Origin of the sequence: Corynebacterium sp. HMSC22B11, from assembly GCF_001815965.1 — a bacterium.
Classification (GTDB): domain Bacteria; phylum Actinomycetota; class Actinomycetes; order Mycobacteriales; family Mycobacteriaceae; genus Corynebacterium.
On record NZ_KV823504.1, the window covers coordinates 56,483 to 114,153 of the forward strand.

The 57,671-nt window shown below is 64.8% G+C and carries 53 protein-coding genes (2 of these 53 running past the window's edge); 2 read left to right on the top strand and 51 right to left on the bottom strand.

All coding sequences use genetic code 11. The features are described from left to right. The 27 genes from HMPREF3088_RS06330 to aspS form a co-directional block, all read right to left on the bottom strand. A protein-coding gene (locus HMPREF3088_RS06330) for a primosomal protein N' (RefSeq protein WP_070758935.1) crosses the window boundary here: on the bottom strand, positions 1-893 show its start. The gene continues 1,246 nt to the left of window position 1, outside the view; 893 of the gene's 2,139 nt are visible here — the first part of the coding sequence; the start codon lies at positions 891-893; its stop codon lies beyond the left edge, outside the window. Positions 894-963: 70 nt separating this feature from the next. Beyond that, positions 964-2,169 carry a methionine adenosyltransferase gene (metK, locus tag HMPREF3088_RS06335; RefSeq protein WP_070758936.1) on the bottom strand — a complete coding sequence of 402 codons (1,206 nt, stop codon included), beginning with the start codon at positions 2,167-2,169 and terminating at the stop codon, positions 964-966. A 120-nt stretch (positions 2,170-2,289) separates the two neighbouring features. Continuing rightward, positions 2,290-3,579: a bifunctional phosphopantothenoylcysteine decarboxylase/phosphopantothenate--cysteine ligase CoaBC gene (gene coaBC / locus HMPREF3088_RS06340; RefSeq protein ID WP_070758937.1), complete on the bottom strand. Its 1,290-nt coding sequence runs from the start codon at positions 3,577-3,579 to the stop codon at positions 2,290-2,292. Positions 3,580-3,597: 18 nt separating this feature from the next. After that, positions 3,598-3,879: a DNA-directed RNA polymerase subunit omega gene (gene rpoZ, locus HMPREF3088_RS06345; RefSeq protein WP_012360221.1), complete on the bottom strand. Its 282-nt coding sequence runs from the start codon at positions 3,877-3,879 to the stop codon at positions 3,598-3,600. A 171-nt stretch (positions 3,880-4,050) separates the two neighbouring features. Beyond that, on the bottom strand, positions 4,051-4,626 hold the full coding sequence (gmk, locus tag HMPREF3088_RS06350) for a guanylate kinase (protein ID WP_070758938.1): 576 nt from the start codon (positions 4,624-4,626) through the stop codon (positions 4,051-4,053). A 3-nt stretch (positions 4,627-4,629) separates the two neighbouring features. Continuing rightward, positions 4,630-4,956, bottom strand: coding sequence for an integration host factor, actinobacterial type (mihF, locus tag HMPREF3088_RS06355; protein ID WP_012360219.1), 327 nt, complete (start codon positions 4,954-4,956; stop codon positions 4,630-4,632). A 201-nt stretch (positions 4,957-5,157) separates the two neighbouring features. Continuing rightward, on the bottom strand, positions 5,158-6,006 hold the full coding sequence (gene pyrF, locus HMPREF3088_RS06360) for an orotidine-5'-phosphate decarboxylase (RefSeq protein WP_070758939.1): 849 nt from the start codon (positions 6,004-6,006) through the stop codon (positions 5,158-5,160). After that, positions 6,006-9,338 (bottom strand): carbamoyl-phosphate synthase large subunit, encoded by a 3,333-nt coding sequence (gene carB, locus HMPREF3088_RS06365; protein WP_070758940.1) that lies wholly within the window; start codon positions 9,336-9,338, stop codon positions 6,006-6,008. Before carB ends, pyrF begins: the two co-directional genes overlap by 1 nt. 67 nt (positions 9,339-9,405) lie before the next feature. Then, a complete protein-coding gene (gene carA, locus HMPREF3088_RS06370; protein ID WP_070758941.1) occupies positions 9,406-10,560 on the bottom strand; it encodes a glutamine-hydrolyzing carbamoyl-phosphate synthase small subunit in 1,155 nt (384 codons plus the stop codon). A 59-nt stretch (positions 10,561-10,619) separates the two neighbouring features. Beyond that, on the bottom strand, positions 10,620-11,987 hold the full coding sequence (locus HMPREF3088_RS06375; RefSeq protein ID WP_070758942.1) for a dihydroorotase: 1,368 nt from the start codon (positions 11,985-11,987) through the stop codon (positions 10,620-10,622). Positions 11,988-12,011: 24 nt separating this feature from the next. Further along, positions 12,012-12,956 (bottom strand): aspartate carbamoyltransferase catalytic subunit, encoded by a 945-nt coding sequence (locus HMPREF3088_RS06380; protein ID WP_070758943.1) that lies wholly within the window; start codon positions 12,954-12,956, stop codon positions 12,012-12,014. After that, a complete protein-coding gene (pyrR, locus tag HMPREF3088_RS06385) occupies positions 12,956-13,591 on the bottom strand; it encodes a bifunctional pyr operon transcriptional regulator/uracil phosphoribosyltransferase PyrR (protein WP_070758944.1) in 636 nt (211 codons plus the stop codon). Before pyrR ends, HMPREF3088_RS06380 begins: the two co-directional genes overlap by 1 nt. Before the next feature lie 175 nt (positions 13,592-13,766). Then, entirely contained in the window at positions 13,767-14,513 is a 747-nt protein-coding gene (nusB, locus tag HMPREF3088_RS06390) for a transcription antitermination factor NusB (protein WP_070758945.1), read from the bottom strand. A 25-nt stretch (positions 14,514-14,538) separates the two neighbouring features. After that, a complete protein-coding gene (gene efp, locus HMPREF3088_RS06395; protein ID WP_070758946.1) occupies positions 14,539-15,102 on the bottom strand; it encodes an elongation factor P in 564 nt (187 codons plus the stop codon). Positions 15,103-15,194: 92 nt separating this feature from the next. Then, complete coding sequence (locus tag HMPREF3088_RS06400; protein ID WP_070758947.1) at positions 15,195-16,280, bottom strand: M24 family metallopeptidase; 1,086 nt, start codon at positions 16,278-16,280, stop codon at positions 15,195-15,197. A gap of 140 nt (positions 16,281-16,420) precedes the next feature. Then, positions 16,421-16,852 (bottom strand): type II 3-dehydroquinate dehydratase, encoded by a 432-nt coding sequence (aroQ, locus tag HMPREF3088_RS06405; protein ID WP_210401506.1) that lies wholly within the window; start codon positions 16,850-16,852, stop codon positions 16,421-16,423. A gap of 17 nt (positions 16,853-16,869) precedes the next feature. Beyond that, positions 16,870-17,979, bottom strand: coding sequence for a 3-dehydroquinate synthase (aroB, locus tag HMPREF3088_RS06410; protein ID WP_070758949.1), 1,110 nt, complete (start codon positions 17,977-17,979; stop codon positions 16,870-16,872). A gap of 86 nt (positions 17,980-18,065) precedes the next feature. After that, positions 18,066-18,635, bottom strand: coding sequence for a shikimate kinase (locus HMPREF3088_RS10495; protein ID WP_070758950.1), 570 nt, complete (start codon positions 18,633-18,635; stop codon positions 18,066-18,068). A gap of 31 nt (positions 18,636-18,666) precedes the next feature. Continuing rightward, a complete protein-coding gene (gene aroC, locus HMPREF3088_RS06420) occupies positions 18,667-19,869 on the bottom strand; it encodes a chorismate synthase (RefSeq protein WP_210401498.1) in 1,203 nt (400 codons plus the stop codon). A gap of 33 nt (positions 19,870-19,902) precedes the next feature. Beyond that, positions 19,903-20,361 carry a prepilin peptidase gene (locus tag HMPREF3088_RS06425; RefSeq protein ID WP_246818080.1) on the bottom strand — a complete coding sequence of 153 codons (459 nt, stop codon included), beginning with the start codon at positions 20,359-20,361 and terminating at the stop codon, positions 19,903-19,905. A gap of 121 nt (positions 20,362-20,482) precedes the next feature. Then, complete coding sequence (locus HMPREF3088_RS06430; RefSeq protein WP_070758953.1) at positions 20,483-21,445, bottom strand: shikimate dehydrogenase; 963 nt, start codon at positions 21,443-21,445, stop codon at positions 20,483-20,485. Between the two features lie 28 nt (positions 21,446-21,473). Next, positions 21,474-22,628 (bottom strand): endolytic transglycosylase MltG, encoded by a 1,155-nt coding sequence (gene mltG, locus HMPREF3088_RS06435; RefSeq protein ID WP_070758954.1) that lies wholly within the window; start codon positions 22,626-22,628, stop codon positions 21,474-21,476. A gap of 147 nt (positions 22,629-22,775) precedes the next feature. Beyond that, positions 22,776-23,270 carry a Holliday junction resolvase RuvX gene (gene ruvX, locus HMPREF3088_RS06440; protein WP_070758955.1) on the bottom strand — a complete coding sequence of 165 codons (495 nt, stop codon included), beginning with the start codon at positions 23,268-23,270 and terminating at the stop codon, positions 22,776-22,778. A 20-nt stretch (positions 23,271-23,290) separates the two neighbouring features. Continuing rightward, entirely contained in the window at positions 23,291-25,957 is a 2,667-nt protein-coding gene (alaS, locus tag HMPREF3088_RS06445; RefSeq protein ID WP_070758956.1) for an alanine--tRNA ligase, read from the bottom strand. 107 nt (positions 25,958-26,064) lie between these two features. Next, entirely contained in the window at positions 26,065-27,450 is a 1,386-nt protein-coding gene (locus HMPREF3088_RS06450) for a replication-associated recombination protein A (protein WP_070758957.1), read from the bottom strand. A 7-nt stretch (positions 27,451-27,457) separates the two neighbouring features. After that, the gene (locus tag HMPREF3088_RS06455; protein WP_246818081.1) at positions 27,458-28,717 is read right to left on the bottom strand and encodes a phosphotransferase; all 1,260 of its coding nucleotides are present in this window, start codon (positions 28,715-28,717) and stop codon (positions 27,458-27,460) included. A gap of 71 nt (positions 28,718-28,788) precedes the next feature. Beyond that, positions 28,789-30,609, bottom strand: a complete 1,821-nt coding sequence (aspS, locus tag HMPREF3088_RS06460; RefSeq protein ID WP_070758959.1) for an aspartate--tRNA ligase — start codon at positions 30,607-30,609, stop codon at positions 28,789-28,791. Between the two features lie 94 nt (positions 30,610-30,703). Between aspS and HMPREF3088_RS06465 the strand changes: the two genes are divergently transcribed. Then, positions 30,704-31,642: a KPN_02809 family neutral zinc metallopeptidase gene (locus HMPREF3088_RS06465; RefSeq protein WP_070758960.1), complete on the top strand. Its 939-nt coding sequence runs from the start codon at positions 30,704-30,706 to the stop codon at positions 31,640-31,642. A gap of 153 nt (positions 31,643-31,795) precedes the next feature. Here the strand turns inward: HMPREF3088_RS06465 and hisS are convergent, their stop codons facing one another. Then, positions 31,796-33,079 (bottom strand): histidine--tRNA ligase, encoded by a 1,284-nt coding sequence (gene hisS / locus HMPREF3088_RS06470; protein ID WP_070758961.1) that lies wholly within the window; start codon positions 33,077-33,079, stop codon positions 31,796-31,798. A 40-nt stretch (positions 33,080-33,119) separates the two neighbouring features. After that, positions 33,120-33,824, bottom strand: a complete 705-nt coding sequence (locus tag HMPREF3088_RS06475) for an MBL fold metallo-hydrolase (protein ID WP_070758962.1) — start codon at positions 33,822-33,824, stop codon at positions 33,120-33,122. A gap of 144 nt (positions 33,825-33,968) precedes the next feature. On the opposite strand from HMPREF3088_RS06475, the gene HMPREF3088_RS06480 reads away from it, so the two are divergent. Then, entirely contained in the window at positions 33,969-34,829 is an 861-nt protein-coding gene (locus HMPREF3088_RS06480; RefSeq protein ID WP_070758963.1) for a peptidylprolyl isomerase, read from the top strand. 90 nt (positions 34,830-34,919) lie between these two features. Here the strand turns inward: HMPREF3088_RS06480 and HMPREF3088_RS06485 are convergent, their stop codons facing one another. The 22 genes from HMPREF3088_RS06485 to HMPREF3088_RS06590 all read right to left on the bottom strand — a co-directional run. After that, positions 34,920-37,196 carry a RelA/SpoT family protein gene (locus HMPREF3088_RS06485; protein ID WP_070758964.1) on the bottom strand — a complete coding sequence of 759 codons (2,277 nt, stop codon included), beginning with the start codon at positions 37,194-37,196 and terminating at the stop codon, positions 34,920-34,922. After that, complete coding sequence (locus HMPREF3088_RS06490) at positions 37,189-37,776, bottom strand: adenine phosphoribosyltransferase (RefSeq protein ID WP_070758965.1); 588 nt, start codon at positions 37,774-37,776, stop codon at positions 37,189-37,191. The genes HMPREF3088_RS06485 and HMPREF3088_RS06490 overlap by 8 nt, the downstream gene beginning before the upstream one ends. Positions 37,777-37,793: 17 nt before the next feature. Then, entirely contained in the window at positions 37,794-39,392 is a 1,599-nt protein-coding gene (locus tag HMPREF3088_RS06495) for an ABC transporter substrate-binding protein (RefSeq protein WP_210401499.1), read from the bottom strand. Positions 39,393-39,477: 85 nt separating this feature from the next. Next, a complete protein-coding gene (secF, locus tag HMPREF3088_RS06500; protein ID WP_070758966.1) occupies positions 39,478-40,689 on the bottom strand; it encodes a protein translocase subunit SecF in 1,212 nt (403 codons plus the stop codon). Next, positions 40,686-42,527, bottom strand: a complete 1,842-nt coding sequence (gene secD / locus HMPREF3088_RS06505) for a protein translocase subunit SecD (protein WP_070758967.1) — start codon at positions 42,525-42,527, stop codon at positions 40,686-40,688. Before secD ends, secF begins: the two co-directional genes overlap by 4 nt. A 170-nt stretch (positions 42,528-42,697) precedes the next feature. Then, positions 42,698-43,090: a preprotein translocase subunit YajC gene (gene yajC / locus HMPREF3088_RS06510; RefSeq protein ID WP_070758968.1), complete on the bottom strand. Its 393-nt coding sequence runs from the start codon at positions 43,088-43,090 to the stop codon at positions 42,698-42,700. 137 nt (positions 43,091-43,227) lie between these two features. Next, positions 43,228-44,331, bottom strand: coding sequence for a Holliday junction branch migration DNA helicase RuvB (gene ruvB, locus HMPREF3088_RS06515; protein WP_070758969.1), 1,104 nt, complete (start codon positions 44,329-44,331; stop codon positions 43,228-43,230). Between the two features lie 65 nt (positions 44,332-44,396). Next, on the bottom strand, positions 44,397-45,017 hold the full coding sequence (gene ruvA / locus HMPREF3088_RS06520; protein WP_070758970.1) for a Holliday junction branch migration protein RuvA: 621 nt from the start codon (positions 45,015-45,017) through the stop codon (positions 44,397-44,399). 44 nt (positions 45,018-45,061) lie between these two features. Further along, a complete protein-coding gene (gene ruvC / locus HMPREF3088_RS06525) occupies positions 45,062-45,565 on the bottom strand; it encodes a crossover junction endodeoxyribonuclease RuvC (RefSeq protein WP_187440911.1) in 504 nt (167 codons plus the stop codon). Between the two features lie 251 nt (positions 45,566-45,816). Continuing rightward, positions 45,817-46,572 carry a YebC/PmpR family DNA-binding transcriptional regulator gene (locus HMPREF3088_RS06530; RefSeq protein WP_070758972.1) on the bottom strand — a complete coding sequence of 252 codons (756 nt, stop codon included), beginning with the start codon at positions 46,570-46,572 and terminating at the stop codon, positions 45,817-45,819. Between the two features lie 263 nt (positions 46,573-46,835). Next, positions 46,836-47,720, bottom strand: a complete 885-nt coding sequence (locus tag HMPREF3088_RS06535; RefSeq protein WP_210401500.1) for an acyl-CoA thioesterase — start codon at positions 47,718-47,720, stop codon at positions 46,836-46,838. A gap of 6 nt (positions 47,721-47,726) precedes the next feature. Next, the gene (gene pdxS, locus HMPREF3088_RS06540) at positions 47,727-48,647 is read right to left on the bottom strand and encodes a pyridoxal 5'-phosphate synthase lyase subunit PdxS (RefSeq protein WP_070758973.1); all 921 of its coding nucleotides are present in this window, start codon (positions 48,645-48,647) and stop codon (positions 47,727-47,729) included. A gap of 180 nt (positions 48,648-48,827) precedes the next feature. Beyond that, positions 48,828-49,298: a hypothetical protein gene (locus tag HMPREF3088_RS06545; protein WP_070759073.1), complete on the bottom strand. Its 471-nt coding sequence runs from the start codon at positions 49,296-49,298 to the stop codon at positions 48,828-48,830. 5 nt (positions 49,299-49,303) lie between these two features. Beyond that, the gene (locus HMPREF3088_RS06550) at positions 49,304-50,497 is read right to left on the bottom strand and encodes a glycosyltransferase family 4 protein (protein ID WP_070758974.1); all 1,194 of its coding nucleotides are present in this window, start codon (positions 50,495-50,497) and stop codon (positions 49,304-49,306) included. Next, entirely contained in the window at positions 50,494-51,435 is a 942-nt protein-coding gene (locus HMPREF3088_RS06555) for a phosphatidylinositol mannoside acyltransferase (RefSeq protein WP_070758975.1), read from the bottom strand. Before HMPREF3088_RS06555 ends, HMPREF3088_RS06550 begins: the two co-directional genes overlap by 4 nt. Before the next feature lie 3 nt (positions 51,436-51,438). After that, positions 51,439-52,083 (bottom strand): phosphatidylinositol phosphate synthase, encoded by a 645-nt coding sequence (gene pgsA, locus HMPREF3088_RS06560; RefSeq protein ID WP_070758976.1) that lies wholly within the window; start codon positions 52,081-52,083, stop codon positions 51,439-51,441. Between the two features lie 64 nt (positions 52,084-52,147). After that, on the bottom strand, positions 52,148-52,729 hold the full coding sequence (locus HMPREF3088_RS06565) for an HIT family protein (RefSeq protein WP_070758977.1): 582 nt from the start codon (positions 52,727-52,729) through the stop codon (positions 52,148-52,150). A gap of 160 nt (positions 52,730-52,889) precedes the next feature. Then, positions 52,890-54,878: a threonine--tRNA ligase gene (gene thrS / locus HMPREF3088_RS06570; RefSeq protein WP_083317350.1), complete on the bottom strand. Its 1,989-nt coding sequence runs from the start codon at positions 54,876-54,878 to the stop codon at positions 52,890-52,892. A 141-nt stretch (positions 54,879-55,019) separates the two neighbouring features. Next, positions 55,020-56,228: a Dyp-type peroxidase gene (locus HMPREF3088_RS06575; RefSeq protein WP_070758979.1), complete on the bottom strand. Its 1,209-nt coding sequence runs from the start codon at positions 56,226-56,228 to the stop codon at positions 55,020-55,022. A gap of 127 nt (positions 56,229-56,355) precedes the next feature. Continuing rightward, the gene (locus HMPREF3088_RS06580) at positions 56,356-56,919 is read right to left on the bottom strand and encodes a copper chaperone PCu(A)C (RefSeq protein ID WP_070758980.1); all 564 of its coding nucleotides are present in this window, start codon (positions 56,917-56,919) and stop codon (positions 56,356-56,358) included. A gap of 129 nt (positions 56,920-57,048) precedes the next feature. Further along, positions 57,049-57,351, bottom strand: coding sequence for a hypothetical protein (locus tag HMPREF3088_RS06585; protein WP_246818082.1), 303 nt, complete (start codon positions 57,349-57,351; stop codon positions 57,049-57,051). Between the two features lie 75 nt (positions 57,352-57,426). Beyond that, positions 57,427-57,671: the end of a copper resistance CopC family protein gene (locus HMPREF3088_RS06590; RefSeq protein ID WP_246818083.1), read on the bottom strand. The gene runs 310 nt beyond the window's last position; the window shows 245 of its 555 coding nt (coding positions 311-555); its start codon lies off the right edge, out of view; its stop codon occupies positions 57,427-57,429.

Genomic DNA, 57,671 nt, shown 5'->3' on the forward strand with positions numbered 1-57,671 from the left:
TCCCCCAATACGACCACCAAGCCGAGATCTTTGAGCGGCGCGAAGACTGCATTGCGGGTTCCGACGACGATCCTGGCCTGACCGAGCACGATGGAAAGGAAACGCCGGTAGCGCACATGCGAGGACTCTGCGGCCGTCATTTGGAGCACCTGCTCGGTGGACGTCCAGGCCGCCAGGGCCTCGCTGACGCGGTCCACGAGCCGCTGATGTGGAGCGATCACCAGCGTCGACTTCCCTGCCCACGCGGTCGCAGCGGCGAGGACGGCGGCTAGGCGGGCATCGTCGTCCCCAGGAGCGGTGAGCAGCGACATGCGAGGGGCGGCGCCCTCGTCCAGGAGGGCAGCAAGGAAGCGCGGACCAAAGTGATACTTGCCGAGCGCGGATTCGGCATTTGACCGCGCCTGGGTGCGCAACTCGGCGACGGGCTCCAGCGTCGAGTAGAGATCCTCCCACGCCTTACCGCCTGCAAACAGCCCTGCCTTCTCGGCGCTCGCATGGCGGGGCGGGATCGCTGCCCGTAGAACATCCGCTCGGGTTCCGGCGGCGCGCTCGGCGAGCTGATTCACCAGCCGCCACATGTGCTCCGGCAGCAGCCGAATCGGGCTGATAACGCGCTCCAACGGGCGCAGCTTTCCCGAGTGGTCGCTGCTCGAGCGTCGTTCGATGATGAAACCGTCCACGAGGCGCCCGTTGAACCGGATACGGACTCGCACGCCGGCCTGAGCGTCGGCGTCCATCTCGGCGGGAACCTCATAGTCGAAGAGGCGGTCGAGATGTGGCACCCCGACCAGCGGCAATACCCGCGCGATCCGGCGAGGCCCGCGCCCCGCACGGGCAGCGAGCAGTTCCCTATCACCGGGGTTGGCTGCGGCTGGCTGTGCGGTCGTGTTCATGAGCTACAGGCTAGCCGACGGTGCAGACACGCCTTCACGGGGCGCTGGGAGAATGCCCCGAGAGCTGCCGTTAGTTGCTGCCGACAGCCTTCTTGAGCTCCTCAACCTTGTCCAGGCGCTCCCACGGCAGGTCGAGGTCATTGCGACCGAAGTGACCATAAGCAGCCGTCTGGGCGTAGATCGGGCGGAGCAGATCCAGCTCGCGCAGGATCGATGCCGGGCGCAGATCGAAGACCTCGGCGACAGCGCGCTGGATGTCCTCCACCGGTGCCTTCTCGGTGCCGAAGGTTTCCACGTAGAGGCCGACGGGGCGGGCCACGCCGATCGCGTAGGCCACCTGCACCTCGGCGCGGTCGGCCAGGCCGGCTGCCACGATGTTCTTTGCCACCCAACGGGTCGCATAGGCAGCAGAACGGTCCACCTTCGACGGGTCCTTGCCGGAGAACGCGCCGCCACCGTGGCGAGCCATGCCGCCGTAGGTGTCAACGATGATCTTGCGACCGGTCAGGCCGGCGTCACCGGCAGGGCCGCCCAGGATGAAGGAACCGGAGGGGTTAACCAACAGTTCCAGGTCCTCGGTCACGAAGGGCTTGAGGCTCTCGTCAGAGAGCACGTGGTCCACCACATGCTCGGACAGGAGCTCCCGCAGCTCATCCTGGGTGCGCTCCGGGTCGTGCTGCGTGGAGATGACGACGGTATCCAGGCGCACCGGGGTGCCGGCCTCGTCGTATTCGAAGGTGACCTGGGTCTTGCCGTCCGGGCGAAGGCCGGTGACGATACCCTCCTTGCGCACCTCGGTCAGGCGACGGGAAAGGCGGTGGGCGACGGAGATGGGCAACGGCATGTACTCCGGGGTCTCGTTCGTCGCGTAGCCGAACATCAGCCCCTGGTCGCCAGCACCCTGGCGGTCGTCCTCGTCGGTAGAGGAGGAACCGCGGACCTCATGGGAGGTATCCACGCCCGCTCCAATCTCTGGCGACTGCGCACCAATGGACACGGACACGCCGCAGGTGGTGCCGTCGAAGCCCATGTCGGAAGAGGTAAAGCCGATCTCCTTGAGGGTATCGCGCACCAGCTGCGGGATCTCAACGTAGCCCGAGGTGCGGACCTCACCGACAATGTGGACGAGGCCGGTGGTGACCACGGTCTCCACAGCGACGCGGGCCTGCGGATCCTCGGCGAGCATGGCGTCGAGGATCGTATCGGAGATCGCGTCACAGATCTTATCCGGGTGACCCTCGGTGACGGATTCGCTGGTAAATAGGCGCTTAGACACTAGTTATCTCGCTTCTATCGTTCGTATTGTTGGTGCGGCCCGTCGGTGGCGGGTGGCGGGCGACGACCTAGACGGTGAACTAATTCATCAATAATAGACCAAGCGGTCTAGAAATGCACGCTAGCGATCGGCGGTTCGTGGCAAAGCGTCAAGAATCGCTCCGGCTACCTCGAGCTTATGCCCTGCCGGGACTTCACGGACATCCAGCGTCTCCGGATCATCGGAGCCGGACGGATTAGCGATCAGCCAGCCCGCGGAGTCCTCCTGACCGAAGACCTTACCGCGGCCGACAGCGTTCGCCATCAGCAGGTCGCAGCCCTTGCGGAGAAACTTCCGCTGCGCGTGCTCGAGAGGGGTAGATTCCGCGTCACCGGTCTCCGCTGCGAAACCCACGATGCGCAGATCCTTCGGCAGCTCCCCTGCCCGGCGCAGCTCGACAAGCCCCGCCAGGATGTCTGGGTTTTCTACCAGTTCGATGACCTCCAGCTGATCCTCTCCGCCCTTCTTGAGCTTCGACTCAGCCTGCTGGGCGGGACGGTAGTCCGCCACCGCCGCCGCCATGATGACGACATCCGCTTCCCGAGCGGCCTGCTCGGTCGCGTCCTTCAGCTCCAGAGCGCTGTTGATCCGAGTCACCCGCGCGCCGGACGGCGTCGGCAGATCCTCGGTATGCCCCGCGATGAGGTGAACGTCGGCACCACGTTGCGCGGCGACGTCCGCCAGCGCGTAGCCCTGACGGCCCGAGGAGGCGTTACCCAAAAAACGCACCGGGTCGAGATCCTCGTGCGTGCCGCCGGCGGTGACCACCACGCGGGTGCCGACCAAGTCCTGGTCGAAGATTCCCGGCTGGGCGTGGGCCGCCAGCGCCAGTGCCGCGATGTGGTCGGGCTCGGGCAGCCGACCAGGGCCGCTATCCTTGCCGGTGAGGCGCCCGTGGGCGGGCTCCAGCACGGTGATCCCCCGGCTCCGCAGCGTCGCAACATTCTCCTGCGTCGCCGGGTTTTCCCACATCTCGGTGTGCATCGCCGGGGCAATGACCACCGGGCAGGTCGCGACGAGGCAGCTCGCGGTGAGCAAGTCATCCGCGCGCCCCATACGCAGTCGCGCCATAAGATCGGCCGTGGCCGGGGCGACCACGATGAGGTCGGCCTCCTGACCGAGACGGACGTGCTGAACCCCGGAGACGTCGTCCCAGACGGTCGTACTGACCGGATTACCGGACAGGGCCTCCCAGGTGGCAGCACCCACGAAGTTCAGTGCGGATTCGGTGGGAACGACGTGGACGTTGTGCCCCCGTTCCGTGAAATAGCGCACGAGGTGGGCCGCCTTAAACGCAGCAATGCCGCCCCCAACACCCACCAGGATGCGGAGCGGCTTGCTCGTATTCTTCTTCGAAGCGTTATCAGTCACACGTGACAGGATAGCCTCTTAGCCCTCGGTGTGCTCCAAGAGATCCGCGTTAATCTCGCGCAGGGCGATGGACAGTGGCTTCTCGTGCATCTCCGGGGTCACCAGCGGGCCAACGAACTCCAGGACACCTTCGTCGATGCTCTGGAAGTAGTCGTTGATCTGACGCGCGCGCTTAGCTGCGAAGATCGCGAGGGCGTACTTCGAGGACACCTTGGTCAGGAGCTCGTCGATCGGCGGGTTGGTGATGCCGACTGGCGGATCGAAAACCGTCTCGTTCGAGTTGACGTCCTGATTTTCCACGAAATGCACCTATTCTTTCGATTGCTTAATTAAGCCGCGTCTGATCCCCACGACGGCTTAGGGGAAACTATATCTTAATCGCCTGGAAGCGCCTAACCCCACGCCCACGTCGGTGGGTCGCGGGGTGCGGTAACAGGCTGGGTGGAGCCGGTGTCTCTGGGGCGAGGTCCCCTAGGCTTCCGGCACCAGGATGTCGCGGATTCCCGCGACGGCCTCGTCCACATCCGAGTTCACGATGACGTGGTCGAACTCATCCTTAGCGGCCAGTTCCCCGCGGGCGGTCTCCAGGCGACGCTGGATGACCTCGTCGGATTCGGTGCCACGGCCGGTCAGCCGTTCCACCAGCACCTCCCACGAGGGCGGAGCAAGGAAGACGGTGTGGGCCTCCGGCAGGAGCTTCTTCACGTTCCGCGCACCCTCGAGATCCACCTCAATGAGGACGGGGTGCTGGGCGGCCATGGCCTCCTCCACCGGCTTGCGGGGCGTACCGGAGAGCTGCAGCCCACCGTGGATCTCAGCCCATTCGAGCATGAGGTCGCTGTCGATGTTGGACTGGAACTCGTCTCGCGTCACGTAGAGATAGTCACGACCGTGTACCTCGCCGGGGCGAGGTTCGCGGGTCGTCATCGATACGCTGAAGAAGAGGTTCGGGACCGACTCGCGGAGCTTAGAGACCACCGTGGACTTACCAACGGCGGACGGCCCGGCGAGGACGACCACGCGGCCGCGGCCCGATTCCTGCGTCACGGCTTAAGCCTCTGGGTCGAAGCCGAAGTGCTCCAGCAGAGCGCGACGCTGACGGTCGCCCAGGCCGCGCAGACGGCGGGTCGGGGCGATCTCGAGCTGGTTCATGATCTCCTCGGCCTTGATCTTGCCGACCTTCGGCAGGGAGACCAGCAGAGCGGAGACCTTCATCTTGCCCAGGATCGGGTCAGTCTCGGCGTCCTTCAGGACCTGCTGCAGATCGGTGCCGCCGCGCTTGAGCTTCTCGCGAAGTTCGGCGCGTGCCTTACGTGCCTCGGCTGCCTTCTTCAGGGCCTCTGCACGCTGCTCCGGGGTCAGCTGGGGAAGTGCCACGGGATTCCTCCGTACGTAATCGTTTTTGAAAATCTTGTGGAATGTCTTGCATTTTAGCCAATCAGCGTCGGGCTGCTGGCTTGAACACCCCTTTTCAGGGCGCTACTTGCTTAAGAAAGCAAAGCACGAAGGTGAATCCTAAGGTGCTTTTGCCGTGGTGGCAACTGCGACGCGCGGATTCACCTTCGCCAACTTTGCAGGCTACACCTGAAGTTCCGCGGCGAAGCGGCGCGCTGCGGCCTGCAGATCCGCCACGGCAGGCCCTTCGTTCAGGACAGCGCGGGAGACATTCGGGCTCGCGAAGCGTGCCGCCTCACCGCAAATACGCCGCACATCGGCCATCGTGCCGCCCTGGGCCCCGACGCCGGGCATGAGGATCATGCCGTTGACCTGGTCCAGAACCGGTGGATTCTCCACCGTCGCGCCGACCACGACGCCGACGTTGCCGGGCTTGTCCCCCGCGTTGAGTTCGGCCACGCGGTCGCACACCGCCTGGGCCAGCGTGGCGCCGGACTGCGTCTGGGACAGCTGCACAGACGGGGCCTCCGGGTTGGATGTCGCCGCGAGCACGATGGCACCCTTGTTGTACTCGGCTGCCAGTTCAAACACCGGGGCCAGGGAATCCACACCGAGCCACGGAGAGACCGTCACCGCGTCCGCCTCCAGGGGCGAGCCCGGCCGCAGCCAGGCGCTGGCGTAGCCCGCCATGGTCGAGCCGATATCGCCTCGCTTGGCGTCAGCGATCACCAGCACGCCGGCCTCCCGCAGCTCCGCCATCGCGTTCTGGAGAACCTCGAAGCCTGCAGCCCCGAAAGCCTCATAGAAGGCCACCTGTGGCTTGACGACGGCGACGGTATCCCGGAAAGCGGCAACCGCGGTATCGGTGAATTCTTTCAGCCCGGCCAGGTCATAGCTCAACCCCCAGCGCTCGAGGATGTGTGCGTGCGGGTCAAGCCCCACGCACAGCGGCCCCAGGTCGGCAGCCCGAGCCAGGAAGCGCTCGCCGAAGGTCTGAGACTGGTCTGCAGCCTGCCTCACCGGCGTGGTCATTAGTGCTCCACTTCCTGAATCGGGGTCACAGTGGTGTCGTGGTCCAGCAGAGCCTCGATGCCCTGCACCGCTGCGACGGTGCCCTGAACGGTCGTCGCGCACGGCACGCCGCTGTTCACAGAGGCCGCGCGGATCTCGTAGCCGTCGGTGCGCGCGTCAGCGGTACCGGCCGGGGTGTTGATGACCAGGTCGATCTCGCCGTCGCGGATGTAGTCCACGACGTTGCGGGCGTTCTCGCCCTCGCCGCTGGTGGCGGAGACCTTCGCGACGACCTCGCACTCCACGCCATTGCGGCGCAGCATGCTTGCGGTGCCCGCGGTGGCGAGCACGTTGAAGCCCAAGGAAGCCAGGCGCTGGATCGGGAGGATCAGGGTGCGCTTGTCGCGGTTAGCGACGGAGACGAAGACGTTGCCCTTGGTCGGCAGCGCGCCGTAGGCACCTTCCTGGGACTTCGCGAACGCGGTACCGAAGTCCGAGTCGAGGCCCATGACCTCGCCGGTGGACTTCATTTCCGGGCTCAGCAGAGAGTCCAGCACCTTGCCCTCGAAGCTGCGGAAGCGGTTGAACGGCAGCACTGCCTCCTTGACGGCAATCGGGTGACCGATCGGCAGCGAGCCACCGTCGCGATCGGAAGGCAGGATGCCTTCCTCCTTGAGCTCGGCGATGGAAGCGCCCAGCATGATGCGCGCGGCGGCCTTGGCCATCTGCACGCCCGTGGCCTTGGACACGAACGGGGCGGTGCGGGAGGCGCGCGGGTTGGCCTCGATGACGTAGAGGATGTCGTCCTTCAGTGCGTACTGGACGTTCATCAGGCCCTTCACGCCGATGCCCTGGGCCAGCTTGCGGGTGGATTCCCGGACCTTTTCGATGTCCTGCTCCCCCAGCGTCATCGGTGGCAGCGCACAGGCGGAGTCACCGGAGTGGATACCGGCCTCCTCGATGTGCTCCATCACGCCGCCGAGGTAGACGTCCTCGCCATCGCAGAGGGCGTCGACGTCGATCTCGATGGCGGAATCCAGGAAGCGGTCGACCAGGACCGGGTGCTCGTCGGTGATCTCCGTGGCGCGCGAGATGTAGTCGCGCAGGCTGGCCTCGTCGTAGACGATCTCCATGCCTCGGCCACCGAGGACGTAGGACGGGCGGACCAGTACCGGGTAACCGATGTGTGCGGCGACCTCACGGGCCTCCTCGAAGCTGGTGGCGGTGCCGAAGGCCGGGGCTGGCAGCTCGGCGTCGCGCAGGACCTTGCCGAACTCGCCGCGGTGCTCCGCCAGATTGATGGCCTCCGGGGTGGTGCCGACGATCGGCACACCCGCGTCCGAGAGGCGCTGCGCCAGGCCCAGTGGGGTCTGGCCACCGAGCTGGACGATCACGCCCGCGACGGTGCCGGACTCGGACTCCGCGCGGTAGATCTCCATGACGTCCTCGAAGGTCAGCGGTTCGAAGTACAGGCGATCGGCGGTGTCATAGTCGGTGGAAACGGTCTCCGGGTTGCAGTTGACCATCACGGTCTCGTAGCCAACGCGGGAGAGCTCGAGGGCCGCGTGGACGCAGGAGTAGTCGAACTCAATGCCCTGGCCGATGCGGTTCGGGCCGGAGCCCAGAATGATGACCTTTTCCTTCTCCTTCTGCGGCTCGACCTCGGACTCGGCGTTCGGGTCCAGCTCATAGGAGCTGTAGTGGTACGGGGTCTTCGCCTCGAACTCGCCGGCGCAGGTGTCCACGGTCTTGAAGACCGGGTGGATGCCGAGGGACCAGCGCAGGGAGCGCACGCCGTCCTCACCTGCGAACTCCGGACGCAGGGCGGCGATCTGGCGGTCGGAGAGGCCGAGGAACTTCGCGTAACGCAGGAGATCCACGTCCAGGACCGGCGCGTCGATCAGCTGCTGGCGGAACTCCACCAGGGCCATGAGTTCGTGCAGGAACCACGGGTCGATGCCGGAGGCCTGGTAGATCTCGTCCACGGTCGCGCCGAGGCGCATGGCGAGCTCGACGTCGTAGAGGCGGCCCTCGGTCGGGCGCTTCAAGTCCTCGAGGACGGCTGCCTTGTCGGTGGCACGCTCGCCCGCAAAGTCCTCATCCGGGACGGTCCAGAAGCCCGCCTGCTTGGTCTCCAGGGAACGCATGACCTTGTTCAGGCCGGTGATGTAGTTGCGGCCGATGGACATGGCCTCACCGACGGACTTCATCGTGGTCGTGAGGGTGTCGTCGGCGCCCGGGAACTTCTCAAAGGCGAAGCGCGGAGCCTTGACGATGACGTAGTCCAGAGTCGGCTCGAAGGCAGCCGGGGTGACCTGGGTGATGTCGTTGCGGACCTCGTCGAGGGTATAGCCGATCGCCAGCTTCGCGGCCAGCTTCGCGATCGGGAAGCCAGTGGCCTTGGACGCGAGCGCGGAGGAACGGGATACGCGCGGGTTCATCTCGATCGTGATGATCCGGCCGTCCTTGGGGTTGATGGCGAACTGGATGTTGCAGCCACCGGTCTCCACGCCGACCTCGCGGAGGATGGCGATGCCCTGGTCGCGCATGATCTGGAACTCGCGGTCCGTCAGGGTCATGGACGGGGCGACGGTGACGGAGTCGCCGGTGTGGACGCCCAGGGCGTCGACGTTCTCGATGGAGGCGACGACGACCACGTTGTCCTTCGCGTCGCGCATCAGCTCCAGCTCGAATTCCTTCCAGCCGAGGATGGACTCCTCGATCAGGACGTTGGCCTCCGGGGACGCGGCGAGGCCGCCGCCGGCGATGCGCTCCAGGTCCTCGTAGTCGAAGGCCAGGCCGGAGCCAAGGCCGCCCATGGTGAAGGACGGGCGGACGACGACTGGCAAGCCCAGCTCGGCGACGGTCTCGTGGACCTCGTCCATGTTGTGGCAGACGCGGGAGCGGGCGGAGGATCCACCGATCTTCTCGACGATGTCCTTGAACTTCTGGCGGTCCTCGCCGCGCTCGATGGCGTCGATGTCCGCGCCGATGAGCTCGACGCCGTACTTGTCGAGGATGCCGCGGCGGTCCAGCTGGATCGCGGCGTTCAGCGCGGTCTGTCCGCCGAGGGTGGCCAGCACGGCGTCGATCGGGTGCCCCTCTGCCTTTTCCTTGGCGAAGATCTTCTCGATGTACTCCGGCTGAATCGGCTCGATGTAGGTGTGGTCGGCGAACTCCGGGTCGGTCATGATGGTCGCCGGGTTGGAGTTGATCAGGGTGACGCGGAGGCCCTCTTCCTTGAGCACTCGGCAGGCCTGGGTGCCGGAGTAGTCGAACTCGCAGGCCTGACCGATGACGATCGGGCCGGAACCGATGACGAGGACGTGGTTGATGTCTTCACGACGTGGCATGAGTGTTTTCTCTTTCTGTTGGGCGTTGTGCTGCTGGATGCGTTCTGTGCTGTGAGAAGGCGTCGGCTTAGGCCTTCTTCTCCTGCTCCAACAGGTTGAGGAAGTGGTCGAACAGGGGGTTTGCGTCGTGCGGGCCGGCGGCGGACTCCGGGTGGTACTGCACCGAGAAGGCGCGTCCGCTGGTCAGCGCCACGCCTTCGACGACGTCGTCGTTGAGGCAGATGTGGGTGACCTTGGCGGGCCCGAATGGGGTGTCGAATTCCTTCTCTAGGCCGCCGGCGGGGGCCGCCAGGGCGAAGCCGTGGTTCTGGGCGGTGATCGCGACCTTGCCAGTCTCCAGGTCCTTCACCGGCACGTTGGTGCCGCGGTGGCCGAACTTCAGCTTGTAGGTGTCCAGGCCGAGGGCACGGCCAAAGAGCTGGTTGCCGAAGCAGATGCCGAAGAACGGGATGTCGGCCTCGAGCACCTTCTTGACCTGCTCCACCGTGTGGTCGGCGGTGGCCGGGTCACCCGGGCCGTTGGAGGCGAACACGCCCTGGGCCTCGTACTCGCTCAAGTAGCCCTCGAGGGTGGAGAACTCGGTATCGGCCGGAATGACGACGGTGCGGATGCCGCGCTTGGCGAACTCGCGCGGCGTGTTGGTCTTAATGCCCATGTCGTAGGCGAGGACGGTGTACTTGCGCTCCCCTTCCGCGTCGACGACATAAGGCTCGTCGGTGGTGACGTCCGCGGTCAGGTCCGCGCCGCTCATCGACGGCTGCTCCTTGACCTGGGCGATCATCTCCTCGTCCGTGCCGAGGGCGTCGCCGGAGAAGATGCCCGCGGCGATGGATCCCTCCTCGCGCAGGTGGCGTACGACGGAGCGGGTATCCACGCCGCAGATGCTGACGATGCCCTGTGCCTCGAGCTCCTCGTTGAGGCTGCGCTTGGCTCGCCAGTTGCTGACGGTGTTGGAGAGGTCGCGGATGACCAGGCCAGCGGCCCAGATCTTGCCGTCGCGGGACTCGGAGTCCTCGTCGTTCCAGCCGGTGTTACCGATCTGTGGGGCGGTGAGCACCGTGATTTGACGGTGGAAGGAGGGGTCGGTGAGGGGCTCCTGGTAGCCGGTCATGGCGGTGGTGAACACTGCCTCGCCGAGGGTCTTGCCGGTCGCGCCCATCGCGAAGCCGCGGTAGATCGTGCCGTCTGCGAGAACCAGTGCTGCTGGAGTGTGAGTCTGCATATCTTTAGTCCTTAGTTTTTCTTTCAAGGTCAGTCGCCGATTGTTGAGTTATCGGGCAGCTAGTCGGTTGTCACAGGGTTGCCGTCGCGGCATGTCACCTTGCCACGCAGGATCGTCGTGGATACCCGAACCGGCATGGGCATGCCTTCGTAAGGGTTGTTCTCGGACTTGGAGGCCATCTGCTTGGCCTCGGCGGTCCAGCTAGCGTTGGTATCCACCACGCACAGGTTCGCTGGCTCGCCTTCGGCGATCGGGCGACCGTGGCCCGGCAGCTTGGTGATCTCGGCGGGACGCTCGGACATCACCTTGGCGACGAAGCGCCAGTCCTGATCGCCGTTGATGACGAAGAGGTCCGCGATGATCGCCAGGGAGGTCTCCAGGCCGAGCATGCCCGGACGAGCCTGGTCGAATTCGCAGCACTTCTCCTCGGAGGAGTGCGGGGCGTGGTCGGTGGCCACGCAGTCCACCACGCCGTCGATGAGTGCCTGGCGCAGGGCCAGGGTGTCCCGCTCCTCACGCAGCGGCGGGTTCACGCGGTTCACGCCGTCGAAGGTCTCCAACCGGGAGTCGGTGAGGATCAGGTGGTGCGGGGTGACTTCGGCGGACAGCGGGATGTCCTGTCCCTTCGCCCAGCGCAGCAGCTCGACGGTGCCTTCCGTGGAGGCGTGACAGATGTGGAGCCGACCGCCGTAGTCGCGGGCCATGAGGGCGTCGCGGGCGACGATGGACTCCTCCGCCACGCGTGGCCAACCACGAAGGCCCAGGCGGGCGGCAGTCTCGCCTTCGTGGGCGACCGCGCCCTCGGTCAGGCGGGGCTCCTCGCAGTGCTGCGCGAGCAGCACGTCCATGCCACGCGAGTACTCGATTGCGCGACGCATCAGGCGCGGGTCGTCGACGCACTTGCCGTCGTCGGAGAGCATGCGCACCTTGGCGTCGGAATCGGCCATCATGCCGAATTCGGTGAGCTCCTTGCCCGCCAGTCCCTTGGAGATGGAACCGACGGGGTGGACGTCGCAGAGGTTCGTGTTCTGGCCCTTGTACCAGACGCTTTCCGCGATGGCGGGGTCGTCCATGACCGGGGAGGTATTAGCCATGGTGAACACGGCGGTAAACCCGCCCTTGGCAGCCGCCGCGGAGCCGGAGGCGATGGTCTCGGTGTCCTCGCGGCCCGGCTCGCGCAGGTGAACATGCATGTCCACCAGGCCCGGCAGGAGCACCTGGCCGGCAAGGTCGAGCACCTCGGCCTCAGCTGGAGCCTCGTCGGAGAGATCCGCGCCGATCTTGGCGATCACGCCGCCGGAGAGCAGGACATCCTGCGGCTCCCCTTCACCGTAGATGAGCACGCCCTTGAGGAGCACCGCGTTCTCGGCACCCGCCGGGTGCGCAGCCAGTGGGCCAGTCGGGGGAAAGTTCTTGTTGTCGACCATAAAAATCGCTTATCCTTTCTGGCCTTAAGCGTCTGTCTCGGTCTCGGAGGCCGAGTGGCCGCCGATCAGCAGCTGGAAGAGGATCGCCATGCGGACGTGAACACCGGCAGTGACCTGCTGGAGCACGACGGTGTTCGGAGCATCCGCGACGCTGTAGTTGATCTCCATGCCTCGCAACATCGGGCCTGGGTGCATTACAACCGCGTCCGGCTTCAACATGGCGTGGCGGGCCTTGGACAGCCCGTATCGGGTGGCGTACTCGCGGTGCGAGGGGAAGAAACCACCGTTCATGCGCTCCGCCTGGACCCGCAGCATCATGACCGCGTCGGCGCTCGGCAGCTCCGCGTCAAGATCGTGGCTCACGCGCACGCCCCAGTTCTCCACCCCGATCGGCAGCAACGTCGGAGGTGCGACGAAGGTGACATCTGCGCCGAGGGCATTGAGCAGCTGCGCGTTGGAGCGGGCGACGCGGGAGTGCAGGATATCACCGACGATCACGACGTGCTGCCCCGACAGATCACCCCGTTGACGGCGCAGCGTCGTGGCGTCGAGCAGCGCCTGGGTGGGGTGCTGGTTGGAGCCATCTCCGGCGTTGATCACCGCGGTATCGCCGATGAAGTTGGCAACGTGCTGCGCCGCCCCGGAGGACGGGTGGCGCATGACCAGTGCGTCGGCGCCGATGGACTTCAGCGTCAGTGCCGTGTCCCGGAGGGACTCGCCCTTCTTCACGCTCGAGGAGGACGCGGAGATGTTGATAACGTCCGCGCTCATCCACTTCCCCGCCGTCTCGAAGCTGGCCCGGGTGCGGGTGGAGTTTTCGTAGAACATCGTGAACACGGTGCGCCCCCGCAGGGTGGGCAGCTTCTTGACCTCGCGGCCCTTCAGCGCCTCGGCGAAGCGGTCCGCCTCGTCCATGATGCTCACAATCTCATTCGGAGTGAGATCGGAAATGCTGAGCAGGTTCTTCACTACGCACGCCCCTTGTCTGCGGCGGACGGTACCTGCCCGCCCTGATTCGCTGGTTGCTGGTCGGCGGGTGTGGTCGACCGGGTCAGGGTGACCTCGTCGCGGCCGTCGAGCTCGTGGAGAGCGACGGTGACGTCCTCGGAGGCTGCCGTCGGAATGTTCTTGCCCACGTAATCGGCGCGAATCGGCAGCTGCCGGTGACCGCGGTCAATCAGGACGGCCAGCTGGACGGTATCGGGACGGCCGAGATCCCGGAGGGCGTCCAACGCGGCGCGGATGGTGCGGCCCGAAAACAGGACGTCGTCGACCAAGATGACGGTTGCGCCGTCGATCCCCTCGTCCGGGATGATCGTGGGCTTGAGCGCACGGTGCGGGCCGCGCCCCAGATCGTCCCGGTACAGCGTGATATCCAGCGAGCCTTGGAACACATCCACGCCACTGAATTCGCTGATCTTTTTCTGCAGCCGCTCCGCGAGCGGCACTCCCCCAGACGGAATACCCAAAACCACGACCCGCCGGGCGGATCCGCTGTCTAGAGCCGTCTTCTCAATGATTTGGTGCGCGATGCGTGCGACCGTGCGATTGACATCGTCCGGGTTCAGCAGAACCACGGAGTGCTGATCGACTGTCGGATTCATCGTGACCTCCTTTCCCGCCTCTCTGTGCGGTCTGTTAAAGGATGCCTCTGAAAGAAAACCTTTCATGTGAACGATAGCACAAAGCACTACCCCCGGCTGCGCGGGGCAACCGGGGGTAGATGGGTGCGATTTACTCATTCGCCGACACGATGCCGCGACTGAAAAACCTCGCTTTTTAGACGGAGTTCTGGCCGTCAGCGGCGGGGTCTTCGCCAACCCCCGCCTGGCCGTCTTCGGTCTCTTCTGCGGCGCCGTCCCCCACCTGCTCGGTGGGGTCTGCGATCACGGAATCAACCAGCGCCTCGATATCTGCCGGGGCAGGAGCAGAGCCCTCCTCGGACCCCGACTGTTCCTGCTCGCGCTGGGTGGCCAGACGGTCAGCCATCGCGGCGTCTGCGTCTGTGGCCACGCCGTCGAGCACAGCGTTGACGTAGTCCGGGGCCTTGACGTGGGAGTACTCGCTGGCAAGTTCGATCCCCTCGGACAGGGCAACGCGGTGCGGAACGTCCGGGTTAAACATCAGTTCCCACGCCGCCACGCGCATGACCGCGCGGTCCACGGCGGGGATGCGATCCAGGGTCCAATCGCTGGTGAGGTGCACGGCGATGGCGTCGTCGATCGCGTCGAGGTTACTTGCCACGCCGGGCACGATCTGGGAGGTGTACTCCGGGATCGGCTTGATCTGGTTTTCCTGATCCTTAGCTAGCTCCGCGCGCTCTTCCATGATGTCGACCGGGTCGATGTCGCGGAACTCCGCCTCGAAGAGGATGTCCACGGCACGGCGGCGGGCCTTGTAGCGCGCACCACGCCGCTTGAAACGCGCAGCCGAACGCTCATCCTTCGAGCCTTTGCCCTCCCCCGCAGACTGCGGGTTCTGGCTTTCGGGGCGCGAGGATGGCGACGGCGACTGTGGTTCAACCATGAGGAAGTATCAGGCTCCTGGGGTGTTACTGGGTGACGCGGGACAGGTACTCGCCGGTGCGGGTGTCCACCTTGACGACGTTGCCGGTCTCGATGAACAGCGGCACCTGGATCTCGGCACCGGTCTCCAGGGTGGCTGGCTTGGAGCCACCGGTGGAGCGGTCGCCCTGCAGGCCCGGATCGGTGTGCTCGATCTTGAGGTCAACGTTGGCCGGCAGCTCAGCGAACAGCGCCTGGCCGTCGTGGAAGGAAACGTTGACGCGGGAGTTCTCCAGCAGGAACTTCGCGCCGTCACCCATGAGCTCCGGCTGCAGCTCGACCTGGTCGAAGGTCTTGTCGTCCATGAGGACGTAGGCGGAGCCGTCGTTGTACAGGTAGGTCATGTCGCGGCGGTCGACGGTGGCCTGCTCGACCTTCACACCTGCGTTGAAGGTCTTGTCCACGGTCTTGCCGGAGACGACGTCCTTGAGCTTCGTACGCACAAACGCCGGGCCCTTACCTGGCTTGACGTGCTGGAACTCCACGATCTGTTGCAGCTTGCCGTCGATCATCAGGACCATACCGTTTTTGAAATCTGCAGTGGTTGCCACTAGTTCAGGCTCCTCTATTCTCGTTGAGATTTTTTTGCGCGCACGTCGACGCCCGAGGTCTCGGGCGTTCTCGTTCGACTTATTCTAACACCTTAAACGATGCGCAGATCAGTGCTGGAGGCGTTGCAGCTCTTCGCCCCGTCGGCCGTGACCACGTAGGTGTTTTCGATGCGCAGACCGGTCTTGCCCGGGATGTAGATCCCCGGCTCCACGGTCAGCGTCATCCCCTCAGCAAGCGTTACTGATCGGTCGACCCGGGAGTTCGCCGACGGCGCTTCGTGGACGTCCAGGCCCACGCCGTGGCCCGTCGAGTGCACGAAGTACTCGCCGTAGCCAGCATCGGTGATGATGTCCCGGCAGGTCTTATCGATATCGAACAGAGCGGTTCCCGGGGCGACGGCCGCGGCACCAGCCCGCTGCGAGCGCAGGACGACGTCGTAGAGGGTGGCGGAGAGCTCGTCCGGCTCCCCCACGCAGACGGTGCGTGTCTGGTCGGAGGCGTAACCATCCAGGTAGATGCCGAAATCGACGGTGACCAGACCGGGCACGATCGGGTCGCGGGAGACACCGGCGTGCGGCTTGGTGGCGTTGACTCCCGACGCCAGGATGGTATCGAAGCTCAGTGCTTCGGCACCGGCCTTGCGCAGGCGGTACTCCAGGTCCGCTGCGGCCTCGATTTCAGTGCGTCCCTCGCGGATGCAGCCCTCGTCTAGGAATTCCTGCCACACCGAATCCGCGAGCTCCCCGGCTGCCTCGAGGGCGGCGATCTCCGCGCTGTCCTTGACCAAGCGAAGCTCCTCGACGATGCCGGCCGCCACCTCCGGCAGCGGCCCGTCCGCGGCAAGCTTCTTCGCCTCGCCGATGCTCAGGCTGGACTCCACAGCAAAGCCGGTGACCTGAGCCCGCTCCGGGACTTGCTCGAGCAGCTTATTGTCGATGAGGAGCTCGACATCCTCTGGCTGGCCGGTCTCGATCTCCACCTGGGTGGCGTATCGGCCATCGGTGCCGAGCACGCCCCGGCCGTCCGGCCGCTGCAGGTACACCGCATTGGAGCCACTGAAACCGGTGAGGTAGCGAACGTTCTTCAGGTCAGTGACCAGAAGGCCCGGCAGGTCGCGCTCCTGTAGGCGTGCGGCAAGCTTGTTGCGGCGCTCGGCGTATCGCTGAGTCTGGGTCATTCGCGCTCTCCTTCGATCGTTGTTTCCCCCATGCTGGGTTCAATCACCCCCACGCTACTCCCCTGGGCGTCCACACTCGCAGGCGCGGGTCATTGCGCGGAGCGTTGAGCCCGACCCCGCCCTCAAAAGCGTCGGCGGTGCTAGCTCTGCGCGAGGTAACGCAGAGCCGCCAGGTATCCCTCGATCCCCAAGCCAGCGATCACGCCGCGGGCAATGGGGCTGAGGTAGCTGTGGTGACGGAAGGGCTCGCGGGCGTGGACGTTGGAGATGTGGACCTCCACGAAGCCCGGGCCGTCGGCGACCTCCGCGAGAGCGTCGCGCAGCGCCACAGAAGTGTGCGTCCAGCCACCCGGGTTGATGATCACCGCATGCCCCTGGTCAGCTGCCGCATGGATGCGGTCCAGCATCTCGCCTTCGTTGTTGCTCTGGAAGAACTCCACCGCCACACCCAGGCGTGCCGCCTCATCGGCGATCAGGGCCTCGACGTCGGCCAGCGTCGTCGCCCCGTAGACCTCCGGCTGGCGCTTGCCCAGCCGGTTGAGGTTCGGGCCGTTGAGCACGCTCACCGTCAGCTGCTGTTCCTGTGCGGTCACTGCGAAATCGCCTCCCATGCTGCGTCCAGGTGTTCCCTGCTCGGGGACTCGAGCCGAGTCGGTTTCGCCAGTCCCTCGAGGACGACGAAGCGAATCTTGCCTTGCTTATTCTTCTTATCCCGCCCCATAACCTCAATGAGGGTGTCGAAATCGGAGTGCTGATAGGTCGTCGCCAACCCAACGCTGCGCAGGATGTTCCGGTGCCGGTCCACGAGCTCCTGGTCGATGAGACCGGCGGCCTTGGCCAGCTCAGCCTCGAACATCATGCCCACACCCACGGCCTGACCGTGACGCCAGCGGTAGTTCTCCTGCTGCTCGACCGCGTGGCAGAAGGTGTGCCCGTAGTTGAGGATCTCCCGGATATAGGACTCCTTGAGGTCCTGGGCCACCACGTCTGCCTTGACCTTGATCGCCCGCTCGATCAGCTCCGGGAGTACATCACCGGCGGGGTTCAGCGCCTCGACGGGGTCCTCCTCGTAGATCTCGATGATGCGCTCGTCGCGGATGAAACCCGCCTTGATGATCTCCGCAGAGCCAGCGATGAGCTCCTCGCGAGGCAGATCTTTGAGGGTGTCCAGGTCGATGAGGACCGCGGCCGGTTCGTGGAAAGCACCGACGAGGTTCTTACCCCGGGTGGTGTTGATCCCCGTCTTTCCACCCACCGCGGCGTCGACCATCCCCAGCAAGGAGGTCGGGACGTGTGCCACGCGGATACCGCGCATCCAGGTGGCGGCGATGAACCCGGCGAGGTCGGTGGCAGCGCCACCGCCCACGGAGACGATGCAGTCCTGACGCGTCAGCCCGGCATCCGCGCAGCGATCCCAGCAACGCTCGGCTGATGCAATGGTCTTGCCGTCCTCAGCGTCGGAGATCTCCAGCAGCTCGGCGACCTTGCCCTCGGCCTCCAGCAATTTCGCGACATGGGCTGCGCGCTCAGCCAGGGCCGGCTGGTGGATGATCAGGAAGGTGCTGGCGCCCTCGGTGGCCTCGAGCATCGGCGGGATCATCGTCTCGATGCCGCGGCTGATGAGGACCGGGTACGGCGAAGCGGTGCGCACATCGATGCGCGTTGGGGTGGGCTGCTGCGTGGAGTAAGGCGTTGTCACGCTGTCACGTTCTTTCTCAATCGCTGTGGTGGTTTGGTGGTCGGCCGTGGTGGCAGTGCCGCGGGTGAACGGCCCAGTGATGTCTCCTAGAGCTGTTCCGCGTCTTCGAGGTACTGCAGGATGGCAGTCACTGTCCGCTGCGGGTCGTGGTTGCCGGAGCGGATGCGGAAGCTCGCAACCTCTTCATAGAGCTCGTGGCGCTCGTCGTAGAGTCGCTGATAGACCTCTTCGGGGTTGGGGACATCCAGCAGCGGGCGGGTTTTGTTCCCGGAGGTACGGCGCACGCCCTCAGCGACGTCTACATAGAGGTAGACGACTTGGTGGTTCATGAGGGCCTCGCGGGTCTTCGCGCTCTTCACAGCTCCCCCGCCCAGGGACACCACCGCGTTAGTCTGCAGTGCCTGAGCGACGGCTTCCTCCTCAGCAGCGCGGAATTTCTCCTCGCCGAGCTCCCGCAGCACGTCGCCGCAGGGCTTGTTGAAGCGTTCGGCGATGAGCTCATCGGTATCGATGACGGGCAGGTGGAGGGCATGCCCGATGCGCCGGCCCATCGTGGATTTACCCGCGCCCGGCAACCCAGCGAGCACAACCTTGGGGCGCTGCCCAGGTGCCGTGTGCTGCGCGTTAACCGGTGTGGATTGCCCTGGTCGAGTCATCTTTCGCGAAGCCTCCTTGTCTGCGGGTTGGTTAGAAATCCAGCCGCTCGGCGACCTGCTGCTGATAAGCGGCCACGTTGCGCTTCATCTCGGCGAGGGAATCGCCCCCGAACTTCTCAACGGTGGCCCGAGCCAGCACGAGGGCGACCATCGCCTCGGCGACGACTCCTGCTGCGGGGACGGCGACGACGTCGGAACGCTGGTGGATGCCGGTCGCGGCCTCTCCGGTGGCCATGTCGACGGTGCGCAGGGCGCGCGGGACCGTGCTGATCGGCTTCATCGCGGCGCGGACGATGACGTCCTCACCGTTGGTCATGCCGCCCTCGATCCCGCCAGCGCGGTTGCTCAGTCGGGTGATCTCCCCGTCCTCGCGCACCATCTCGTCGTGGGCTTCGGAGCCGCGGCGGCGGGCTTCCTCGAAGCCGTCGCCGATCTCGACCCCCTTGATGGCCTGGATCCCCATGACGGCGGAAGCCAACTGGGCGTCGAGGCGAGCGTCACCGGACGTGTGGGAGCCCAAGCCGATCGGCAGGCCCTTGACCACGACCTCCACGATGCCGCCGAGGGTGTCGCCGCTCTTCTTGGCCGCCTTGATCTCCTCGACCATCGCGTCCTCCGAGGCCTTATCGAAGGCGCGCACCGGGGAGGCGTCGATAGCTTCCAAGTCGGAGAAACTCGGGGTGGGGCCGGTATAGGGCTCGCTACGACCGATCGAAACGACGTGGCTGAAGACCTCCACTCCCAGTACCTCGCGCAGCAGGGCGCGGGCGAAGGTGGCGGCGGCGACGCGGGCAGCGGTCTCGCGGGCGGAGGCACGCTCCAGGATCGGGCGGGCCTCGTCGTGGTCGTACTTCAGCATGCCGGCGAAGTCCGCGTGACCCGGGCGCGGGCGGGTGAGTTTCGCCCCGCGACCGGAGGCCATCGCCTTGGCCACCTCCGGGTCCTCCAGATCAACCGGGTCGGCGGACATGATGGTGGTCCACTTCGGCCACTCGGTGTTGCCAATCATGACGGCCACCGGGCTGCCGAGGGTCATGCCGTGTCGGACGCCAGAGACGAAGGTCAGCTCGTCCGCCTCAAACTTCATCCGGGCGCCGCGACCATAGCCGAGGCGACGGCGGGCGAGCTGTTCCGCGACATCCTCGCGAGTCACGCTCAGCCCAGCGGGGAGGTTTTCCACCAGCGCAATCAGCGCCTGGCCATGGGATTCACCAGCAGTAGTCCATCGAAGCATGCCGACAAGTCTACTATGTGAGCTATCGAACAATTATAAGGACACTGCGAAGGCCAGCAGCGTACCCAGAACCATTGCCGGTCCCATGGCGACAGGCCGATGGGGTGGAGCCTTTCTGGCCCGATCCTGGATCAGTATCCCGCCGGTCGTGAGCACGCCGGAAGTGCCGATGGCGAGCAACACCCAACCCACTCCGTGCCAGGCGGCAAGGATGCCGCACACCGCCGCAAACTTGGCGTCCCCGCCACCGAAGTACTGGCCAGGAGCTCCGCTCCCCTCGTGGCGGTTCTTTACAGAGCGTTGGTGGAAGAAGCTGAACAATAGCCACCACACCGCGCCCCCGACGAGTGCTGAAGGCTGCCAGACACACGCCGCGACAATAGCAGAGAGGATGCTGGGGAGCACCACGGCGTTGGGGATGCGACGATGCCGCCAATCTACGACCCCCAGGTAGGCCACAGCCACGCCAAGCGTGGCAAGCACAGCGCACATCACCGATGGCTCCCCCCTTAATCTTGCTCCCCTAGAGTCTTCTCCCCTGCCCCAAAGAGTCCCCTGCGCCCCCACGCAGGAATCTCTTTCCCCGCCTGCGCTGAGAAGATAAGGCTCCGAGTTAGTCCAGCGCCAGGTGCTGGTGCAGTTCGGCCAAGAATAGTCCCTCGGGAGCCTGCTGGCCGGTGAACAGCCGGAACTGCTCCTCCGCCTGGCCAGCGAGCATCTGCAGACCATCGGAGACTGGCAGCCCCTGCTGCTTGGCCTGAGCCAACAGCGCGGTCGGATAAGGATCGTAGATCACGTCGATGACAGACTCAGCGCGACAGAACTCATCCACGTACTCCGCAGCGACGTCCTCCGGCACCGTCGAAATCAGCGCTGCAGCCTGGCCACACACGTGGCCCAGCTCCGGGGCATCGAACCGGGTCCAGGAAAACTCCATGCCCAGCGACTCGGTGAGCGCCTGCAGGTTCAGCGCACGCTCCGAACGGGCGACCACGTTAATCTCGGAGAATCCGGCAGCCGCTGCAGCAGCAACGGCGGGGCGGGCGGTGCCACCGTTACCGACAATGACGGCCGTCTGCCCGGCGAAGGGTGCGCCTCGTTCCGGATCGCGCTCGGTGAGCTCGGCTGCCACCGCGTTCAGGCAGGCGGTGAGACCGTCGACGTCGGTGTTATCCGCGAGCCAGCGGCCATCCTCCTGCGGCACCAGCGTGTTGGCGGAGCCGATATCCTCGGCCCGCTTCGTCGCCAGCCCCGCCAGCTCGAGTGCTGCGCCCTTGCCCGGCATAGTGACGGACAAGCCGCGGATGTCCGGATCCTGCGCCTGAACGATCACCCGGATGTCCCGGGCCTCCGGCGCCTCCACCCGGTAGTAATCCAGCTCCAGGCCCGTGGCCCGGTAGCCAGCCTTGTGGATCACCGGGGACAGCGAATGCGACACCGGGCTGCCCAGGACCGCGCAGCGGGGGCCGCTTAGCGCAAAAAATTCTTCCGGACTGAGCACACTCGCACCTGCCGAGTCCGCAGTGGGCTGAGGGGCACCGCCGGTAGACAACTGGGCATCCTGGCTTTCCGACATCGGCTTCCTCTTCCTCCTGGCTTATTGCTTAGCGGGCCGAGTCCAGCACGCCGTTGGCGCGCGCCTTCTCGATCGCGGCCTCGTGGGCATCGAAGTCCCGGTTGAACACGGTCTCGCCATCCTTGTTGATGGTGACGAAGTAGAGCCAATCGCCCTCGGCGGGGTGTTCCATCGCCTGCAGCGCCTGAATACCCGGGGAGGCGATCGGGGTCTCCGGCAGCCCCTTCTTCGCGTAGGTGTTCCACGGAGTGCGGCGGGCGCGGTCGCTATCCGTCGTGGCGACCTCCTGCTCGGCGACGTCATAGTTCACCGTGGAGTCGAACTCCAAGCGCTGGTCTTCCTTGAGTCGGTTGAGGATCACGCGAGCAACCTTGTCGAAGTCCCCGGCAGGTGCCTCGCGCTCCACCAGGGAGGCGGCGGCGATCATCTCATAAGGGCTCAGCCCCACGGCCTCCGCGGCGCTGAGGAGCCCCGTCGCCTCGTATTCCGCCGCAGAGTTGCTGATCAGCTCGCGCATGATCTCCTGCGGGGTCGAGGTCGGGTCGAAAAGGTGCACGCCCGGGGAGATTAGCCCCTCGATGCGGCGCGGATCGTCGATGCGTTCCGCGACCGCTCCCTTCGCCCACTGCGGCACCTCCAACTCCTCCGGGGTGGAGCTGACCACGGCTTCGCGCAGCGCATCGGAGGAAATGCATTCATCCTCGCTCGAGCAGGTCTGGGCGGAGATCAGCGAGTAGATTCCCTCACGCGTCTTCCCTCCCACGACCGTGACGTCCTCCAGCGTCAGGCCAGTAGGAATGTCGACGACGCCGCGGCGGTTGGCGTCGTCCGTCAGCGCGTCCAGCGCGGCGGAGGCCGACATCTTCTCCTGGAGCGGGTAATAGCCGGTCTGCAGGCTCGCGTCTCGGGACTCAGCCTCCCGCATCAGTGCCCGCCGGGAGCCGACAATCTTCTCCTCCACCAGGGTCGGGGCGATCGAAGACAGGCTGTCCCCCTCGCCGACCTTGACCATCACGACCGTTCCGTTGCCCGCACCCTCGTAGTCGCGCTGGCCGACGACGGACCGCTGGTACCAGACGTACCCGGAGATGCCCACCAACAAGAGGATGAGCGCCAAAGCCAGCGCGACTGCCAATTGACGGCGGCGCCGGTACTTCGGTTGCATACTCCGCTTCAGGGTCATGCAACTATGCCTTTCGGATCTCAGGTGCTACGGAACGCGCGGCCACGCTCGAGAGCGTGAAGGCAACGCGAAGCATCGCTATAGGACGGCGATGCATCCGATGATCGTGGATCGATCATCGGACATTATTCCATGATCACGATTCGATTACGACATGACGCGCCGACGGGCGTCGAGCCACCCCTGCAGAATGTGCACTGCCGCGGCTTGGTCAATCCGCTTCCGACCCTTCTTGGCGCTCACCCCGGAGGCCTGAAAGGCCTGGGTGGCTGCCATGGTGGACATGCGTTCGTCGACGAGCCGTATCGGCAGGTCGGGCAGCTCTTCGCCCAGGTCCTCGTAGAAGTCGAGGGCTGCCGCGGTGCTCGCGGTGTGGTTGCCGCGCAGCGCCACCGGAAGACCGACGACGACCTCCACGACGAAGTTCTCCTCGATCAGTTCCACGACACGCGACACGTCGGAGCCGTCGACGGCGGCGGCGACCGTCTCCAGCGGAGAGGCCAGGATGCCATCCGGGTCGCTGAGGGCAACGCCGATCCGCACACTACCGACATCGAGAGCCAGCCGCCGTCCCCGCCCCGGATCGGACTCCGGGTCGGGTCGGTCCGGAGTAATCTCCTCGCGGGAAAAATCGGATGCCATCGGCGATCGACCTCGCGGAACTAGCTCAGGGTCTCGTTCACGAGGCGCTGCACGGCGGCCAGGCCGGCGTCGACACCGGAAGCATCGGAACCGGAGCCCTGCGCCAGGGCTGGCTTACCGCCACCGCGGCCACCAACCTCGGCGCCGAATGCCTTCACCAGGTCGCCGGCCTTCAGCCCACGCTCGACAGCCTGCGGGTTGGCCGCGGCAACGAACGGAACCTTTTCGCCGTCCTGGGCAGTGAAGAGCACGACCGCCGCCTCGGAGTTGAAGCGGGCGATGGCGTCCTGCGCCACCGAACGCAGGTCCTTCGCACCCAGGCCCTCCCCGAGGTTCTGGGTCAGCACCTTCACACCGGATACATCTGCGGCGCTGTCCACGATGCTGCCGACCTGGGCTGCCAGCTGCTGGGCACGCAGCTGCTGGACCTGCTTCTCTGCGGCCTTGAGCTTGGCGGTCAGCGCGTCGATGCGCTCCGGGATCTCCTCGCTGGTGGCCTTAAAATTCGCTGCGAGGTTCGCGACGAGGGAACGGTCGGCAGCGAGGTGGCGGAAGGAATCCATTCCGGTGTAGGCCTCGATGCGGCGCACGCCGGAGCCCACGGAGGACTCACCGAGCACGCTGATCGGGCCAATCTGGGAGGAGTGGTCCACGTGGATACCGCCGCACAGCTCCATGGAGAATGGTCCGCCAATCTCGACGACACGAACCTGGTTGCCGTAGTTCTCGCCGAACAGCGCCATCGCACCCATCGCCTTGGCCTCCTCCAGGGAGGTCTCGATGGTATTGACCTGGTAGTCAGTGTCCACCGCGGAGTTCGCGATCTCCTCGATCTGCTGCAGCTGCTTCTCGGTCAGCTGATCCCCGTAGGAGAAGTCGAAGCGCAGGTAGCCGGGCTTGTTCATGGAACCGGCCTGCACGGCTGTCGGTCCCAGCACCTCGCGCAGCGCGGCGTGGATCAGGTGGGTACCGGAGTGCGCCTGACGGGCCTGGTGGCGCCACTTCTGGTCGACGCGGGCCTCGAGGAGCTCTCCGATGGCGAGCTCTCCCTCGGTGACCTCGATCTGGTGCGCCCAGACCTTCTTGGCGATCTTCTGGACGTCCACGACCTTAGCCAGGCCACCTGGGCCGCGGAGGTCGCCACGGTCGGCCATCTGGCCACCCGACTCAGCGTAGAACGGGGTCTGATCCAGGATGACCTGGGCGTGCTGGCCGGCGGACGCGCGGTCGGCGAGCTGGCCGTCGACGACCAGGCCCAGAACCTTGCCCTCGTCCACCGTGTTCTCGTAGCCGGTGAAGTGGGTCGGGTGGGAATCGATGAATGCGCGGTAGACGCTCAGGTCCGCGTGGACGTGCTTCTTGGCGGCGTTATCAGCCTTGGCGCGAGCCTTCTGCTCGGCCATCAGCTCGTGGAAGCCCTCCTCGTCGACCGTCAGCGAGGCCTCCTCGGCCATCTCGCGGGTCAGGTCGATCGGGAAGCCGTGGGTGTCGTGCAGCGAGAAGGCAACCTCGCCCGGTACCACCGTGGCGCCGCTGTTGCGGGCCTCCGTGAGGAACTGCTCGAAAAGCTGGGAACCGGACTCGAGGGTCTTCAGGAAGGCCTTCTCCTCGATCACGCCCACGGAGCGGATGCGCTCCCAGTTCTCCGCGATCTCCGGGTAGGACGGGGTCATCGCCTCGCGGACGGTGTCCAGGAGCTGCTCGATGACAGGCCCCTGAGCACCCAGCAGTCGGGCGGAGCGAATGATGCGGCGGATCAGGCGACGCAGGATGTAGCCACGCCCCTCGTTGCCTGGGGTCACGCCGTCGAGGATGAGCATCAGCGCGGTACGGCTGTGGTCGGCGATGACACGGAAGCGGATATCGCCCTTATCCTCCGAGCCGTAGCGAGTGCCGGTCAGCTTCTCTGCGGTGTCGATCACCGGGCGCAGCAGGTCGGTCTCGTAGACGTTATCCACGCCCTGCAGCAGGAATGCGAGGCGCTCCACACCCATGCCGGTATCGATGTTCTTCTTCGGCAGGTTGCCCACGATGTCGAAGCTGCCGTCGGGCTTGGTTTCGCCGCGCTCGAACTCCATGAACACGAGGTTCCAGATCTCGATGAATCGGCTATCGTCCACTGCCGGGCCACCGTCCGCACCATAAGCCGGGCCACGGTCGTAGTAAATCTCGGAGCACGGCCCACACGGTCCGGGCACGCCCATGTGCCAGTAGTTATCCTCCATCCCGAGGCGCTGGATGCGCTCGGTGGGTAGACCGACAAGGTCGTGCCACAGCTGCGCAGCCTCGTCGTCGTCCTCGTAGACGGTGACCCAGAGGCGGTCCGGGTCCATTCCCAGGCCACCGTCGTCAACGGAATTGGTCAGCAGCGTCCACGCGTTCTTAATCGCGCCTTCCTTGAAGTACTGGCCGAAGGAGAAATTGCCGGCCATCTGGAAGAAGGTGTTGTGGCGGGTGGTGATGCCGACCTCGTCGATATCGAGGGTGCGCACGCACTTCTGGATGGAGGTGGCGGTGCCGAACGGCGGGGTCTCCTGGCCCAGGAAGTAGGGCTTGAAGGGGACCATACCCGCGTTGACGAAGAGCAGGTTCGGGTCGTCGAGGATCAACGACGCGCTGGGCACCTCGGTGTGACCGCTTTTCACGAAATGGTCGGTGAAGCGCTGGCGAATCTCATGCGTCTGCACGGTTGTGCTACCTCAATCTGTCTCGGGTTGTCTTGGCGGCCTGAGTGGGGCCGACCGCCTCCTGCGGGTTGCGTGCCGCGGGGAAAGCTAAAACTACAGATGGCATTCTACTTGCCCGGGCGCGACCCACGCACAATACCCCGCAGCGTGTCCAGGCGACTGTGGATCGTACGCTCGTGGCCGTGAGTGGTGGGCCGGTAGTACTCCGCTTCGACCAGGTCATCCGGCAGGTACTGCTGGCGCAGCACGCCCCGGGGATCATCGTGCGGGTACTGGTAGCCGGTAGCGTTTCCGAGGGCCTTCGCGCCGCTGTAGTGTCCGTCGCGCAGGTGGGCTGGAACGATCGCCCCCTTGCCCGCCCGGATGTCGGCGATGGCCTCGTTGATGCCAACGTAGGCGGCGTTGCTCTTCGGGGCGGTGGCCATGTGGACGGTGGCATGGGCCAGCGTGATGCGGGCCTCCGGCATACCGATGAAGCTCACCGCCTGGTGCGCCGCGACCGCGACCTGCAGGGCAGTAGGATCCGCGGTTCCGATGTCCTCAGAAGCGACGATGACTAAACGCCGGGAGATGAACCGGGGGTCCTCCCCTCCTTCGAGCATCCGCGCAAGGTAATGCAGCGCGGCATCCGGGTCGGAGCCACGCATGGACTTGATGAATGCGCTCGTGACGTCGTAGTGCTGGTCGCCGTCGCGGTCGTAGCGAGCCACTGCCTTATTCGTGGAGCGGGTGACGTCGGCGACCGTGATCGTGGGTACCTCGTCACCGTCCTGCTGTTGTTGCAGGACGTCCTCGGCGACGGCCTCGAGGTACGTCAGGCTGCGTCGAGCATCCCCGCCGGAGACCGCGGCGAGCTGGTTCAGGGCGTCGTCAGCGATCTGCACCTGGTCGGCCAAGCCCCGCTCATCGGCGATGGCGCGACGCAGCACGGATTTGATGCCTTCTTCTCCCAGAGACTTCAGCTGGACAAGCAGCGAGCGGCTGAGCAGCGGCGAGACCACGGAGAAGCTCGGGTTCTCGGTCGTGGCGGCCACCAACAGCACCGTGCGGTTCTCCACCGCCGCGAGCAAGGCGTCCTGCTGGGTTTTGGAGAAACGGTGCACCTCGTCGATGAAGAGCACGGTGCGCTCCCCGTGGAGCAGCCGACGACGGGCGTCCTCGATGACAGCCCGGACCTCCTTGACCCCGGAATTCAGGGCAGACAGAGCGACAAAGTGACGTCCGGATGCCGCCGAGATCAGCGATGCGATGGTGGTTTTGCCCGTGCCGGGTGGCCCGAACAGGATGACGGAGGAGTCGCCGCGCCCGTCAATGAGCCGCTGCAGCGGGGTCCCCGGCCCCAGCACGTGGTCCTGCCCCACCACCTCAGCCAGGCTTCGCGGCCGCATGCGGACTGCCAGCGGCGCATGCGAACCCGGGTGAAAGTATGCTTCCGCCTCCGCTGCACCGGTCCCAGACTGGTTGGGTTCGGCCTGGGTGAACAGGTCCTCCACGTCGTGCCTAGTCCTCGCGTCGCTGCGGGTGCGCGCCCAGCGGGGCCAGCGCCGCCAGGAGATTTTCTGCAAGCTCAATGACAGGTGCGAAACGCTCCTCGCCCAGCCCCGCCGTGAAGCGCAAGACGGCGTCCACGGTGGTCGCGAGATCGATGAGCTGTGCGGTCGTCAGCTTCTTCAAGTCATCGACCTCGATATCGAATTCGCGCAGGTCATTAACCTTATCGGAACCGTAATACAGGAGCGCCAGAGAGAAGAAGGCCCACGCGACCAGCGAGGCCACCAGGACCTCGTTGAAGTAGGCGTCGTCCCGGAACTCCGGCCAGTAGTGCACGACCTCTGCGCGCCAGGCATCGAGGAACTCGGCGGTCTCCTGATCGTTCAGGGCCGGGGTCGTCAGGTCCTGTGGGAAACCGGCCATGACACACGCGACGTCGAACGCAATATCGCGGAACCCTGCCCACTCGTAGTCGAGGAAGAACACGCGCTGCGCCAAGACGATGTTATCCGGCATGAGGTCGAACGGAGTGAAGGCACGAGCGGTGGCATCCGACTGTCGCTTCGCCGACAGGTTCGCCAACCGGGTGACCTCCGGGTGCATGGCGATTGAGTTGCCCTCCATCAGCTCCAGTCCGAGCGCGATGGTGTCCTCAATCTTCGGCTGCTGGTCGGCGACATCCTCAAAGTCGTAGCCATGCTTCTGGCACTGGCGGCGGAAGAGGGTGTCATAGGACTCCTCTTTACCTGCGGTAGCTACGTGCATGCGACCGAGTGACCGCCCCAGCTTCCGCAGTGCGGTGCGGCGATCCTTGGCCGGCAATTGAGTGAGCACCTCAGCGAAATTCTGGCCTTCACCAAGGTCCGAGAGGATCAGGAGGCGTTCCTCGATGTCATACGCCAGCAGCAAGGGGCCTGGCCGTGATTCCTCGGCCAGGGTGTTTGTGAACTGATAAGCCACGAGCTCGCGGAAAAGCCCGGTGCGGTCGAAGGAGATTCTCCTGCTACCGCGTGACCGGTTGGCCTCCGGGTCCCCGAGGGATGAGTGATCTTCGCCCGAGGCCTCAGGTGGTAGCTGTTTGACCACCACCGTGCGTTCCTGGAGGAAGTCATTGTGCCCGACCCGAGCGCGCAGGACCAGGGAGGATCCGTTTCCTCCGAGGTTCTCCGGGCTGCTCAGTTCCGGCGATCCGCCGAAGCGGGCGGCGAGGACTCGCTGCGCGGACTCGCCTACTGCCGCCACGGAGAGGGCTGGATTGTGTTCGGACACCTGTTTACTCATCCTCATTGCCAACGGACCGGCACCATGTGCCACCCAGCTGGTCTTTTTATCTTTTCGCGCTACTTGGAGCTGGTCTTGGCTGCGCCGGCCTGCGCCTCTGCGGCCTTCTTCGGCTTCGCGTCGATGCCGGATTCCTTACGCTGCTCCGGGGTGATCTCGCTCGGTGCATCCGTCAGTGGGTCGACACCGCCGCCGGACTTCGGGAAGGCGATGACATCGCGGATGGAGTCGAAGCCGCCCAGCAGGCTGACGATTCGGTCCCAGCCGAACGCGATGCCGCCGTGCGGCGGAGCGCCGAAGGCGAAGGCGTCGAGCAGGAAGCCGAACTTCTCGCGGGCCTCCTCCTGGGAGATTCCCATGACCTGGAACACTCGTTCCTGGACGTCCCGCTGGTGGATACGAATGGAGCCGCCACCGATCTCGTTGCCGTTGCAGACGATGTCGTAGGCGTAGGCCAGCGCGGAACCCGGATCCTGGTCGAAGGAGTCCAGGAACTCCGGCTTCGGGGAGGTGAATGCGTGGTGCACGGCAGTCCATGCGGAGTTGCCAAGAGCCACATCGCCCTCTGCGCGGGCATCTGCTGCAGGCTCGAACATCGGCGCGTCAACGACCCAGGTGAAGGCCCACTTGTTGTCGTCGATGAGCCCCAGCTTCTGGGCGATCTCGCCGCGTGCCGCGCCCAACAGGCCGCGGGAAGACTTGGTGTCGCCGGCTGCGAAGAAGATGCAGTCGCCCGGCTTCGCACCGACGTGGTCGGCAATACCAGCGCGCTCTTCGTCGGTGATGTTCTTCGCGACTGGACCGGACAGCTGGCCGTCCTCGCCCACCAGGATGTAGGCCAGGCCCTTTGCACCGCGCTGCTTGGCCCACTCCTGCCAGGCGTCGAGCTGACGGCGTGGCTGGCTGGCCCCACCATCCATGACGACGGCACCAACGTACTCGTTCTGGAACACGCGGAAGGTCGTGTCCTTGAAGAACTCGGTGCACTCAGTGATCTGGATGTCGAAGCGCAGATCCGGCTTATCGGAGCCGTAGAGGCGCATCGCGTCAGCGTAGGTCATGCGCGGGAACGGGGTCTGGACCTCGTAACCGGCGGTGGACCACACCTCGGTGAGGATCTGCTCGGCCAGGGCGATGACGTCCTCCTGGTCGACGAAGCTCATCTCGACGTCCAGCTGGGTGAACTCCGGCTGGCGGTCGGCGCGGAAGTCCTCGTCCCGGTAGCAGCGGGCAATCTGGTAGTACCGCTCCATGCCGGCGACCATGAGCAGCTGCTTGAACAGCTGCGGGGACTGCGGCAGAGCGTAGAAGGTGCCTGGCTTCAGGCGTGCCGGAACCAGGAAGTCACGTGCGCCCTCCGGGGTGGAACGGGTCAGCGTCGGGGTCTCGATCTCCGTGAAATCGTGGCGCTCGAGAACCTTGCGAGCCGCAGCGTTGGCCTTGGAGCGCAAGCGGAGTGCGTCGCCCTGGGAGGCGCGGCGCAGATCCAGGTAACGGTACTTCAGGCGGGTCTCCTCGCCGACCTCGCCGGCGGAGGACGGGTCGTCGATCTGGAACGGCAGCGCGGCGGACTCGTTGAGTACCTCGAGCTCGCTGACGTTGACCTCGACGGCGCCGGACGGCAGGTTCGGGTTCTCGGAACCCTCCGGACGGGCCTCCACGCGACCGCGGACGCGGACACAGTACTCGCTGCGCAGCGCGTGGGCGCGCTCGGCGACCTCGGACTCGCGGAACACGACCTGTGCGACGCCGGAACGGTCGCGCAGGTCGATGAAGATCACGCCACCGTGGTCTCGGCGACGGCCTACCCAGCCGGTGAGGGTGACCTCCGAGTCGATGTCTCCTGGGCGAAGTTCGCCTGCTAGATGGGTTCGCAGCACGTCGCTTATCCTTCCGATGCTTTCAATCTTTGAAAAAGGTGTCGAATTCAACCCTTCAGCTTAGTCCATCAACAAGTGTGGCAAACTTTAGGGCGTGACCTTCAATCAAAATCTAGGCGACTCCTCCGGCCGCGCCCAAGGTGGCGGCAATTCCGGGGGCTCCAACTTCGGCGGCGGAAACCGTGGCGGCGGCAACTTCCTCATCAACATGTTGGTGAGTCAGGTGGGCGCTCGTTTCGGGCTGCCCGGCATCATCATCGCCGGCTTGGTGATCTTCTTCCTCAACAGCGGCGGCGGAATCCCAGGCATTGGCGGCGGCGGTGCCAACAATGTGCAGGGCCCGCAGACCGACTCGGATGCGCTCGCGCACTGCAAGACGTACGAGGACGCCAACGAGCACGACGACTGCCGCATCCAGGCCACCGCGACGGTTCTGGACGACTTCTGGGGCGAGGCGCTCCCCCAGGAGGCGAATATTGAGTACACCAAGCCGGGGCTCTTCATCGGCTCTGGTCAGTTGAACACCGCCTGCGGGGCGGCTGATGCCTCCCAGTCCGGACCGTTCTACTGCCCGGGCGATGAGACCGCCTACTTCGCGACGCCATTCTTTAAGCAGCTGCGGCAGATGGGTGGCTCCGATGGCCCGTTCGCCCAGATGTATGTTGTCGCCCACGAGTTCGGCCACCACATTCAACACCTAGAGGGCAACCTCGGTCTCTCCGATTACAACAACCCGGGTGAGGACTCCAACGCCGTGAAGATGGAGCTGCAGGCCGACTGCTACGCGGGTCTGTGGGCTAGCCAGGCGGATAAGGGGCCGGACGCCATGCTTGACCCGATCACGCAGGACCAGGTGGATCAGGCCGTGAAGACTGCCCAGTCCATCGGCGATGATGCGATCCAGAAGTCTGCCGGTCGCTCGGTCAACCCGGAGAAGTGGACTCACGGCTCCTCCCAGCAGCGCGTGGACGCATTCCTGCGCGGCTACCAGGGCGGAACAATGGCCAGCTGCGAGGCGAACTTCCGCCGCTAAGCGCCATCAGCTTGGGCGCACGCCATCGGCTAAGGCCCTCCAGTAGTGCTTCGCTCCGGGCGGCCGAAGAACCCACGGCAACGAAAACGGCACTGTGCGAGAAAGCACAGTGCCGTTCATTTTGGCCGAAAGCCCCTCGTGGTGATCCGAGGACTACGCCAGCTGCTGACGGATGTGGGTGGTCAGGTCCGCCACTGCGACGTCGTGCTGCTCCCCGAGCTGCAGGTCCTTCACTGCCACGGTGCCGGCCTCGAGCTCCTGGTCGCCGATGACGACGGCGAGTTGAGCATTCGCCCGGTTGGCTGCCTTCATCGCCCCCTTGAGCCCACGATTGCCGTAAGCCATGTCCGCAGCAACGCCCGCCGCGCGCAGCTCGTTGATCAGGCCAACCATGTGGCGTTTCGCGGCATCGCCCATCGGGATGCCAAACACGTCCACGCGGCGACCGGTCGAGGCGGTCTTGCCCTCCGCTTCGAGCGCCAGCAGGGCTCGGTCCACGCCGAGGCCGAAGCCGATGCCGGAGAGATCCTGGCCGCCGAGCTGAGCCATCAGGCCGTCGTAGCGACCGCCACCACCGATTCCGGACTGAGCCCCGAGGCCGTCGTGAACGAACTCGAAACAGGTCTTGGTGTAGTAATCCAGCCCCCGGACCATGCGCGGGTTGACCGTGTACGCCACTCCCATGTCCTCCAGCAGGCCGGTGACGGTCTCGAAGTGCTCTCGGGAGGAATCGGAGAGGTGGTCCTTCATCAGCGGCGCGTCTTGCAACATCTCCTGCATCTGCGGGCGCTTATCGTCCAGCACACGCAGCGGGTTGAGCTCCGCGCGGCGCTGGGTCTCCTCATCCAGCGGCAGCGTGGCCAGGAACTCCTGAAGCTTCGCGCGATATGCCGGGCGATCGGTGCTATCCCCCAGGCTCGTCAACTCGAGGCGGAAGCCGTCCAGCCCGATGGAGCGGAAGCAGCGGTCTGCCAGGGCGATGACCTCGGCATCCAGCGCCGGGTCGTCCACCCCGATGGCCTCCACACCGACCTGCTGGAGCTGACGGAAACGGCCGGCCTGCGGGCGCTCGTAGCGGAAAAACGGACCGTGGTAGGCAAGCTTGGCTGGCAGCTGACCCCGGTCCAGATTGTGCTGAATCACCGCACGCATCACGCCAGCGGTGCCCTCCGGGCGCAGCGTCACCGAGCGACCACCCCGGTCAGCGAAGGTATACATTTCCTTGCTCACCACATCGGTGGACTCCCCCACACCGCGGGCGAACAGCGAGGTGTCCTCGAACACGGGCAGCTCGATGTGCTCGTAACCGGCGTTGTGGGCGGCGTCGAGAAACGCGGTGCGCACCGCCAGGAATTCGCTGGACTGCGGCGGCACGTAGTCCGGAATGCCCTTCGGGGCGTGCAGCGGCTGGAACTTCTTTTCACCTGAGTTAGTCACGCCACCAGATCTTAGTGGCTGGCCCGCCGCGGGCGTAGCACTACCCCACCTCGTGCAAGAAGGGGTTGGTCTTCTTTTCCTGACCGATCGTTGTCTGCGGACCGTGACCGGGCAGGACGACGTCGTCGTCATCGAACTCGGCGGACAGGCGCTTCAGGGAGAGCGTCATATCAGCTGGGTCCGAACCAGGCAGGTCCGTCCGTCCCACGCCGCCGTTGAAGAGGACGTCCCCGCCCAGGATCAGCCCCGGCATGCGGAACATGACGGATCCGGGCGAATGCCCCGGCATGTGGTGGACGGTAAAGGTTTGACCACCGATGCTGATCTCATCGCCGAGGTTCCGGATATCCTCCGGGACCCGCATGTTCTCCGTGTCGAAGATGCGTGCAAAGTCGAGGACGTTGGTGTACATGCCCGGGTTCTCGAGCATCGAACGGTCATATTCGTGGACGTGCACGGGCACCCCGAACTCCGCGGCATCTCGCATGTGGTCGATGTGGCCATGGGTCAGCACGATCGACTCCACATAGAAGTTGTGCTCGCTCGCGGCACTGCTAATCACCTCGTGGGCTCCGTGCCCCGGATCCACCACTGTGGCGGGCCTGCGCCCCTGCTCGTCAAGTGCTGCGGATTCGTCCGCATTGATCAGCACGTAGCAATTGGTCTGGAAGGCGCCCGCTGGAAAGCCCAGCAGCTCGAAGGTGGGTGCGGGCGCCCCTGCACCGGTGTTCTCGGAGTTCTTCATGCCCCCATCGTGTCAGAAAATTGTTTTCTTAGGGCATAATGGGAAAGGTTACGCAGGCCCGCGGCCCCACAGCCAGGCTCTGCGCGAATCGTCCATGATCACGCTGAAGATGATCACGCAGGAAGAAAGGCACCGGTTCAACACGTGAGTGAGAACACTGGGCGCAAGATGCCCAACGCGCAGCGCCGCGACGAGGCGCTGGATAACCTCGACAAGGCGATTAAAGGCCGCGAGCGCAAGGCTAAGCTCGCGCCGCTCGGCGTGATGGTGACCACCGTCGTGGTCCTGGCCGCGATCGTGGGCGGCATCTACTTCGCCAGCACCTACACGGGCTCCGATGACTCGGAGGATCAGACCGAAACCCAGGCTCAGGACGAGCAGCAGTACCCGCCGCTGCCAGACGGCCCGATGAAGGCCTACCCGAAGCAGGTCAGCTGCGAGTACGAGGATGAGGGCGGCGCGGCCAAGCAGGTCGATAAGCCGGGCACCGAGAACATCCCGACCGATGGCCTGGTGAAGGTGAACCTGAAGACCACCGCCGGCGAGATTCCCATCGAGCTGGACCGCGGCACCTCCCCGTGCTCGGTGAACAGCTTCGAGTCGCTGGCCAAGCAGAACTACTTCGATAACACGGTCTGCCACCGCCACGTGAAGTCCGATCAGATGGGCATCCTGCAGTGCGGCGACCCGACCGGCAAGGGCACGGGCGGACCGGGCTACAAGTTCGGCGACGAATTCCCACTCAACGGTGTGGCCGAGGGCGAGAGCCAGTCCCCGCTGACCTACCCGCGCGGCACCCTGGCAATGGCTAACTCCGGCCCGGACACCAATGGCTCCCAGTTCTTCCTCGTCACGAAGGACACCACGCTGCCACCGGCGTACAACGTCTTCGGCAAGATCAGCGACGAGGGCCTGGCCACCCTGGACAAGATCTACGACGCCGCCCCAGAGGGCGACGGCAAGCCGGCTGATGAGGTCAAGATCGAAAAGGCCACCGTCAGCTAGATCCCTACTCCAGCTGCGCAAAGCCCGGGTACCCCGCATGGGTGCCCGGGCTTCGTCGTTGCTCCTGCCCCGACGGGGGTTGGCTGGGTCCTAGCCGCCCGTGGTGACTCGGTAGACGTCGAACACACCCTCGATGTTGCGCAGCTGCCCCATCAGGTAGCCCAGCTGCTTAGTATCGGAGACCTCGAAGGTGAAACGGATCATCGCCACCCGGTCCTCCGAGGTGCGCGAGCTCGTCGCGATGATCGGCACCTTCTGCTCGCTAACCACGCGGGTGACCTCGGAGAGCAGGCCGTTGCGGTCCAGACCCTCGATCTGGATCGTCACGAGGAACACGGCGTTCTGGAAACTCTGCGCCCAGCCCACCTCGATGATTCTTTCCTGGTCCTGGTGCAGCTTCGGAGCGTTGGTGCAGTCTGTGCGGTGCACCGAGACTCCGCCACCCTTGGTGATGAAGCCGAAGATCGCATCGCCCGGCACCGGGGTGCAGCACTTCGCCAGCTTCGCGGAGAAGTCCGCCTCCCCCTGCACGAGGATGCCGGAGCCGTCGCCACGGCCCTCCTGCGGGGTGTTCGCGATCCGGCTCGCCGGGTGGACGGGAACCTCGTTGGGCAGCATCGGGGGCGCATCGTCCTCGCCAGCGAGCTGGTCCATAAGCTGGTTGACGACGTGCCCGGCGGTGACCTCGTGGCGGCCGATGGCAGCGTACAGGGCGTCGACGTCGTCGTACCCCAGGTCGGCTGCCAGGGCACGGACTGACTCGGGGGTGAACAGGCGCTGGACCGGCACGCCATTACGCTGCACCTCCGCGGCGAGCGCGTCACGTCCGACCTCGACAGCCTCACCGCGGCGCTCCTTGGCAAACCACTGCTTGATGCGGGCCCTGGCTCGGGGCACAACGACGAAGTTCAGCCAGTCCTTGCTGGGGCCCGCCGACTGGTCCTTGGAGGTAAAGATCTCTACCTTGTCGCCGGTCTGCAGCTTGCTTTCCAGCGCAACCAAACGTCCATTGACCTTCGCACCGATGCAGCGGTGCCCGACCTCGGTGTGGACGGAGTAGGCGAAGTCCACGGGGGTTGCTCCAGCTGGCAGCGTGATGGCGTCGCCCTTGGGGGTGAACACAAAGATCTCGTCGGTGGAGAGGTCGTAGCGCAGCGAATCCAGGAACTCATTCGGATCCGCAGCCTCCTTCTGCCAGTCCAACAGTTGGCGCATCCACGCCATCTGGTCCAGGTCCTCGCTGGTTCCACTGTGGGTGCCGCGGGTCTCCTTGTAGCGCCAGTGCGCGGCAATGCCGTATTCGGCGTTGCGGTGCATCTCCAGAGTGCGGATCTGGATCTCCAGCGGCTTCGCGTCCGGGCCAAGCACGGTGGTGTGCAGGGACTTGTAGACGCCGAAACGCGGCGAGCTGATGTAGTCCTTAAAACGGCCGGGCATGGGCTGGTACAAGGCGTGGACCGCGCCAACGGCGGCGTAGCAGTCGCGGACGGTTTCCACCAGGATTCGGATTCCCACCAGGTCGAAAATCTCGTCAAAGTCGCGGCCGCGGACGATCATCTTCTGGTAGATCGACCAGTAGTGCTTCGGCCTGCCCACGACCTCGGCGTTGATGCCGGTGTCCTGCATCGCGGACTCGATTTCATCCTTGACGCGGGCGATGTACTGGTCGCGCTTGGGGGCTCGGTCCGCGACGATGCGGACGATCTCCTCGTACTTGCGCGGATACAGGATCGCAAAGGCGAGGTCCTCCAGCTCCCACTTGACGGTCGCCATCCCCAGCCGGTGCGCCAGTGGTGCGATGACCTCCAGCGTTTCGCGAGCCTTCTTCGCCTGCTTCTCCGGCGGCAAGAAGCGCATGGTCCGCATGTTGTGCAGCCGGTCGCAGACCTTGATGACCAGCACGCGGGGGTCGTGCGACATCGCCACGATCATCTTTCGGACGGTCTCGGCCTCCGCTGCGGAACCGAGCGCCACCTTGTCCAGCTTGGTGACACCGTCCACGAGGCGCGCAACCTCCTCGCCGAAATCAGCGGTGAGCTCCTCGAGTGAATAGTCGGTGTCCTCGACGGTGTCGTGCAGGAGTGCTGCCACCAGCGTGGTGGTGTCCATGCCGATCTCCGCAGCGATGGTCGCCACGGCGAGCGGGTGGGTAATGTACGGCTCGCCCGACTTGCGCATCACGCCGTCGTGAAGTCGCTCCGCGGTGTCATACGCCCGGTTGAGAACCTCGAGGTTCGCCTTCGGATGGAACTTCCGGTGCACCACGATGAGTGGTGCCAGCACAGGGTTCACCTTCGGGCGGGCGGTCCCCGTCAGGGTGCGCGCGATGCGCGCCGCCATCCACAGCGAACCCTTTTCGTTACTCATGATCGGTTCCTACGACATACAACGGGATATCAGGGAAGCGCTGTCGACCGTCCAGCGCTTGTACCTCAAGTACTACCCCAAGGCCACAGACCGTCGCACCAGCTTTGTCAAGCAAGCTGCGAGCGGCCTGGAGGGTGCCCCCGGTCGCCAGGACGTCGTCGAGCAGCAGTACCCGGCGGCCCCGCAGGTCCAGGCCGTCGGCTGGGATCTCGAGCGTGGCGGTGCCGTACTCCAACAGGTAGTTGGCCTGGTGAACCGGCGGCGGTAGTTTTCCACCCTTGCGCACCGCGAGGATGCCGAGACCCAGCTCGTAAGCCACGGCGCTGCCAAGCAAGAAGCCACGCGCGTCGAGCCCTGCGATCAGGTCGGGTTTCATCTCTCGAGCAGCATCAGCCAAGGAGCAAACGACAGCGCGGAAGGACTCCGCGTCGGCCAGAGCCGGCGTGAGATCCTCGAAAACGATGCCCTCGACGGGGAAGCCCGGAACAATCCGAATGTGATCAGCGAGCAGCTTTTGGGCGTACTTCTGGCGTTCGATCGCGCTCGGGTCGGAGAGGGTGAACTCTGATGCCTGGGTCATGGTTTTCGACTAATCCTTTAAGACTTCTTGGTGGGGGTGTTCGTGGGGCTGGTGGTTTCGGGGATGTGGTCTAGCTCGACCCACCGGTCCATGTTCCAGCTGAGCCCCACATTGCCCGGGTTATCCACCACGTTATCCACGTTTTTCAGGGTTGCGATGGCCCGTGGCTCGGTGGTCAGCGGAATCGTCCACATCGCTTGCTGCAGTTCCTTCTCCGCGCGGAGGATCTCCGGCAGCAGCGATGACTGGTTGGCTTTGCTGATCCCGTTGCGTCCGAACCCGCTCAGGGTCGACAGGAGCGCGTCGTAGTCCTCCCCCAAGGTTCCATAGTTCGCGGCGGTCAGCGGCACCGCTTCTACGGTGATCCCGGCCTCCGCGCAGCTGTTCTTGATGCTCTCAACCTGCTTGGCGTACCGCTGACGCTCCTTCAGATAGCCGATGCGCACGGTAGCTCCCTCGAGAGTCCCTTTCGCCGCCGGGATATCCCGGTTCATGTGGGCCCCGGAAAGTGCGCGCAAGCGGGGGTGCGTCGGCGCAGATGGTTGCACAACACGCAAACCGGTGGCTGTCACACGGTTGCGGGAAAACTCCGACACGGTCTTCACGAGGGCCTTGCGGTCGATACAGGCGCTGAAGGCGTGCCGGGCGCCTTCGTCGGCGAAGATTCCGGTGTCGGTGAGGCTGAGGGTGTCTAAACGGTCGCTGGGCTGGCGGCTAATCGAGAACTTCTCGGACGCGATGCCGGCGGCGGCGAAATCCGTCTTTACGGGTGCATCGAGCACCGAAATCTGGTGGTCCTCGGCGAGCTTCGGTAGGTCTGCTTCCGGGCCCCACACGTAGATCGGCACCTGCGCGGGGCTATCCCCCGCCCATTCCGGGTTCTCCCGGAGCACCAACTGGCCTTGCTCCCCCTTCTCAGCGATTCGGTATGGGCCGAATGTCGGGACTGAGGCGGGGTCCGTCTTGGCGATATCGAAGAGTTCTTGCCAGGCCTTGCCGAGGCGAGCCAGGTCCTCCTCTACCCCAGATTCGGTGGCTGCGGTGACTGATTCCACCTCGGCCCTCTTGGTGACGCTGTGGGCAGGAAGTACGGTTCCCGCGCTGAAAAGTTCGCGGTACCGCTGGCCGAACCCCGGTTTGAACACCACCCGGAAGCGGTCGGCCCCCGGGGCGCAGTAGAGTTCGGCGACCTGGTGATAGATCGGCAAATCGGAGGCGAAAAGATCGGCACGCTCGCTGGCCAGTTTTGTCAGCTGGAAGTCATCACACACGACCTTGTGCCCATCGGAGTACTTTGCCTTCGGGTTGATCTTGTAGTCGACGACTTCCTGGTGCTTCTCGCTCGGTGTGACCTCGACCAGGTCCCGGTTGGGCAGCATTTGGCCCTCCGGTCCAGCGAGGAAGGCACCTGGGTACAGGCGCGCGGAAAGCTTCGCCGCGTCAGTGGCCACGCCGACAGCCGAACCGGCGTTGGTGGTGACCGGGGTGGTTGGAAGCTGGTAGCCGAACTGTGGTTCGGCGCGGCCCAACCCGCCGCCATCGCTAGAGCAGCCGGCCAGCAAGGCACCTACGGCGAGGGCCGCTACTCCCACACGGAATCCGCGATGCTTGAACACTTCACACCTCCTTGAGCGTCCGCTGGGATTCACCACCATGCGAACGCTCCCCAGGGCCTCCCCCGAGTCTTTGAGCTTTCGCCAGCTACATTCCAGGTCGCCAGGATACCCCGCTGGTATCCGGGCCCGTGGCATCCGGTTGCTGATCACGCCGGGTCCGAAGCCCAGCGTTCGGGCTCACGACGGTGCGGGTTCCCGCACAGGGCGCATCCTCGGCGTCGTCAACCGGTTCTTCGCCAGCAGCGGCCCGTTCGCGCGCCTTGCGAACCTGCTCGTCGTGCTCTTGGTACTTCTTCTGGCGCATTTTCAGGCTCACCAGCATGGGGGCAGCGAAGAAGATGGAGTTGAAGGTACCGCAGATCACACCGAGGAACTGCACGAGCGCGAGGTCCTTGAGGGTGCCCACGCCCATGAGCCACACGGCGATAACGAGCAGCGCGGCGATCGGCACCAGCGAGAAAATGGAGGTGTTGATGGAGCGCATCACCGTCTGGTTGATCGCGAGGTTGACCTGCTCCCCATATGTCGCGCGGTTCGAGTCAAATAGTCCCGCAGTGTTCTCCTGCACCTTGTCGAACACGACGACGGTGTCATAGAGCGAGTAGGCCAGGATCGTCAGCAGGCCGATAACCGTCGCCGGCGAGACGTCGAGTCCCAGGAGGGCGTACAACCCCGAGACGATGGTGAGGTCGATGAGCACACCGATGATCGCGGAGATCGCCATATCGCGCTCCATACGCAGCCCGATGTAGGCGAAGACGGCGAGCACGAACACGCCGAGTGCGAGCAGCATGCGCTCGGTGATGGACGAGCCCCAGGACTCGGAAACCGTGGAGTCATTCACGGCGTCCTCGGAGGGCTGCCCCTGAGCATTCACGGGCTTGAACTCTTCGAAGAGGGCAGTCCGGGCCTGGCGGATCTGCTCTTCGCTGAGCCGCTGGGAGTTGATCTCGATGACCCGAGAGTCTCCCGAACCGACGGTCTGAACCGCATTGGGCTCAACGCCCGTGGCCTCGGTGAAAACGCGCTCAACGTCATCCTGCTGAACGCTTGCGGTCGGCGGCATGCTGATACGCGTACCGCCCTCGAAATCGATGCCGAGGTTAAAGCCCCGGAAGCCGATTGTCGCGATGCACACGACGAAGATGGCAATAAGAATCTGGTACGAGAGGCGCCGCTTCGCCACGAATGGGAAGTTGCCGGTGCCGTTGTACATCTGGCTCAACCAGGAGCCCTTGTCCTGTTCCTTCTGCTGCGCAGTGTTCACGCTGCTCATGGCGGTGTCCGTGCTGCTCATCGGGTCTCCTCCTCGGTCGAGCTGCTCTCTGTGGAGCCACTCGAGGTTTTAATGTCCGCCGTAGCGGCAGCGAACTGTGGTCGGGTCGGCGAGTAGCCACGGGACTCCGCAAGGCGGAATGCCGGGCCCAGACCGTTGACCTTGCGGTTGGCGCTGAAAGGCTTGCGGGACAACATGATCGTCAGAGGCGCGGTCAGCAGGAAGGCGACCAGGACGTCGACGATGGTAGTGAGCCCCAACGTGAACGCGAAGCCCTTGACGTCGCCGATGGCGAGGAAGTAAAGGATCACCGCTGCAATGAGGGACACGAAGTTACCGGTGACGATCGTCCCGCGAGCCCGATCCCACGCGCGAGGCACGGCGGAACGGAAGGTCGAGCCACCGAGGATCTCGTCCTTGATGCGCTCGAAGTAGACCACGAAGGAGTCAGCGGTGGTGCCGATACCGATGATCAGACCAGCAATGCCGGCCAGGTCCAGGCTGTAACCGATCCAGCGACCCAGCAGAACGAGGAGACCGAAGACCGTCGCCACGCTGGCCACCAGCGAGACGATCGCGATCACGCCGAGTCCGCGGTAGTACCAGAGTGCGTACAGGGCGGCGAGCACGAGCCCCACGAGCCCGGCGATCAACCCAGCGCGCAGGGAAGCCTCGCCCATGGTTGGCGAGATCGTCGTCGCGGTGCCACCCGGCTCGCCGTTCTCGCCGACGAAGCTCAGCGGCAGCGCACCGTAGCGCAGGTTGTTGGCGAGGTCTTGGGCTTCCTTCTCGGTGAACTGGCCCGTGATCTGGGAAACCTCGCCTGGCGGGGTTGCGCCCTGAATTTGCGGGGCGGAGATGACCTGGGAGTCCAGGGTGATGGCGACCTGCTGGTTCATCATGTCCTGGCCGAGCTTGTACCAGGTCTCGCCACCCGGGGTGTCCTTGCCGGTCTTGAAACGGAACGTGATGGCCATCTGTGCGGACTGGGCGTCGAAACCACCGGTGATGGTGGAATTCGTATCGATCATGTCACCGGTCAGGCGGCGGGGCTTGTCCTTGTTCTCATCTCCAATCAGCACCGGGGCAGGCCCCAGCACCATCGGTCCCTGCGGCGAACAGGTCACCAGCGGCTTGGCAGGATCGTCGGCACCAGAGAGCGGATCCGGTCCGGAGCAGTCGAGCAGACCTGCTGCTGCGGATTGCGTGTCCGGGTCCTCGGACTGGCGGTCCTTCAGCAGGATCTGAACCTGCGTGTCCCGGCGCTTTTGCTCCTCGACGGAGTTCTTCGGCTCCGCTGGTTCCTTGGCGGTCACCGTCAGCTTGTCCGGGAGCCCCGGAGCGTTCTGTTCCTTCATGGCCTTGAGGAGATCGTTCATCTTCTCCTGAGTGGCCTTCTTCTCCACGATGCCCGCCTCAACCCACCGGTTGGCCATGTCCTTGTAGACCTCTGCGAACTTCGGGGTCGTCGGCTGTGGCTGGGAGTTCGGGCGGAACAGCAGCTGGGAGGTCTGCCCCAGGGCACGAGCCTCACTGGCGTCCTCGCCCGGGACTGTGATCACGAGGTTATCGCCGTCGGTGACGACCTCGGCGCCGGAAACACCCATGCCGTTGACGCGGGACTCCAGGATGCGGCGTGCCTGCTGCAGCTGGTCGGTGGTCGGGCGTTCGCCCTGCGGGGCGAGGGTAACTCGCGTGCCGCCCTGCAGGTCGATGCCGAGTTTTGGCGTAGCGGACTTATCGCCGGTGGTGAAGACAAGTCCGTAAACGGCGAGGAAAATAACGAAGAAGACGAGCAGCGAGCGCTTCAACCACTTCTTTTGCGTGGGCTTCTGCTGCCGAGTTCGCGCTGTGGCCACAGTTGGGCTCCTGAGCTGTTAATCGGGATTAAATGAAAAGCTGGGAAAATATCTTAGTGCCTGCTGGAGACACAAAACATCTGGCATCCGGATTCCTGTCTCCGGTCACCAGATGTCCAAGTCCGGGTGGGGTCTGCGTGCGCGTCCAGCGGGTCGCGCACCGCCACCAATTAGTTGCGGGACTCGCCGCCGGCGTTGGTACCACCGTCGACGTCGAAATCCGTGTTCTGGACGTCACCGTCCACCGTCTCGGCCGGGCTATCCGGACGGTTGCTCAGCTGCTCTTCCTGCTGCGAGCCAGGTTCCACGGAGGTCACGGCCTGCAGGACGGCGGCGCGGTCCCAGGTGGTCACCACCGCGGGGCTGATCTCCAGGTCAATCGAGGTGTCACCCACATGCGCCACACGGCCCTGGATGCCCGAGGTCATCTGGACGACCATGCCCGGCTGGAGGGAATCCTGGAATTCGCGGATCTGCTTCATGCGCTGGTTCTGCTTGCGGATCTGCAGCAGCGGCAAGGCGATGAACACGACAACGATCAGGATGAGTATTAAAGAATTCATAGTTTTTAGTGTCTCACATTCTTAGGTTTTTGCACGTAGCCACTACCGTTCCCGCCTCGGGGCCTCGCCGCCCGGGTCCTCGACGCTCTAGGCGTCGCGCTAGGCGCGCGCCCGGCGGCGGTCCGCTCCAAGCGGCGCTAAATGCCAGGTGCGTTCTCCGGTGGTTCCAAACCGACGTGTCGCCATGCTGCCGCGGTAGCAACCCTCCCCCGCGGCGTGCGGGCCACCATGCCTGCGCGCACGAGGAATGGCTCGCAGACCTCCTCGACCGTCGAGGGCTCCTCCCCAACCGCCAGCGCAAGCGTGTTCACTCCCACCGGTCCGCCGCCGTGGCCACGCACCAGCGCCTCCAACACCCCGTTGTCGAGACGGTCGAGCCCCATCTCGTCGACGTCGAAGACCACGAGCGCCTGCCGGGCAATGTCCACGGTGATCTGGCCGTCGGCCTGCACGTCGGCATAATCCCGCACGCGGCGGAGTAGCCGGTTGGCGATACGCGGCGTGCCCCGCGAGCGGGAGGCGATTTCGGTGGCAGCGTCGTGATCGATTTCTACGCCGAGGATGCCGGCGGCGCGGGAGACCACCCGGGTGAGCTCGGGAGTGTCGTAGAACTCCATCTGAGCGGTGAAACCGAAGCGGTCACGGAGCGGGCCCGTGAGCATGCCCGCCCGAGTCGTCGCGCCAACAAGGGTGAATGGGGCAATCTCGATGGGGATCGACGTTGCTCCGGGCCCCTTACCGACGATGACGTCGATGCGGAAGTCCTCCATCGCCATGTAGAGCATCTCTTCGGCGGGGCGCGCCATTCGGTGGATCTCGTCGATGAAGAGCACGTCGCCCTCCATGAGGTTCGACAACATGGCAGCCAGGTCCCCTGCCCGCTCGAGTGCCGGGCCCGAGGTCATGCGCAGTGAGGAACCGAGCTCCTGGGCGATGATCATCGCCATCGTCGTCTTACCTAGCCCCGGCGGGCCCGCAAGGAGCACGTGGTCGGGCGCAACACCACGGCTGCGGGCACCGCCAAGCACGAGCTCAAGCTGCTGGCGCACCTTCGGCTGGCCGATGAACTCCGTCAGGCTCTTCGGGCGCAGCGAGCTATCGAACTCGGTATCCCCGGGGATCTGTGCACCGGAGAGCTCGCTATTCGGCGCTTGCCCGGCAGGCTGATTGCCGGGCTCAGGGCGCGGAGTAGGCAGCGACGAACCCGGCAATTCGAATTCGGTGCGTTCGATGTCTGACATTGGTGCGTCCTTTGCCTACGTGGTCTGCTGCTGTGAATCCTAGGTGTTGTGTGGCCCGCGCGCGATTAACGCTTGTGGCCACTCAACCGCTGCAGGGCCTCACGCAGCACTGCCGAAGGGTCGGCAGTTCCGTTCTGCTCCTCAAGAATCTTCTTCACAGCCGTAGCAGCCTTGGATTCGGTGAAGCCGAGGCCGACGAGCGCCTCCACGACCTGCGACTGCAACGCCGTGTCGGTGCCGTTCGCTGCGATATCTCCAAGGGTTGCCTGGTCGCTCGTAGCTTCCGGAGCCGGAAACTTGCCCTTGAGATCCACGGCCATTCGCTCGGCCAGCCGCTTGCCCACCCCAGGAGCCTGCTGCAGGGTCTTGATATCCCCCTCCTCGACAGCCCGAGCGATGTCCGCGGGCTGCAGCACGCTCATCACCCCCATAGCGAGGCGCGCGCCCACGCCAGAGACCTTCTGCAGGATCCCGAAAGTCTCGCGCTGTTCGGGGGTCGAAAAAGCATAGAGCGTATGCGCATCGTCCCGCACCACGAGGCTGGTGAGGACGAAAGCCGGCTCGCCGCGATGCAACGTAGCGAGGGTATCGCCGGTGGCGAGGCAGCGGTATCCCACCCCGGCGCATTCGATCACTACATAATCCAGACCCTTATCGATCACGTCGCCGCGCAGCGAGGAAATCATGTCGAACTCATCATCCTTCTGTTGTGTTTTCTACCCCAGGCGCCTCAGGCGCGCAGGAATTGATTCATCGGTCCCCGCCAGCAGTGGCAGACCGCCAGTGCGAGCGCATCGGCGGCATCCGCGGGCTTGGGGGCCTCTGAGAGCCCCAGAATGCGGGTGATCATCTTGGTCATCTGAGCCTTATCGGCCCGGCCATTGCCGCTGATCGCTTTCTTCACCTCGCTCGGCGTGTAGCTCTCCACGGCCAATCCGTGCTCCGCCGCGGCGAGCATCAACACCCCGGAGGCATGAGCCGTATTCATGACTGTCGAGACGTTTGAGCGTTCGAAAACCCGCTCGATCGCGACCACGTCCGGGGAGTAATCAGCGATCCACTCACTCACGGCGCGGTATAGCCGCTGGAGTCGCTGCTCCAGCGGGACATGGGACTCGGTGCGAACCACTCCGACAGCGACGGGGAACACTGCGCGGCCTTGGCCGGCTTGCACGACGGAGAGCCCACAGCGGGTCAGACCAGGGTCGATTCCCATGACGCGCTTGCCCACCATCGATTCGGTCCGCCGAAATCCAGTGGGCGACCCCCACCCTCCCGGCGACCGGGAGGCGCGGCCGAGGGCACCCTGATCCGACTCTCCGGGTGCCCCATCCGGCACTGCATTAGACCTCGCACTCATGATAGATACCGAATATAGCACACATGATCGAAATCAACGTCGGCTCGTAGCAACCCGTCATGCGGCCGGGCAGCCAACCCAGCCCAATGGGCGGGTAGGCACGTACCGCCCCGTAGGTAGGCCGATTAGTCCTCGGCGAGTTCGGCCGCAACCTCGTCGGAGACGGACATGTTGGTGTAGATCTCCTGAACATCGTCGACGTCGTCGAGAGCATCGATGAGGTTAGCGACCTTGCGGGCCAACTCCGCGTCCGCAGGAACCTCCAGATTCGAGCGGTACACCTGCTCGACGGAGTCGTACTCGATCTCCGCTTCCTTCAGTGCCTCGCGGACGGCCATGAGGTCCGAGATATCGCAGAGCACCTCGAACTGCTCGCCGTGGTCCTTGACTTCCTCGGCACCGGCATCAAGGACAGCCAGCAGCAGGTCGTCCTCGGTCAGCTCCCCCTTGTCGAGAAGGGCCTGCCCCTTGCGCTCGAACTGGTAGGACACGGAGCCGGCGTCCGCCATGTTGCCACCGTTCTTCGTCATCGCGGTGCGGACGTCGGTGGCCGCACGGTTGCGGTTATCGGTCAGGCACTCAATGAGCATCGCGACCCCGCCCGGGCCGTAGCCCTCATACATGATGGTCTCCCAGTCGGAGCCACCAGCTTCCTCGCCGGAGCCACGCTTGCGGGCACGCTCGATGTTGTCATTGGGAACAGAGGACTTCTTGGCCTTGGTGATGGCGTCCTGGAGCGTCGGGTTGGCGTCGGGGTCGCCGCCACCCATGCGCGCCGCAACCTCAATATTCTTTACCAGTCGGGCGAATTCCTTGCCACGCTTGGCGTCGATTGCTGCCTTCTTACGCTTCGTGGTCTCCCACTTTGAATGGCCTGCCATCGTCCTCTTCCTACTAGCCGAATAATTCCTTTAAACTGCGGTGCAGTTTTTCGCGTTTACCAGCTTACTACGCGCCTCCGGCGGGTTTTCTTTAGAACCACTGGTCCGCGCGTCCCAAGAAGGCCTTAACACGTTCCTCGTCGTGGGTAGTTGTTCGGGAAGGTGCGTTTCTTGGACGCAAAAACCGCCGTGCTGCTCGGCACGGCGGTTCTGCTGCTGCATCGAAGCTGCAACCCCACGTGGTAAAGGTGCGGGGTCGAGTGTTACTTCCCTTCGAAGCTCTTGAGTGGGACAGCCGGGCGGTCGCCCACGATCTTTCGGGTCAGCCCCTCCTGGGTCACGACGGCGACCAATTCCCCGGCCTGGTTGAAGATGCGGCCGTGGGTAATGGCACGCCCCGCGTGCGCCGATGGGCTGACCTGGTCGTAGAGCAGCCATTCATCGGCACGGAACGGTCGCAGGAACCACATCGCGTGGTCGAGTGAGGCCTCCTGGTACTGCTCGCCCCGGTGTGGGACAAGAGCGGAGGACAACAGAGTCATGTCAGACATATAGGCCAGCGTGCACACGTGGAAAGTCTCGTCGTCCGGGAGCTTGGCCTTCGACTTGAACCAAACAACCTGCTGGGAGGCCGCATACTTATTCGGCTCGAAGTCCCCTTCCGGGACGACCCGCAAATCCCACTCGCGCCACTCATCAAACAGCGCCTTGCGCACCGGAGGCAGCTCGTCGCGGTTGACCACGACCTCCTCCGGCGGTACCACCCGGCGCATCTCGTCGGAGTGTTCCGGCCCCTCGTCCGTACGGACGTGGAAGCTGGCCTGCATGATGAAGATCGGCTTGCCGTGCTGAACCGCCTTCACCTGGCGGGAACAGAATGACCTGCCATCCCGGATGCGTTCCACGATGTACAGCGTTGGTTCTTCAGAACGCCCGGGGGCGACGAAATATCCGTGCAGGGAATGCACCTGGTACTCCGCGCCCACGGTTCGGGTCGCAGCGACCAGGCATTGAGCAGCCACCTGCCCGCCGAACGTTCGGCTCAACGTCGAGGGAATCACGCGTCCCCGGAAGATATCCCCGTCGATCTTCTCAAGGTCAAGAACGTCGAGGATGCGGGGCCGGGCGGCGGACGAGGAGGCAACCATGGGGAATCACCAGCCGCGCTCTGCGAGGCGGTGGGACACCGGCAGCTCGTCGACGTTGATGCCGACCATGGCCTCACCCAGGCCGCGGGAGACGTCCGCGATGACCTTCGGGTCCTGGTAGTTCTGCGTTGCCTTGACGATGGCTGCGGCGCGCTGAGCAGGGTTGCCGGACTTGAAGATGCCCGAGCCGACGAACACGCCCTCAGCACCGAGGTGCATCATCATCGCCGCGTCGGCCGGGGTGGCGATACCACCGGCGGTAAACAGGGTGACTGGGAGCTTGCCGTTACGCGCAACCTCAACGACGAGCTCGTACGGTGCGGCCAGTTCCTTGGCGGCGACGTAGAGCTCATCCTCGGCCATGTTGCTCAGGCGGTTGATCTCCGCGCGGATGGTGCGCATGTGGGTCACCGCGTTGGACACATCGCCGGTGCCGGCCTCACCCTTGGAGCGGATCATGGCTGCACCTTCGTTGATGCGGCGCAGGGCCTCGCCCAGGTTGGTGGCGCCACAGACGAACGGGGTCTCGAAGTCGAACTTGTCGATGTGGTTCTTGTAGTCGGCCGGGCTCAGCACCTCGGACTCGTCGATGAAGTCCACGCCGAGTGCTTCGAGAACCTCTGCCTCGACGAAGTGGCCGATGCGGGCCTTGGCCATGACCGGGATCTCGACGGCGTCGATGATGCCAGCAATCATGTCCGGGTCGGACATGCGGGACACGCCGCCCTGTGCGCGGATGTCAGCCGGAACGCGCTCCAGTGCCATAACGGCGGAGGCTCCTGCGTCCTCGGCGATCTTGGCCTGTTCCGGGGTGACGACGTCCATGATGACGCCACCCTTCAGCTGGTCGGCAAAACCGCGCTTGACGCGCGCGGAACCGGTGGTGATGGACGCGTCCGCCGCAGCGGTCTTGGATGCCTTGCTCACGTAGTTATTCCCGTCTCTTCGTGGCTGGGCGTGTTCGCGCTTCCTCGCCTCAGCCCTCGGGTTGACCTTGCGGTGCCCCTCGGGAGCGCGGCTTTAAGGACGCCAACACGTTCCAGCTCGTTGGTGTTTTAGGCCACTAGTCTAACCTGTCTAGTTCTAACCCGTCTAACAGGGCTAGGTTCACGCCACGTGATCGGTCGTCGCGGCCTCATAATACTCGGGCAGTGGCGCGAAACCGGCCAACTTGAGGGCTCGAACGCTTGCCCGAGAGCGCAGCTGGCGGGTGTCCCACACGGCGTCGTTATAGAAGCGGGATGCCAGGTCAACGCGCGTGGAGGCGGCAATGAACGCCGGGTGCTCGATAACGGTGGCATCCAGTGCCATTAGCAAGCTGTTTTCCGCCTCCGAGTGCGCCCCCATGTCGGTCGCCTGCAGGGGCACCCGGGACACCCGATCCGCCTGCTTCTTCAAATCTGGCCGCAGCGTGGCTATCAACATCGCGCGGGCGTGCAGCGCACCCTCCAGAGTGAGTCGGGCGCTATCGGTGCGGATGTGCAGACGGTTGAGCCGGGCGGCGGTGAAGTAGGCCCACAGGCCGATCACCAGCAGAACAGCCAATACGGCGGCGAGTATGACGAGCCAGGTCGGGATCGCGATCACGAGCAGGTCACCTTCCGTCCCTTAAGCGTGGCAGTCTGGTACACCTGCTCCACGCGGCTGGCCACCGTGTTCCAGTCGTACATCCGGCTCCGGTCCTGCCCGCGGGCAGCCAGTTCGCGGATCTCCGCGGGCTCTGACAGCAGGCGGTTGATCTTTAGCGCGAGGTTGGCTGCGTCATGGTTGGCGAATAGGCACGCGGCGCGTCCTTGATCACCGACCGCCTTGAAGGCCGGGATATCGCTGGCGACGACGGCCGCACCTGCAGCCATCGCCTCCACGAGAACGATGCCGAAGCTCTCGCCTCCGGTGTTGGGGGCGACGTAGATGTCACTGGTGGCCAGGGCGCGGGCTTTCTCCTCATCACTGACCTTGCCCAACACCCGCACCGTTGCCTCACTAGGCTGCCTGCCGTGAACCCAACTCAACCCCATCCCATCCAGGCGCTTGCCGAGCGCCTCGACCGAACCCGCGCCCACGACCAAAAGTTCGACGTTCGGGTGTTGGCGCAGGATCGATGGCATCGCCCCAAGCATCACCTGGAGACCCTTACGCGGCTCGTCGAAGCGACCGAGAAACATTAACCGAGGCCGGTCAGGATCCAGCTCGGGCAGCACCTCCGCTTCCCGATAGGCAGCAGTGTCCACCCCGTTGGGGATCAGCACCGGGTCACCGGCGAGCATCTCCACCTGCCAGCGCCGGGCCTCCTCGGAGACAGCAATGCCGGCGTGGATCTTCTCCAGAAACGGACGCAAGACCGGCAACGCAAGCTTAAGGATCTTCGAACCACTGGCCGAGGCGTGATAGGTCGCCACCATGGGGCCTTCGGCGACCGCGAGGGTCAGCATGGAATAGGACGGGGAGTTCGGCTCATGGATGTGCACCACGTCGAAATCATGTCGCGCGATCCAGCGGCGCAGGTGGCGGCGCGCACGGGGACCGAAGCTCAGCCGGGCCACGGAACCGTTGTAGCGGATCGGGATGCTGGGGCCACCGCATTCCAGGAACTCCGGCAGCCCCTCGCGCTGCTCCCCCGGGCCGATCAGGCTCACGCGGTGGCCGCGGCGCTCAAGCTCGGCGCAGAGTTCAATCGCGTGGATCTGCACCCCGCCGGGTTCGTCGAAGGAGTATGGACACACCATGCCGATGTTGAGGGGACGCTCCCCAATCGCTGCGATTTGATCCTGGGTCACGGGGCCTCCCCTGCTGCGAGCCGAGCACGGCGAGCCTCACTGAGGTCGTCGTAGAACAGCGGCTGCAGCATGTGCCAGTCGGCGGGGTGGGCAGCGATGTTTTGCGCGAAGCCATCCGCAATATCCTGCGCTACTTCTGCGAGCGGGCGGTCGGCATCGATCCTTGGCCCCACGGAAAAGCCCCACTGATCCGGTGCCTCGCCGAAGAAGCTGTGCGCTACGTGCAGGGCTGCCCCGGTTTTCTGAGCGAGCATGGCGGGACCCGCGGGCATGGAGGTGCGTTCGCCGAAGAAATCCACGGGAATTCCACGGCCGGTGAGATCCCGCTCCCCCATCAGGCACACGACCCCGCCCGCGCGCAGGACCTCCTCGAGCCGAGCCATCGGCGGTTGCTTGCCACCCGTCAGCGGTAGGACTTCGAAGCCCAGCTGGTTGCGGTAGTGGACGAAAGCTTCGAATAGCGATTCGGGTTTCAGCCTTTCCGCGACGGTCGCGAAACCGCCGTGGGTGTGAACCAGCCACACCCCGGCCATGTCCCAGTTCCCGGAATGTGGCAGCGTCAGGATGAGCCCTCGGCCCTCCGCGACGGCCTCCGCCACGCGCTGCTTGCTGACTGGGGAGTCGAAGCCCTGGTCGAGTGTGGTGGCCAAGTCATCACCAACCATGCTGGGCAACCGAAAGGCTTCCTTCCAATAACGCAGGTAGGAGCGCATCGCGCGACGCACGAGGTCACGGGTGACGTTTTCCGGACCGACGACGCGAGACAGGTTGCGGCGCAGCTGCTCGGGTCCCTTCCCCCGCCCCGAGGCAGCGTCAGCGATCAGATCGAAAAGCACGGCAGCGATGGGTTCCGGCAGGCGCTTAGTCGCCGCCCAACCCAGTTGATATGCCAGCGCGGAGAGATCCTCGCCGCTGGGCAGGGATAGTTTTTTGGTCACGGGCTAAAACTCCCGTGCTCCCGCGGGCGCCGCGATGTGTTCGGTGGACGCCTCCGAGCGGGAGGCCATCACGAGGCGTTGGATCACCGTGAATACGGAGCCCAGACCCAGCAGCCACAGGCCAACCCAGAGGACATATGGCACGCCCAGGCCGGACAGCCCCAGGGCGACCAGCGAGATGATGAGCCGTTCCGGGCGCTCAATGAGTCCGCCGTCAACGGGCAGATCGCTGGCCTCCGCTCGCGCCTTCACATAGCTCGTCACCTGACCAGCGACGAGAATCGTGAGGGTCAGAGCAAGCAGCACGGGGTGGGACTCGGCGTCCATCGCGAACCAAAAGGCTAGGGCGCCGAAAATCGCGCCGTCCGTGACCCGGTCGCAGGTGGCATCCAGAGTGGCGCCGAATTTCGTGCCGCCACCCGACATTCGGGCCATGGTGCCGTCCACCATGTCCAGCGCGGTCGTGAGTCCGATCAGCACGGCGGCGGCAAAGTGGTGGCCGGTGGGGATCAGCCACAGGGCGAGAACCACCGCGGCGACGGTCCCACCGAGCGTGACCGAATTCGGGCTCACGTGCGCTTTCTGAAGGGTGCGGGCGATGGGTTCGATGATGACGGAGGCAGGCCGACGGGCGTGTTCGCTCAGCATTGAGCCTTCCTTTCAGTCATCACGATTGTCCTCAGTACGGGTCCCCTACGCCCGGTATTATCCACTATTTTTGATCCTCAAGTTCGCGCCACGCCCGAGAGAGCAGGGCCCTGGTATCGCGAAGTGTCTGCGGTAGCACTTTAGCGCCGGCGATCACCGTCATGAAACTCGTATCCCCGGTCCAGCGGGGAACGATGTGTTGGTGCAGGTGCGTGGGCACCGATCCACCGGACGGGCGGCCGAGGTTCATGCCGACGTTGATGGCGTCCGGGCCCGAGACATAGCGCAGGGTCTTGATCGCGTGCTGGGTGAAGGTCGCCAGCTCAGTGAGCTCCGGCATTGTCAGGTCCTCGTAGTTGGCGACCTGGCGGTATGGGATCACCATCATGTGCCCGGGGTTATAGGGAAAGAGGTTGAGGACGCAGAAGACCTCCTTCCCGCGAGCGACGATGAGCGCCTCCTCGTCGGGAAGGTTGGGCAGGTCGAGGAACGGGTCCTCGGGCTTCTCCTCGCCGCCCTCTGGGCCTTGTTCCCCCTCCTGGGCGGGCTTTTTCGGCCGATCGGCGAGATAGGCGGAGCGGTAGGGAGCCCAGAGCCGATCCAGGCCACCGGCGAGATCAGGCTGCGAGCCCACCCCGGTGTCCACGACCCGGCCATTGGCCTCAGACGCAGCCTGGGCGGATAGCTCAGTCCCCGCGGGTTCCGCGGCTCCTCGTTCCGAGGAACACCGGCCCGCAGGATCCTGGCTCGGATCGCAACTCACTATCCTCACACCCCTACCTTTATTCTTTGCCACCGGGCGATGCTTAGCCCAGCTCCGACGCGATGAGCTCCTTCGTCGGCTGCTCATTGCGACGCTGGCCGATCCACTCCTTGATCGCCTTCGCTGCCTCCTCGCGCGGTACGCCGTTAACCTGCGTACCGTCGTGGAACCGGAAGCTGACCGCACCATTCTCGACGTCCCGTCCCCCGACGAGCAGCATGAACGGGATCTTGCCCTTGGTGTGGGTGCGGATCTTCTTCTGCATGCGGTCATCGGAGGTGTCCACCTCGGCGCGGATGCCGTCCTTACGCAGATCGGCGACGAACTCCTCCAGGTAGTCGGTGAAGTCCTCGGCCACTGGGATGCCCATGACCTGGTGCGGCGCCAGCCAGGCGGGGAACGCGCCTGCGTAGTGCTCCAGGAGCACGCCGAAGAAACGCTCGATGGAGCCGAAGAGCGCGCGGTGAATCATGATCGGGCGCTTCTTGGTGCCGTCCGGTGCGGTGTACTCCAGGTCGAAGCGCTCCGGCAGGTTGAAGTCCAGCTGCACGGTGGACATCTGCCAGGTACGACCGATGGCGTCGCGAGCCTGGACGGAGATCTTCGGTCCGTAGAAGGCAGCACCAGCTGGGTCCGGAACGAGATCCAGGCCGGACTTCTCGGCAACCCTCTGCAGGATCTCGGTGGAACGTTCCCAGATCTCGTCGGTGCCGACGAACTTCTTCGGGTCCTTCGTCGACAGCTCCAGGTAGAAGTCGTCGAGACCGTAGTCGCGCAGCAGGGAGATGATGAACTCCAGCACCGTCGTCAGCTCGTCCTCGAGCTGGTCCTCGGTGCAGTAGATGTGCGCGTCATCCTGGGTGAAGCCGCGGGCGCGGGTCAGGCCGTGCACCACGCCGGACTTCTCGTAGCGGTATACGGTACCGAATTCGAAGAGTCGCAGCGGCAGCTCACGGTAGCTACGGCCGCGGGAGGCGAAGATGAGGTTGTGCATCGGGCAGTTCATCGGCTTGGCGTAGTAGTCCTGCCCCGGCTTGGTGACGTTGCCGTCCTCGTCGGTCTCGCCATCAAGCTGCATCGGGGGGAACATGCCCTCGGCGTAGAAGTCCAGGTGACCGGACTTCTGGAACAGGTCGCCCTTCGTGATGTGCGGGGTGTTGACGAAGGAGTAGCCGCTGGCCAGGTGGCGCTTGCGGGAGTGCTCCTCCATCTCCAGGCGCACGATGCCGCCGTTCGGGTGGAACACCGGGAAGCCGGAGCCCACCTCGTCGGGGAAGCTGAACAGGTCCAGCTCCGCACCTAAGCGACGGTGGTCACGCTTCTCAGCCTCCTCCAGCATGTGCTGGTACTCAGCGAGCTTCTCCTTGGACTCCCAGGCGGTGCCGTAGATGCGCTGCAGACCCGCATTGTCCTGGTCGCCGCGCCAATACGCCGCCGAGGAGCGGGTAATCGCGAAGGCCGGGATGTAGCGAGTGGTCGGCACGTGCGGGCCGCGGCACAGGTCGTACCACTCGACCTCGCCGGTGCGTGGGTTGACGTTGGAGTAAGCGGTCAGCTCACCTGCGCCGACCTCCATGGCCTCCTCGGAGTCCGGATCGACGTTGCCCTTGTCCTCGATGAGCTCGAGCTTGTACGGCTCGGCAGCGTACTCGGTGCGAGCCTCATCGTTGGAGCCATAGGCCTTGCGCTCGAAGCGCTGGCCGGACTTGATGATCTTCTTCATCTCCCGCTCGATCTTCTTCAGATCCTCGGGCGTGAAAGGCTCCGCAACGTCAAAGTCGTAGTAGAAACCGCCATCGATGGCCGGTCCGATGCCGAGCTTGGTACCCGGGAAAACGCGCTGCACGGCCTGGGCGAGAACGTGCGCCGTGGAGTGGCGGATCACGCCGCGCCCCTCTTCCGTATCGGACGCGATCGCGGTGACCTCGGTGTCCACGTCCGGGGTCCAGGCAAGGTCGCGGAGGTTACCCTCCGGGTCCTTCACGACGACGATGGCCTCGGGCCCCTTGTTCGGCAGCTCCAGTGGGCGCATGGCCGCACCGGCTGTCTCGCCAGCCGGAACGAGGAACTTAACGGCAGGCTGGGCGGAAACGGGAGAGTTCAAGAAAATGCTCCTTCAAGCAACGACGTGGGCGGTCACATACCGGGTGACAGCCACTAACGACCTTTCAGTTTACCCCTCGAGGATCTGCTGACCCCAGTAGGAGCCCGGTTCGGTGCCAGGCAGCACCCAGTAGACCCCAGAACCAGTGTGGGTGATCCACTGATTAAGTCGGTCGTTCTCCGCGAGGCGGTGCTGCAGCGGGGTGAAGGAGGTGTCCGGATCCTCCTGGAAACAGATGAAAATCAGGCCGGAATCGCCGTGCTCGTTGACCTCGCCGTCCCAGTTGAACGGGCGCCGCAGCATGTGCTTGCCCTCCCCTGCCGTAATGCCCACGTGGCTCTTGGGATCGATGACCGGCAGTCCGGTCTTGTCCACCGCGTTGAGATCCGGATCATCGAACTCGTCCTCTCCGGTCAGGGGTGCACCGCTGACCGCCTTGCGGCCAAAGACGTTCTCTCGGCTCTCGCGGTCGAGGGCCTCCCAACCAGGCATGTCAAAGGTCACGCGGCGCACGATCATCGAGGTGCCGTTACGGTCGTCCCAAACCGCGTTATCGAATTCCTCGTCGGTACGCGGGACGACGGTGCCGTCCTTGAATCCCATGAGGTTGCGTGCGGTCTGTCCCTCCCGGATGTCGACGAAGCCGCGCTGGGTCCAGCGTGGCTTGACGTAGTCCCGCCCGCCACGGGTCAGGACTCGCATCGCGTGGGACAGGGTGGTCAGATCCTCGCCACACATTTGGACGACGACGTCCCCATCGCTAAATGCTGGGTCCAGATCGTCGCCCTTGAACTTCGGCAGTCCCTTGGTGTGGGAGGAAACCCACTTCGGAACCTCATCGAGCGAGCCGATCTTCTCGATGAGGGCAGGCGACCAGCCGACGGTGATGGTCAGGTTGCCGGGCTGCAGGTTGAGCTCGGGCTCGAGGTCAGCCAACGCAGCGTTGCCCTGGGTGAGTTTCCGAGCGTCCGGGGTCCACACGCGCATGAGCCGGCGGAGATCCTTGCGGAGGGCCTCGCGGCTGTTCGTGTTGTGGAAGTCGAAGGCCACGACAAGCCCGTGACTCTGGTGCGGCGTTTGAATGCCGGCCTGGCGAGCGCCATCGAAGGGGACGGTCAACTTTTCCTCGATGTCCCCGGAGGAGTTGGGCATGTCTCCCCCGCGTCCCTCGCCCTCCGCGCAGCTGGCGAGCACGGCGGCCGCACCCGCTGCTCCGACACCGGCGAATAGCCCGCGTCGGCTGACGTTAAAAAATCCCGAAGACTCCCCAGTACTCATCTCGCTCAAAAACCTTCTTCTGTCCTTGCTAAGTCTCTTGGTCCGCGGCCAAATGGCGGGAAAGCCTGGGCCCCGCGTTAGTCACGTGGCCCAGGCTTGTCATTTCATTACTTGGTGGGAGGCAGCTCTAGTGCTCGCCGTGGGCGTCGCCGTAGTGCTCGTGGCTGGACTGCTGCACGCGAGCCGGGATGTCCTTGAGCTCGTATTCCGTGCCGTCCTCTGCCTTGAGGGTGACGGTGATGTCGTCGCCTGCGGCGATTTCCTCGGAGTAGTCCATGATCATGATGTGGTCGCCACCCGGCTTCAGCTCGAGCTCGCCGCCGGACGGGATACGAAGACCTTCCGGGTTCTCCTGCATAACGCCATCGACAACCTCGTGGAGCTCGTACTTCGCATCAAGGCTGCCGGATGCGGAGACGATGTGGATCTCCTTGTCGGTGTTGTTGACCAGCTTGCCGAAGACTGCGGTCATGTCCTTATCGGTGCCCTTAGCACCTACGTATGCCTCTTCGAAGGTCAGCCCCTCGGCAGCGTTCTCGGCGGTCTGCGACTCAGAAGCGGTCTGCTCGCTTGGCTCCTCCTCCGAAGGAGAGCAAGCGGCCAGGCCGAGAGCAGTGACGCCCATCAGCGCGACTGCGGTGGCGCGCAGGGACTTGGGGCGACGCACAGTGTGTCCAACGGTTGTGTTCATGGTGTACCTCACGGAAAAGTCCTTGATTCTCAAGGAAGTGGTTGGTGCGGCGGGCGGGAGGCCGGGGTGGACGAATCGCCCCCGGCATTCCACCCCACGCGCATGGGATGTGGACCCAACCAGAAAGGCTTAGTTGAAGGTGCCTGCTGCAGGCTCAGTGCCGGCGTCGTTGGCCGCACCCGGCTCGACGTCAGCGGTGGTTTCCGCAGCCTCGGAAGCCTCCTCAGACGTGGTGGTCTCCTCCGTCTCAGAGGTTGCCGAGTCGGCCTTCTTGTCCGTCTTGTCACCAAGCTCTGGGGTCTTTGCCCCGACGGTGGCGGTGTCGATGTGCTCGGTGCCGGTAGCCTTCTCATTCGGTGGGGAGCAGGCAGCCAGCGCAAGCGCGGCGCTCAGCGCGACAACGGCGGACAGTGCAGTGCGGTTCTGCTTCACGGTTTTCAGACTCCTTGGTGTTTCTCGTGGCTCTTCACCCCTCCTGCGGTGAGGACCGCAGCTGGGCGCCCCAAACTACTTGGAGATATCCCGCCACCGTGCGATGGCGAGAACGAGAGCTCCTGCAATAACAACAATACTGGTTACGCCGAAAATCCAGGTAGGCACGCCCAACCCCTCAGATCCCGTCTCCTCCGACTGCTCGGAAGAGCTGGAATCCGAGGACTCGACGTCGCCGTACTGGAACTGCAGCGAACCGCGAGTAGCGTGGCCATCGGAAGAAGTGATCTGGTATCCCACGGTGTATTCACCGGGCTGCC

What these genes read in the sequence shown, in the direction of transcription:
- HMPREF3088_RS10495 (WP_070758950.1), bottom strand. Translation starts at nt 18,635, where the DNA reads ATGACTCGACCAGGGCAATCCACACCGGTTAACGCGCAGCACACGGCA.
- mltG (WP_070758954.1), bottom strand. Translation starts at nt 22,628, where the DNA reads ATGACCCTGAAGCGGAGTATGCAACCGAAGTACCGGCGCCGCCGTCAA.
- nusB (WP_070758945.1), bottom strand. Translation starts at nt 14,513, where the DNA reads ATGGTTGAACCACAGTCGCCGTCGCCATCCTCGCGCCCCGAAAGCCAG.
- HMPREF3088_RS06375 (WP_070758942.1), bottom strand. Translation starts at nt 11,987, where the DNA reads ATGGTCGACAACAAGAACTTTCCCCCGACTGGCCCACTGGCTGCGCAC.
- HMPREF3088_RS06575 (WP_070758979.1), bottom strand. Translation starts at nt 56,228, where the DNA reads ATGAGTACTGGGGAGTCTTCGGGATTTTTTAACGTCAGCCGACGCGGG.
- yajC (WP_070758968.1), bottom strand. Translation starts at nt 43,090, where the DNA reads ATGAATTCTTTAATACTCATCCTGATCGTTGTCGTGTTCATCGCCTTG.
- HMPREF3088_RS06580 (WP_070758980.1), bottom strand. Translation starts at nt 56,919, where the DNA reads ATGAACACAACCGTTGGACACACTGTGCGTCGCCCCAAGTCCCTGCGC.
- HMPREF3088_RS06485 (WP_070758964.1), bottom strand. Translation starts at nt 37,196, where the DNA reads ATGAGTAACGAAAAGGGTTCGCTGTGGATGGCGGCGCGCATCGCGCGC.
- HMPREF3088_RS06490 (WP_070758965.1), bottom strand. Translation starts at nt 37,776, where the DNA reads ATGACCCAGGCATCAGAGTTCACCCTCTCCGACCCGAGCGCGATCGAA.
- ruvX (WP_070758955.1), bottom strand. Translation starts at nt 23,270, where the DNA reads ATGGCATCCGATTTTTCCCGCGAGGAGATTACTCCGGACCGACCCGAC.
- carA (WP_070758941.1), bottom strand. Translation starts at nt 10,560, where the DNA reads ATGCAGACTCACACTCCAGCAGCACTGGTTCTCGCAGACGGCACGATC.
- pgsA (WP_070758976.1), bottom strand. Translation starts at nt 52,083, where the DNA reads ATGCTGAGCGAACACGCCCGTCGGCCTGCCTCCGTCATCATCGAACCC.
- HMPREF3088_RS06535 (WP_210401500.1), bottom strand. Translation starts at nt 47,720, where the DNA reads ATGGTTGCCTCCTCGTCCGCCGCCCGGCCCCGCATCCTCGACGTTCTT.
- pyrR (WP_070758944.1), bottom strand. Translation starts at nt 13,591, where the DNA reads ATGAATCCGACAGTCGATCAGCACTCCGTGGTTCTGCTGAACCCGGAC.
- pyrF (WP_070758939.1), bottom strand. Translation starts at nt 6,006, where the DNA reads ATGACCACGCCGGTGAGGCAGGCTGCAGACCAGTCTCAGACCTTCGGC.
- HMPREF3088_RS06530 (WP_070758972.1), bottom strand. Translation starts at nt 46,572, where the DNA reads ATGGCAGGCCATTCAAAGTGGGAGACCACGAAGCGTAAGAAGGCAGCA.
- HMPREF3088_RS06475 (WP_070758962.1), bottom strand. Translation starts at nt 33,824, where the DNA reads ATGAAGAACTCCGAGAACACCGGTGCAGGGGCGCCCGCACCCACCTTC.
- thrS (WP_083317350.1), bottom strand. Translation starts at nt 54,878, where the DNA reads ATGCGCCCACTGGAGCTGCCGAACAAGGGGCCCGAGGCCATCGTCGTC.
- HMPREF3088_RS06400 (WP_070758947.1), bottom strand. Translation starts at nt 16,280, where the DNA reads ATGACCCAGACTCAGCGATACGCCGAGCGCCGCAACAAGCTTGCCGCA.
- carB (WP_070758940.1), bottom strand. Translation starts at nt 9,338, where the DNA reads ATGCCACGTCGTGAAGACATCAACCACGTCCTCGTCATCGGTTCCGGC.
- ruvC (WP_187440911.1), bottom strand. Translation starts at nt 45,565, where the DNA reads ATGGTGGGCAAGCGCGTCATGGGAATCGACCCTGGTCTGACCCGCTGT.
- ruvB (WP_070758969.1), bottom strand. Translation starts at nt 44,331, where the DNA reads ATGTCAGACATCGAACGCACCGAATTCGAATTGCCGGGTTCGTCGCTG.
- ruvA (WP_070758970.1), bottom strand. Translation starts at nt 45,017, where the DNA reads ATGATTTCCTCGCTGCGCGGCGACGTGATCGATAAGGGTCTGGATTAT.
- secF (WP_070758966.1), bottom strand. Translation starts at nt 40,689, where the DNA reads ATGAGCAGCACGGACACCGCCATGAGCAGCGTGAACACTGCGCAGCAG.
- HMPREF3088_RS06430 (WP_070758953.1), bottom strand. Translation starts at nt 21,445, where the DNA reads ATGTCGGAAAGCCAGGATGCCCAGTTGTCTACCGGCGGTGCCCCTCAG.
- HMPREF3088_RS06425 (WP_246818080.1), bottom strand. Translation starts at nt 20,361, where the DNA reads ATGTGCGCTGTGCTTGCCACGCTTGGCGTGGCTGTGGCCTACCTGGGG.
- aroC (WP_210401498.1), bottom strand. Translation starts at nt 19,869, where the DNA reads ATGCTTCGATGGACTACTGCTGGTGAATCCCATGGCCAGGCGCTGATT.